Origin of the sequence: Actinosynnema sp. NPDC023587, from assembly GCF_040640215.1 — a bacterium.
Taxonomy (GTDB): domain Bacteria; phylum Actinomycetota; class Actinomycetes; order Mycobacteriales; family Pseudonocardiaceae; genus Actinosynnema.
In genome coordinates this window covers 230,687-274,402 of sequence record NZ_JBFABG010000011.1, presented here as the reverse complement: position 1 = coordinate 274,402, position 43,716 = coordinate 230,687, and the positions used below count along the sequence as shown (strand labels likewise).

Here is a 43,716-nt window from a genome sequence, read left to right as displayed (position 1 = left end):
GGTACCCCCCCCCCCCCGGGGCGCCCCCGGGGGGGGGGGGGCCCCCCCCCACGCGGTGGGTGAGGTGTGCGCGGGGAACGCGCTCAGGCGTCCACCTCGGCCATCACCTGGTCCGAGATGTCGAAGTTCGCGAACACGTTCTGCACGTCGTCGCAGTCTTCCAGGGCGTCGATCAGCTTGAAGATCTTCCGCGCGCCCTCGGCGTCCAACTGCACCGTGACCGACGGGAGGAAGTTCGCTTCCGCGCTCTCGTAGTCGTAGCCCGCTTCCTGGAGCGCCTTGCGGACACCCACCAGGTCGCCCGCCTCGCTGACCACCTCGTAGCTCTCGCCCAGGTCGTTGACCTCTTCGGCTCCCGCGTCCAGGACCGCCATGAGGACGTCGTCCTCGGACAGGTCGCCCTTGGGCACGATCACGACGCCCTTGCGGGCGAACATGTACGACACCGAGCCCGGGTCGGCCATGCTGCCGCCGTTGCGGCTCATCGCGGTGCGGACCTCGGAGGCCGCGCGGTTGCGGTTGTCGGTGAGGCACTCCACCAGGACCGCCACGCCGTTCGGGCCGTAGCCCTCGTACATGATGGTCTGCCAGTCGGCTCCGCCGGCTTCCTCGCCGCCGCCGCGCTTGCGGGCGCGTTCGATGTTGTCCAGCGGCACCGAGTTCTTGCGGGCTTTCTGGACGGCGTCGTACAGCGTGGGGTTGCCGTCCGGGTCACTGCCGCCCGTGCGGGCCGCGACCTCGATGTTCTTGATGAGCCGCGCGAAGAGCTTGCCGCGCTTGGCGTCGATTGCGGCCTTCTTGTGCTTGGTGGTCGCCCACTTTGAGTGGCCGCTCATTTCTCCTCCGTCTGATACTCAGCCCGCGGCACGGACCATGTCCACGAAATGGCGGTGCACGCGTCCGTCGCCGGTCAGCTCCGGGTGGAACGAGGTGGCGAGCACGTGCCCCTGCCGAACCGCGACGATCCTACCGGCGGCGGCCCCGGCCTCGGCGGATTCGGGGACCCGGGCGAGTACTTCCACGTCGTCCCCCACCTCCTCCACCCACGGGGCGCGGATGAACACCGCGTGCACCTCGCCCACGTCGGTGAAGTCGAGGTCCGCCTCGAAGGAGTCCACCTGCCGACCGAACGCGTTGCGCCGCACGACGATGTCCAGCCCGCCCAACTGGTGCTGGTCGGCCCGGCCGTCGAGGACCTGATCGGCGAGCAGGATCATGCCGGCACACGAGCCGTAGGTGGGCATCCCCTCCCCGATCCGCGCGCGCAGCGGCTCCAGCAGCTCGAACGTCGCGAGCAGGCGGCTGATCGTGGTGGACTCGCCGCCGGGCAGCACGACCCCGTCGACCTCGGCCAGCTCCTCGGGGCGGCGGATCGGGCGGGCCAGCACGTCGGCCTCGGCGAGGGCGACCAGATGTTCACGGACGTCGCCCTGGAGGGCGAGGACACCGACGACGGACACGGCTGGTTTTCCTCCTCGTTGAACTCCCTCCAGCCTAGGTGACCGGCCCGGACGGGGTGGCCGTGGCACCCCGTCCGGGCCGGTCGGGCGGTGCGGGTTCAGCCGTCGGCGTCGGCGCGGTGCCCGGGTGAGGGCGGATCGGTGGCGCGCGGTGCGGTCGGGTGCCCGCCGGTGAGGGCCTGGTCCAGGTCTCCCCAGAGGTCCTCCACGTCCTCCAGGCCGGCGCTGAGGCGCAGCAGGGTGTCCGGGACGCCGCCGGCGTGGCGGTCGGCGGTGGGCACCAGGCGGTGGGTCAGCGCGGCGGGGTGCTCGACGAGGGTGTCCACCGAGCCGAGGCTGACCGCCGGGGTGATCAGCCGGAGCCGGCGGACGACGGCCGCCGGGTCGTCCCCGGTGGTGAAGGCGAGCATCGCACCGGGGCCGCGCGACTGGGTGCCCAGGAGGTGGCTCGGAGTGCGGCCGGGGTAGCGCACGCCGGTGACGGCGGGGTGCCGGGCCAGGCGGTTCGCGAGTTCGGTCGCGGTCCGCTGGGCGGCCTCCACGCGCAGCGGGAGGGTGGCGAGACCCCGGTGCAGCAGGTAGCCGCCGAGGGGGTGCAGGACGGCTCCGGTGACGATCCTGATCCGGCGCAGTGCTTTGGCTTCCGCTTCGGCGCAGGCCACGACACCGCCGAGCACGTCTCCGTGTCCGCCGAGGTACTTGGTGCCGGAGTGCAGGACGTAGGCCGCGCCCAGGGGTGCGGGGTTCTGGAGGACGGGTGTGGCGAAGGTGTTGTCCACCACGACCGGCACGTGGCCGGCCTGGGCGGTGACGCAGGCGATGTCCACCAGGTCGAGGGTGGGGTTCGCCGGGGTTTCCAGGACGACAAGTCCGGTGTCCGGGGTGATGGCCTCGGCGACGCGGTCGGCACCGGCGTAGGTGGTGCGCACGCCCAGGAGGCCGGAGGACAGCAGGTGGTCGGTGCCGCCGTAGAGGGGCCGCACGGCCACCACGTGCGGTTTGCCGGTCAGGACGCACGCGGCCTGGACCACGGCCGTCACCGCGGCCGTGCCGCTGCCGAACGCGACCGCCGCTTCGGTGAGTTCGAGGGTGGCCAGGGCGTTCTCGAACCGGGCGACGGTCGGGTTGTGCAGGCGGGAGTACACCGGGGACGTGGCGCGCGCGGCACCCTCGGCGAGGGCTTGCAGGGCCTCCCCGCCCTCGACCTGGTCGGGCACGGGGTAGGTGGTCGACAGGTCGATCGGGAGCGCGTGCACGCCCAGGGCGGCGAGGTCGTCGCGCCCACCGTGCACTGCCGTCGTCCGCAAGCGTGTCATGGCGGAATCGTGGACTTCTCGTCGGCCGAACGGCGATGATTCCGCAGGTTGTTCGAGGGAACGGGGTGCTCGCCGCGATGGATTCGACCGACGCCGCGATCGTGCGGGAGTTGCAGAAGGACGCGCGGCTGCCCAACAAGGAGCCGGCCGACCGGGTGCACGTCGCGGCGTCCACCTGCGTGGTCCGGCACCGGGCCCTGCGGGACCGGGGTGTGATCACCGGCTACCACGCGGAGGTGGACCTGGCGGCCGTCGGCCGGCCGGTGCAGGCGGTGATCGCGGTCCGGGTCCGGCCGCACACGCGGGCCGTCGTGGAGCCGTTCATGGCGTACGTGCTCTCGCTGCCGGAGGTGCTCGCGGTGTCGCACGTGGCCGGACCGGAGGACTTCCTGGTGCACGTGGCGGTCGCCGACACCGCGCACCTGCAACGGCTGGTGCTCGACCGGTTCACCACGCGGCGCGAGGTGCGCGAGCTGCACACGAACCTGCTGTTCCAGCACGTCCGCAAGCACACCGTGCCCCCCGTCGCGGTGCCTTGACCGGCGACGGGGTGCGCGGTGTGTTAGCAATGGCCATGGTCGACGCACTCCGTGATCTGCTGGACGGCCGCTGGGCGGAACTGCGCCGCGCGTCCCTGGACCTGCTCGGGAAGCTGGAGCCGGCGGGCGAGCTGGAGCGCGAGGAGTACCGGGCCTGGGTGCTGGAGCAGATGCGGGCGCTGGCCGCCGGCGGGCACCCGCTGATCGGGTTCCCGGCGGAGTACGGCGGGCGCGACGACGTCGGCGGTTCGGTGGTCGCGTTCGAGGTGCTCGGGTTCGGCGACCTGTCGCTGATGGTGAAGGCCGGCGTGCAGTGGGGGCTGTTCGGCGGCGCGGTGCAGGCGTTGGGCACGCGCGAGCACCACGAGCTGATCCCGGCGATCATGAGCATGGAGCTGCCCGGCTGCTTCGCGATGACCGAGTCCGGGCACGGGTCGGACGTGCAGAACCTGCGCACGACGGCCACCTACGACGCGGCGGCGCAGGAGTTCGTCGTGCACACGCCGGACGCGTCGGCGCGCAAGGACTACATCGGCAACGCCGCGCGGGACGGACGGGTGGCGGTGGTGTTCGCCCAGCTCGTGACGGACGGGTCCGGGCACGGCGTGCACGCGCTGCTGGTGCCGATCCGGGACGCGTCGGGCGCGCCGGTGCCGGGTGTGCGGATCGAGGACTGCGGGCCGAAGGCCGGGTTGAACGGCGTGGACAACGGGCGGTTGTGGTTCGACCAGGTCCGGGTGCCGCGCTCGGCGCTGCTGGACCGGTACGGGTCGGTGTCGCCCGACGGCGGGTACTCCAGCCCGGTCGAGGGCACCGGACGGCGGTTCTTCACCATGCTCGGCACGCTGGTACGTGGGCGGATCAGCGTGGCGGGCGGCGCGGGCAGCGCGACGAAGAAGGCGCTGGCCATCGCGATCCGGTACGGCCTGACCCGGCGGCAGTTCACCCGGCCCGACTCCGGCGAGGAGGTCGTGGTGCTGGACTACCTGGCCCACCAGCGGCGGCTGCTGCCCGCGCTGGCCACCTCGTACGCGCTGCACTTCGCGCAGGAGGAGCTGGTCTCGGCGCTGCACGACGTGTCCGACGACCGGGCGCGGCGGGAGCTGGAGTCGCGGGCGGCGGGCCTGAAGGCGGTCGCGACCTGGCACGCCACGACGACCATCCAGGCGTGCCGGGAGGCGTGCGGCGGAGCCGGGTACCTGAGCGAGAACCTGCTGGCCGGGTTGAAGGCCGACACCGACGTGTTCACCACGTTCGAGGGCGACAACACCGTCCTGCTCCAGCTCGTCGCGAAGGGGCTGCTGACCAGCTACCGCGACCACGTGGGCGACCTGGACCCGCTGGGCATGGCGCGGTTCGTGGCCGACCAGTTCGTGGGCGTGGTGATCGAGCGGACGGCGGCGCGGGCGATCATCGACCGGCTGGTCAGCGGCAGCTCCGACGCGTTGCTGGACCGGGGTTGGCAGGTGCGGCAGTTCGAGGACCGCGAGCGGCACGTGCTGGAGGGGTTGGCGCGGCGGTTGCGGCGGGCCACCGCCGCGAACGCGTTCGACGTGTTCAACGCCGCACAGGACCACCTGCTGCACGCGGCGCGCGTGCACGTCGACCGGGTGGTGCTGGAGGCGTTCGTGGCGGCCGTCGACCGCTGCGAGGACCCGGCGGACGCCAGGTTGGTGGACCGGTTGTGCGACCTGTACGCGCTGAGCACCATCGAGGCGGACCGGGCCTGGTTCCTGGAGCACGGCCGGCTCACCGCCGCGCGGTCCAAGGCCGTGACGCAGGCGGTGAACGACCTGTGCGCCGCTGTGCGACCGAACGCGCGGCGTCTGGTGGACGCCTTCGGGGTGCCCGAGGGCTGGCTGGCGGCACCGATCACCGGGTGATCAGGACAGAATGGTCCGTATGGACGAGCTGACCGTAGGGCTGGCCGGATATGTGTACGCCGTCGCGGAACAGGTCGGCGTGCCACCCGAAGGCACCGAGTACGAGGTCAGCGACACCGCGACCGCGTACCTGGGGCTGGCCGAGGGTGCCGGTCGTGACCTGATGCTGTTGTGGAGCGAGTTGCACGGATGGTCGATCGCGGTGGAGACGGACCCCTCCGAACCGCCCGTGGTGCTGGCGCGGCTGGGTGTGTCGCTGGTCCCACCTCCGCGCGCGGTGGCCCGGTTCGTGGCCGACGTGCTGGCGGGCAGGCGCGGCGACGACCGGCCGGCGTCGGACGACGGCCGGAGGGCGCTGACCGCGAGCCTGCGCCCGTACGTGCGGGACCGGGATTAGCGGGTGCGGGGGCGGGGGCGGGTGGCCGACCGCGACGGCGGTGAGGCGTCCGCCGGCCGCCCCGCCGACGCCGAGCGGCCCGCGGGAATCCCGCGGGCCGCTCGTGGTCCGGGTGCCTACCAGCCGCGCTCGGCCAGCCGGTGCGGCTGCGGGATCTCGTCCACGTTGATGCCGACCATCGCCTCGCCCAGGCCGCGCGAGACCTTGGCCAGCACGTCCGGGTCGTCGTGGAACGTCGTCGCCTTCACGATCGCCTCGGCGCGCTGCGCCGGGTTGCCGGACTTGAAGATGCCCGAGCCGACGAACACGCCCTCGGCACCGAGCTGCATCATCATCGCCGCGTCGGCCGGGGTCGCGATGCCGCCCGCGGTGAACAGCACGACCGGCAGCTTGCCGGCCTCCGCGACCTCGCGGACCAGCTCGTACGGGGCCTGGAGCTCCTTGGCCGCCACGAAGAGCTCGTCCGACGGGAGGTTCTGGAGGCGCAGGAGCTCGGCGCGGATCTTGCGCATGTGGGTGGTCGCGTTGGACACGTCGCCGGTGCCCGCCTCGCCCTTGGAGCGGATCATCGCGGCACCCTCGGTGATCCGGCGCAGGGCCTCGCCGAGGTTCGTCGCACCGCACACGAACGGCACGGTGAACTGCCACTTGTCGATGTGGTTGGCGTAGTCCGCCGGGGTCAGCACCTCGGACTCGTCGACGTAGTCCACGCCGAGCGCCTGGAGGACCTGGGCCTCGACGAAGTGGCCGATGCGGGCCTTCGCCATGACCGGGATGGACACCGCCGAGATGATGCCGTCGATCATGTCCGGGTCGCTCATCCGGGACACGCCGCCCTGCGCGCGGATGTCGGCGGGCACGCGCTCCAGCGCCATGACGGCCACCGCGCCGGCGTCCTCGGCGATCTTGGCCTGCTCGGCGTTGACCACGTCCATGATCACGCCGCCCTTGAGCATCTCCGCCATGCCGCGCTTGACGCGGGCGGTGCCGGTGACGTGGGTACCGGAGTCGGATGAAGTGGTCACGGCCAACCTTTCCTTGAGCGAACAACGCCTTCATCGTACGTCGCACGTGGACCGCCCAGGCAGGCCAATCCGGCACGTTCTCAGCAGGCCACTCGACACACAACCGCTGGTAGTGGCCTACGCCACCTTCTCGCTGCCGGGAGGTGAGCGGCACACCGCGGACCGCCGTTCGGCGGCGTGCGGCCGGGCGGGGCGCGGCCTTCGGCTCACCGCCGGCGGACGTCTACCGCGTCGTCGTACACCCGGAACAGCGCGGGCAACCGGTCGGACCGCGCCGCCAGCTCGTGCCAGCAGCGCGCGACCAGGGCACGGGCCCGCGCACCGGCCCACGGCTGCGGCAGGAGCTCCGGGGGCAGCAGCGGATCGGGTTCCACGGCCCGGGTGAACTCGGCGGCCAGCTCGACGGCGATGCGCAGCAGGTCGATCCGCGACGCGCCCTCCCGCAACCGCCGCAGGCGGACCCGCGCCACCTCGGCCAGCCGCTCGTGGCGGGCGGCGACCTCGTCCAGCGGCCACAGCCGGGCGGCCAGCACGACCGGCGACGCCTCACCGCCGACGCGCAGGTCCGCGCTGCTCAGGAACGTGACGGCGGACTGCGCGCCGAGTCGCGCGGCCTCGGCTTCGACCAGCTCCTCCCACTCGTGCGGCGACACGTAGAGGCCGCCGTGCAGCGCCGCGCCGCCCAAGCGCACGATCGCGTCCCGCAGCGCGTCCCGGGCGGGTCGTCGGGACTCCGGCACGGCGAACGCGACGAGGTGCCACCTGCCGTCCCACGACACCTCCCCCGCGTCCTGCCGGTACATGAACCGGACGAATTCGACGTCCGGTTCGGCGGCCCGCCGCGCGGGCGGCGTCATGCGGAGCACCGCCCCCCGACCGCGTCCCTCGACGGTGAACTTCCGCTCGGCGACCAGCCGCTTGACGCACAGCCGCACCTGCTGGTCGCTCATCCCCAGTTCGCCGGCGACCTCGTACAGCTCGTCCGCCCGGACCGTGCCGTCCGTTCCGACGAGGGCTTCGACCACAGTCCTGGTGGGCACCTCGACGTCCATGTGTTCAAATCTACTACGTTCGTAGAGGAGACGATAGTTCGAGAGGTGGCTCATGAGACGGTGGCTGCTCGGTGCGCTCGTCGGATCGTTGGTGTCGACCGTTGGCGGCGCGGGGTGGCTGGCCTACCAGCACTCCTATGACCTGCGCGAAGAGCGTGTGGAGATCGGTGACCTGCGCGGCGTGCTGGCCCTCCCGGAGACCGGCGGACGGCACGGGCTGGTGGTGTTCGTGCACGGGGACGGGCCCGTCGACGCGACCCACGAGACGTTCTACCGGCCGATCTGGGAGGCGTTCGCCCGCGCCGGCTACGCCTCGCTGTCCTGGGACAAGCCGGGTGTGAACGGCGCGCCCGGCAACTGGCTGCACCAGACGATGGCCGACCGCGTCCGCGAGACGCTGGACGCGGTCGCCTGGGCGAAGGGCCGCCCGGAGATCGACCCGGAGCGGATCGGCCTGTGGGGCGCGAGCCAGGCGGGGTGGGTGCTGCCGGCGGCGGCCCGGCACCCGGACGTCGGTTTCCTGATCGCGGTCGGCCCGGCGGTGAACTGGCACCAGCAGGGCCGCTTCAACCTGCTCGCCGAGCTGCGCGAGCGCGGCGCGCCCCCCGAGGAGGTCACCGCCGCCCTCGCCCGGCGCGAGGCCACGCTCGACCACCTGCGGCGCGGGTCGACCTTCGAGGAGCACCGGGCGGCGGTGGGCGACGCGGACCTCACGCCCGACCGGTGGCGGTTCATCCGGGCCAACCACGAGTCGGACGCGACGGCGGACCTCGCCCGGGTGGAGGTGCCGACCCTGCTGGTGCTCGGCGGGCGGGACGTACACGTGGACGTCGCCGACACCGAGGCCGGGTACCGGCGGCTGGTCCGCCGCCTGGAGGTGCGGACCTACCCCGACGGCACGCACGGCATCACCCGCGCCGACCGGGGCGAGTTCGCCACCGCGGCGGTGGCCCTCGCCGCGCCGCGCGCGCTGTTCGCCGACGGCTACCTGGACGACCTGCGCCGATTCGTGGCGGGGTTGCGGTGACCCCCGGTGACCGGGGAGGGGGTGGCGGGCTCGGCCGACGTGACGCCGCGTGCCTCACGTCCGGGTTCCTCCTGCCGGGTTGGAGGTGTCCGGTTGGCTTGTCCCAGCGCCGCCACGGGTGTGAGATCGAACACTAAACACTTGTGGAGGGTGGTCCTCATGGGAACCAAGAACTCCGACAACGGCCACTCGGCAGGCGCGGTCGCTGTGGACAACCCGGCCAAGGTCCGCAACGTCGTGCTGGTCGGCCCGTCCGGCTCCGGCAAGACGACGCTCACCGAGGCCCTGCTCGCCACCGCCGGCGTCCTGACCAGGGCGGGTTCGGTCACCGAAGGCACCACCGTCTGCGACCACGACCCGGCCGCCGTGCGCCAGCAGCGGTCGGTGGGACTCGCCGTCGCGCCGGTCCGGCACGGCGACGTGAAGATCAACTTCATCGACACGCCCGGCTACGCGGACTTCGTCGGCGAACTGCGCGCCGGCCTGCGCGCCGCCGACGCCGCGCTGTTCGTCGTCAGCGCCGCCGAGGGGGTGGACGCCACCACGGTCGCGCTGTGGGAGGAGTGCGCGGCGGTCGGCATGCCGCGCGCCGTGGTGATCGCCCGCACCGACCACCACCGGGCCGACGTGGCCGGGGAGATCGCCGCCTGCCGGGAGGCGTTCGGCGCGGGCGTGGTGCCGCTCTACCTGCCCGGCGACGACGGCCTGGTCAACCTGCTGACCACCGAGGACCCCCGGTACGGCGACCAGCGCGACGCGCTGATCGAGGGCGTGATCGCGGAGAGCGAGGACGAGACCCTGCTGGACCGCTACCTGGCGGGCGAGCACGTCGACCAGGCCACGCTCGTCGCCGACCTGGAGACGGCGGTCGGACGCGGCTCGTTCCACCCGGTGATGGCGGTCTGCTCGGCGACCGGCCTGGGCCTGCCCGAGCTGCTGGACGGGATCGCCCGCGCGTTCCCGTCGCCGCTGGGGCACCCGCTGCCCGAGGTGACCGGCGTGGACGGCATCCCGCACCCCCGGCTCGCCGCCGACCCGGACGGCCCGCTGGTCGCGGAGGTCGTGCGCACCGCCGTCGACTCCTACGTGGGACGGGTGTCGCTGGTGCGGGTGTTCTCCGGGACGCTGCGCCCGGAACGCCCGGTGCACGTGTCCGGCCACGGCATGGCCGACCGGGGGCACGAGGACCACGACGCGGACGAGCGGGTCGCGCACGTCTACTCGCCGCTGGGCGCGACCCTGCGCGAGGTGCCCTACTGCGTGGCCGGGGACCTGTGCGCGCTGACCAAGCTCGGTTCCGCCGAGACCGGCGACACGGTGTCCGCGCCGGACCGCCCGCTGCTGGTCGCGCCGTGGGAGATGCCGGAACCGCTGCTGCCGGTCGCGGTCGTGCCGCGCAGCCGCAGCGACGAGGACAGCCTGGCCCGCAACCTGGGCCGGCTGGTCGCCGGGGACCCGACCCTGCGCCTGGAGCGCAACGCCGAGACCCGCCAGCTCGTGCTGTGGTGCATGGGCGAGGCGCACGCCGACGTCGTGCTGGCCCGGCTGCGCGCGGGCGGCGCGGAGGTCGACACCGAGCAGGTCCGGGTGGCGTTGCGCGAGACGTTCGCCGCGCCCGCCCGGGGTCGCGGCCGGCACGTGAAGCAGTCCGGGGGGCACGGCCAGTACGCGGTGTGCGACCTCGTGGTCGAGCCGCTGCCGCGCGGCTCCGGCGTCGAGTTCGTCGACGAGGTCGTCGGCGGCGCGGTCCCCCACCAGTTCATCCCGAGCGTGGAGAAGGGCGTGCGGGCCCAGCTCGACCGCGGGCTGCTCGGCGGCCACCCGGTGGTGGACGTGCGGGTGACCCTGGTGGACGGCAAGGCGCACTCGGTGGACTCGTCCGACGCGGCGTTCCAGACCGCCGGGTCGCTGGCGCTCAAGGACGCCGCCGCCAACGGCCGGACCGCCCTGCTGGAACCGGTCGACGAGGTGACGATCCGGCTGCCCGACGAGCACCTGGGCACCGTCCTGGGCGACCTGTCCGGGCGGCGCGGCCGGGTGCTCGGCACCGAGGCGGACAGCGCGGGCCACACCGTCATCCGGGCCGAGGTGCCCGCGACCGCGCTGCTCCGGTACGCCGTCGAACTGCGCTCGCTGACCTCCGGCACCGGCACCTACACCCGCCGCTTCTGCCGCCACGACCCGCTGCCCCAGGCGGTGGCCGCGCGGATCTCCTGACCGGGCAGCCGGGCCCGCGACCCTTCGCCGAGCGCGGACCCGGCACCGCGCGTCACGCCCCGGACCGGCGCACGCCCACGTCGTGGACGCGCGCCGGCGGGCGCGGTCAGGTGTTCTGCGGGAAGCCGAGGTTGACGCCGCCGTGCGACGGGTCGAGCCAGCGGCCGGTGACGACCTTGGTGCGGGTGAAGAAGTGGACGCCCTCCGGGCCGTAGGCGTGCGAGTCGCCGAAGAGCGAGTCCTTCCACCCGCCGAAGGAGTAGTAGGCGACGGGCACCGGGATCGGCACGTTGACGCCGACCATCCCCACCTCGACCTCGTTCTGGTAGCGCCGCGCCGCGCCGCCGTCGTTGGTGAAGATGGCGGTGCCGTTGCCGTACGGGTTGGCGTTGACCACCTCCACCGCGTCGTCGTAGGTCGCCACCCGCAGCACGGACAGCACCGGGCCGAAGATCTCGTCGCGGTACACCGACATGTCCGTGCCCACGTGGTCGAACAGCGTGGGACCGAGCCAGAACCCGCCCGCCGCACCGTCGACCGGGTGTCCGCGCCCGTCCACGACGAGCGTCGCGCCCTCCGCGACACCGGCGTCCACGTAGGACGCGACCCTGTCCCGGTGCGCGCCGGTCACCAGGGGCCCCATCTCGCAGCCCGGTCGACGCCCGTCGCCCACGTGCAGCCGGGCGATCCGCTCGCCGATCCTGGCCACCAGCTCGTCGCCGACCGGGTCCACGGCGACCACGACCGAGATGGCCATGCACCGCTCCCCCGCCGAGCCGAAGCCCGCCGACACCGCCGCGTCCGCCGCCTGGTCCAGGTCGGCGTCGGGCAGGACGACCAGGTGGTTCTTCGCCCCGCCCAGCGCCTGCACCCGCTTGCCGTGCCGGGTCCCGGTCTCGTAGACGTACCGGGCGATCGGCGTCGAGCCGACGAACGACACCGCCTTGACGTCCGGGTGCTCCAGAATCCGGTCCACGGCCTCCTTGTCGCCGTGCACCACGTTGAGCACGCCGTCGGGCAACCCCGCCTCGGCGAGCAGCTCCGCGATGAACACCGCCGCCGACGGGTCCTTCTCGGACGGCTTGAGCACGACCGCGTTGCCGCACGCGATCGCGTTGGGCACGAACCACAGCGGGACCATCGCGGGGAAGTTGAACGGCGAGATCACGCCGACCACGCCCAACGCCTGCTGGATGGAGTACACGTCGACCCGCGTCGAGGCGTTCTCGCTGAACCCGCCCTTGAGCAGGTGCGGGATGCCGCACGCGAACTCCACCGCCTCCAGCCCGCGCTGCACCTCGCCCGCCGCGTCGGACAGGACCTTGCCGTGCTCGGCGGTCACGATCGCCGCCAGCTCGTCCTTGCGCGCGTTCAACAACTCCCGGAACGCGAACATGACGTTCGCCCGCCGGGTCAGCGACGCGTTGCGCCAGTCCGCGAACGCCGATCGGGCCGACGCCACGGCGGCGTCGACGGTGGCCGCCGACGCGAAGTCGACGTGCGCGGCGACCTGCCCGGTGGCCGGGTCGTACACCTCGCCGCTGCGGGACGGTTCGCCGTCCCAGGGCTTCCCGCCGATCCGGTGGGTGATCCTCACAGCACGTCCCCCAGAATCCCCAGTGCTTCCCCGACCTCGTCCTCGGTCACCGTCATCGGCGGCGCGAGCCGGATCACGTTGCCGTACAGGCCCCCCTTGCCGACCAGCAGCCCGCGCGCCCGGCTGCCCTCCAGCGCGGCGGCGGCGGCCCCCGGGTCGGGCTCGCCGGCCGGGCCGACGAGTTCGATGCCGACCATGAGCCCCTTGCCGCGCACGTCGCCGACGGCGGGCCGGTCCTCGGCGATGGCGCGCAGGCCGGTGCCCAGCAGGTCGCCCATCTTCGCCGCGTTGGCCTGGAGGTCGTGGTCCAGCAGGTAGTCCAGGGTGGCCAGCGCCCCGGCGGTGGACACCGGGTTGCCGCCGAAGGTGGAGATCGAGTTGGCCGTGACGCTGTCCATCAGGTCGCCCCGGGCCACCACGCCGCCGATGGCCAGCCCGTTGCCCAGGCCCTTGGCGAAGGTCATCGCGTCCGGCGTCACGCCGTGCGCCTGGATGCCCCAGAAGTGCTCGCCGGTGCGCCCCCACCCGGTCTGCACCTCGTCCGAGATCAGCAGGATGCCGTACTCGTCGAGCACCTCCTTGAACGCCGCGAACAGCCCGTCGGGCGGGGTCGCGAACCCGCCGACACCCTGGATCGGCTCGGCCAGCAGGCACGCCACGTCACCGGCGGTGGTCGTCTCGACGACCTCGCGCAGGTCGGCGACGCAGGCCTTGACGTAGTCGGCGTCCGACAGGTCCTTGAACGGGCTGCGGTAGCGGTACCCGCCGTGCACCCAGCTCACCCTGAGCGGGCTGAGCGAGGACGCCGACCAGCTCCGGTTGCCGGTGACGGCCATGCTCGCGAACGACCGGCCGTGGTAGGAGTTGCGCAGCGCCAGCACCTGGTCGCTGCGGCGGAAGCCGGTGGCCAGCATCAGCGCGGTCTCGTTGGCCTCGGTGCCGGAGTTGGTGAAGAACACCTTGGCGTCCGGGATGCCGGACAGCCCGGCGATCTTCTCGGCCAGCTCCACCTGGGCGCGGATCAGGTACAGCGTCGAGCTGTGCAGCACGCCGGTGTCGAGCTGGGCCCGGACCGCGTCGCTGATCTCGGCCACGTCGTAGCCGATGGCGTTGGTCAGGATTCCGGCGAAGAAGTCCAGGTAGGTGTTGCCCTCGCGGTCGGTCACCCGGCGGCCCCGCGCGCTCGCCAGCTCGATGGGCTGCTCGTAGTACAGCGCCAGCCAGTCGGGCATCACCGCGCGGTGACGGGCCAGCAGTTCGGCGTGGCCGGCGCGGTGCACACCTTCTTCGGGTGCCATCGGGTCCTCCTCGGGGAGCGTGGTCCGTGCTGAAGTCTGGTCGGGACACCACAGCGCCGCCATGCACAACGTGTACCGCTTTTCAGCGGATCGCATTACGTTGTGCCCATGTACCCCACCGTTGCCGAAGCCCTCGCCCTGCCGGTCGTCCGCCGGGCCGAACCCCGGGTCGTCGCGGGCGCGGCCGGGATGCAGCGCCGGGTGCGCTGGGTGCACGCCGCGGAGATCGTCGACATCGCGCACCTGCTGCGCGGTGGAGAACTCGTGTTGACCACGGGGATCGCGCTGCCCGACGACCCCGCCGGCCTGGCCCGGTACGTGGACGACCTGGCCGCCGTGGGTGCGTCCGGGCTGGTCGTGGAACTCGTGCGGCGGTGGGACGACGAGGTGCCGGGTGCGCTCGTGGCCGCCGCGGAGAAGCACGGGCTGCCCCTGGTGACCCTCGCGCGGGAAACCCGTTTCGTGTCGGTCACCGAGGCAGTCGTGGGGCTGATCGTGGACGCCCAGTTGGCCGAGCTGCGGGCCGCGGAGCAGGTGCACGAGACGTTCACCGCGCTGACCGTGGCCGGCGCGGAGCCGGCCGAGGTGCTGCGCGAGGTGGCGCGGACCTCCGGCCTGCCGGTCGTGCTGGAGACCCTGGGGCACGAGGTGCTGGCCTACGACGCCGCAGGCCAGGACCCGACCGCGCTGCTCGCCGAGTGGGGCACCCGGTCCCAGGCGGTGTCACTGCCCGAGCGGACCGCCTACCACGGGGAATCGGGCTGGCTGGTCACCGTGGTCGGCGCGCGCGGGGCGGACTGGGGCCGGCTGGTGGTCGTGTCGCCGGAACCGCCGCCGCACCGGCACGTCGTGGTCGCCGAGCGCGCGGCGTCCGCGCTGGCCGTGCACCGGCTGGTCGCGCGGGACCGGGAGTCGCTGGAGCGGCAGACGCACCGCACGCTGCTCACCCAGCTCCTCGACCGGCCGCCGCCGGACCTGCCCGCCCGCGCGGCGGCGCTCGGCGTGCCGCTGGACCGCAGGCAACTGGTCGGCGTGGCGATCCGGCCGGGCGCGGCCACCGCGCCCGCGCAGGCGCTGGCCACCCAGGAGGTGCTGCGGGACCTGGCCGAGGCGACGGCGCTGGCCACCCGCCGGGTGACCGTGCCCGCGCTGGTCGGGGTCGTGGACGACACCAGCGTCCGGGCCCTGCTGTCGCTGCCGCCCGCCGCCGGCCTGGACGGCGTGCTGCGCCGGCTGGCCCGCGAGGTGCACCGGACCGCCGCCGCGACGCAGCACGCGCTGCCGGTGGTGATCGCGGTCGGCACCACCGTGTCGGCGACGGCCGACGTGCGGCGCAGCCTCGGGGAGGCGGCGCACATCGCGGGTGCGGCGCTGCGGTCGCCGGGCACCCGGCTCTACCACCGGCTGGACGACGTCCGGTTGCGCGGATTGCTGCACCTGCTGCGCGAGGACGAACGCGTGCGCGCTTTCGCGGACCGCGAACTGGGCGCGTTGATCAACCGCGACGCGAACCACGGCAGCCGGTTGGTGGAACTGCTGCGGTGTTATTGCGAGAACGGCGGGAACAAATCGGCCGCCGCAGCGGCGGCGCATTTGTCCCGGACCGCGTACTACCAGCAGTTGTCCCGGATCGAACAGGTTCTCGGGGTGTCGCTGGAAGACCCCGAATCGGTCCTGTCGCTGTACGTGGCCCTGCTGGTCGAGGAAATGGGCGAGTCCTGACCACGCGCGTCCGATCGGCGATGCCGCGCCGCCGGCTCCGCCCAGGGGGGACCGGGGCGGAACCGGCGGGAGCTCAGCCCAGGACCGGGAGGGCGACCGGACCCGCCCCACCCGGCAGACCCGGCACGGCGGGCTTGGTCACGGTCGGGGCCTTGATCTCCGGCGCGCCGGGCAGCTTCGCGACGCCGGGAGCGGTGACCTCGCGGGCCTGGGGCGCGGGGGCGGCCTTCGGCACGAGGGGGAGCTGGGGCAGGCCGGGGAGCTGGGCCACCGGCGGCACCAGGCCGGACGAGGACGGCAACTGCGGCGCGGACGCCACGGGTGCCTGGACCGGCGCGGGCAGCGTGACCGCCTGGCCGGCGATCAGCTCGGTGACCGGCTTGGCCACGCCGGCGTCGATGCGCTGGGCGGCCTCGCCGATCTTGCCCTCCACGGTGTTCAGCGGAGCCTCGGCCGCTGCGGAGCCGGTGCCGGCCAGCAGCGGGGCCGCGCCGGCGGCGAGCAGGGCGGCGGCGCGCAGAATTCCGCGGTTGCGGTGTGCAGACACGATTTTCCCATCCTGATTGGGGACCGAAACGGTTGACCAACCCATCATCGGCACCCCGTCCCGCCCGCCAAACCCTCTCGATCGAGTGACTGACGCTGCGTAGTAGCCGTCACTCGATCGGGAAGCCCCGTGGAACGTCCACAGCGGACGGTCGGCGGACGCCCGTCGCGGGCCCGCGCGGGGGAGACTCCGCGCGGACCCACGACGGGGTCATCTCCCCGGGAATCAGGGGTTGGTGATCCCCAGCGTGTAGCTCCCGGACCCGCTGTACGCGTGCACCTGGAACCGGTAGTACCCGGGGGTGCCGTTGTACGTCACGGTCTCGTTGGCGGCCGGGGTGTCGCCCTTGGCCACGACGACCCACGAGCTGCCGTTCCACTTCTGGAGGTACAGGTCGTAGTCGGCGTTGCCCGGCCCCGCCAGGCAGCCGACGTGCGCGCCGGACACCGTGGACTGGTAGTAGCTGTTGTTCGGCTGGAACACCTGACCGCCCGAGGCGAGGGAACCGGTGTACCGGGCCTCCGCCGAGGCGCAGCCGGTGGGCGGGTTCGGGGTGCCGCCACCGCCGCCGGTCAGCAGCGTCAGGCCGTAGGCCTGGAGGATCTCGTTGACCGGCTGGAAGTACGTCGTGCCACCGGTCCGGCAGTTGCCCGACCCGCCGGAGGTGACGCCCTGCGCCTGGGTGCCCGCGACCAGCGAGCCGCCGGAGTCACCGGGCTCCGCGCAGACCGTGGTCTGGATCAGGCCGGTCACCGTCCCCTGCGGGTAGGACACCGACGAGTTGCGGGCCTGGATGGTGCCGCAGTGCCAACCCGTGGTGGAACCCGACCGGCACACCGTCGAACCGACCGGCGCGTCCTGCGACCCCGAGACCGACACCGTGCCGCCGGAGTAGTTGTTGACCAGCGCGCGCGGCGTGTTGCCGGCCGCCACCTGCACCCACGCGTAGTCGTTGCCCGGGAAGGAAGAACCCCGGAACGAACCGCTCGGGCCAGAGGTCGACGCGCCCGTGGTGCCGCAGTGCCCGGCGGTGATGAAGCCGCCGTTGACCGAGAAGCCGACCGAGCAGCGCGATCCGCTGCCGATGTTGTAGGCGTTCCCGCCGATGACGTCGATCAGCGGTCGCGGGGCTTCGGTCGTGGCCACGTACCGCACCGCCGACGCGGTGACGCCGCTGGCCGCGACGAACGCGCGGGCGGCGGACAGCTTGGCCGGCTGCGACTTGACCACGACGGTGTTCGTGGGCAGGTCGACGTACCAGCCGGGGACGGACCGGGGAGCCCTCGCGACGTTCCGGTCCAAAGTGGACTTGACCGCGTCGAGGTCGTGCTCGCTGCGCTGCACGAGCCGGCCGCGACCGCGACCGACCTGGTCCAGGTCGGCCTGCGTGGTGACGCCGACGGTCAGGGTGCCGGAGGCGTCGATCCACGCGCCGCCGAACCGGTCGTTCAGCCGCTTGCGCAGGTCGCGGGCCGTGTCGCCGGACGCCCGGTCGGCCGACAGCCGGTCGGCGGCCTGGGCCGCGTTCAGGCCCAGGTCTCGTTGGATCGCGGCGAGGATCTCGGTGCCCTGGTCCGCCGGGGCGGCCTGGGCGGTGGGAGCCAGGGCTCCGGCGGTCAACAGCGCTGCGGCCAGCGCCAGTGGTCTGAACAGTGTCGACATGGGAATTTCTCCTCGAAGGAGTGCAGGGATTCCCCGTGAAAAGTAATTTCGATCCGTCCGTTCGCGGTAATACCGGCTAGGTCATACGACGGCGTGATGGTGGTGCATTCGGGTGTTCAACTGCTCACCGGCTCCCGGGCGTGGTAGCGGACGACGCCGAAATCGGGGTGCGAGCGCAGCCACGCCGCGTAACGGGGATTGCGTTCCGCGGTGTCCCGATATGCCTCTCCCGCGTACCGCAGCACGTGCGGGCCGAACTCGGCCGCGGGGCTCTCCGGGTCCCAGCCGATCAGGTGCCGCCACCGCAGCGGAGCGCCGGCGAGCGGGATCGCGACGACACCGGGCGCGCGGCGGAACGTGGGCTGGCACAGCGCCACGGCGTCGCCGGACGCGGCCAGGTCGATGCAACTGTTGATGTCGACCTCGTACATGGTCCGCGGGGTGAAGCCGGAGCGGCTGCACGCGGCGACGAAGCACTCGCCGAAGCAGCCGTCACCGGGCACCACGGCCCACTGCATCTCCTTGAGCTGCCCCAGCTCCACCTCGTCGAGCAGGGTGAACGGGTGCTCTTCGGGGATCAGCACGAAGATCGGGTCGACCGCGATCACGCTCCAGGTCAGCCCGTACTCCGAGGGCGGCGGCGCGTCGCCGCAGACCGCGGCCAGCACGTAGTCCAGCCGGCCCTGCGCGACCGCGCCGGCGAGCTCCTCGTTGGACCAGGACACCTGGGTGCTGACGTGCGCGCCGGGGTGCGACTCGGTGATCCGGTGCACGACGCCGCCGAGCATCGGCCCGTTCACCGCGCCGACCCGGTACCGCTCGCTCGGCATGTTGTCATCGACCAGCCGGAGCGCGTCCTCCTGGAGGCGCGAGAAGGCGGGCAGCAGGACGCGGGCGCGTTCCAGCACGAGTTCGCCGAGCGGAGTGGTCCGCGCGCCCTTGTGGTCTCGCTCGAACAGCTTGCCACCGAGCAGGCTCTCGATCCGGTGCAGTTGCGCGGTGAGAGCGGGTTGCGCGAGGCCCAGCAAGGAAGACGCCTTCGAGAGGCTGCCCGCGTCGGCGATCGCGCACACGACCCGCAGGTGTCTCAGTTCGAGCTTCATCCACACGACGGTAGGTCACTGTTAACACCCAGTCGAGGGGCTGGGGACGCGGAGTGGCCCCATTCCGGGCCGAGTGGTGCCGAACGCGGGCCGGCGGTGGACAGAGTGTGCCCGGATCATGACAAGCGTGGACACTGTGACACTGCCCAGCGCATGCGGAACGACCCGAGGATGCCGGGAGGGAAATCGCGCCGGAGCGCCGCAACCGGTGGGAGTTTCACGAGCGTAACAGGGGAGGGACCGATGGCCCTCGACTCCGCAGCGCAGGTCACACCCGGTCCCGACGGGCGCGTGGAGCACGACGTCCCCGGATGCGCGCCGGCGGCGCTGGGCACGGACCGGGCGGGCGCTCCTCGCGGCGGACGCGGTGGGCCCGTCCGGGGACTTCCCCGACGCGTTCCCGAAGAGGATCACGTTCGCGGTGGGCGGCCTGATCCCGTCCCCCGCACCGCTCTACGACTACAACCGGGTCGTCGGGCTGGTCGGTGGCGTACTCGTCCGCCTGGCCCGGCATCGCGGAAGGAGAACTCGTGAGCACCATCGTCCGAGCGGGTCTGGTCCAGCAGAGGTGGACCGGCGACAAGGATTCGATGATCGCGAACGCGGTGGAGGCGGTCCGCACCGCCGCATCGCGGGGTGCCCAGGTCGTGTGCCTCCAAGAGCTGTTCTACGGCCCTTACTTCTGCCAGGTCCAGGACGCCGACTACTACTCCTACACCGAGGGCGTCCCGGACGGCCCGACCACCGAGCTGATGTGCCGGGTGGCCGAGCGGCACGGGGTGGTGCTGGTCGTGCCCCTGTACGAGCAGGAGCAGCCCGGCGTGTACTTCAACACCGCCGCGGTGATCGACGCGGACGGCACCTACCTGGGCAAGCACCGCAAGAACCACATCCCGCAGGTGGAGGGGTTCTGGGAGAAGTTCTACTTCCGGCCCGGCAACCTGGGCTACCCGGTGTTCGACACCGCGATCGGCAAGATCGGCGTGTACATCTGCTACGAGCGGCACTTCCCGGAGGGCTGGCGCGCGCTGGGCCTGGGCGGGGCGCGGATCGTGTTCAACCCCTCGGCCACCTCGCGCGGCCTGTCGGAGTACCTGTGGCGGCTGGAGCAGCCCGCCGCCGCCGTGGCCAACGAGTACTACGTGGGCACGATCAACCGGGTCGGCGTGGAGCCGCTGGGCGACAACGACTTCTACGGCCAGTCGTACTTCGTGGACCCGCGCGGGCAACTGGTCGGCGAGGCCGCCTCGGACACCGAGGAGGAGGTGGTCGTCCGCGACCTGGACATGGACCGGCTGGCCGAGGTGCGCGACCTCTGGGCGTTCTACCGCGACCGCCGCCCGGACACCTACGACTCGCTGGTGACGCCGTGACCACCCTGGTGAAGGGCGGTCTCGTGGTGAACGCGACCGGGGCCGTGGCCGCCGACGTGCTGGTGGCCGGCGAGACGATCGCGGCGCTGCTGGTGCCCGGGTTCCCGGTCCGGGCCGACGAGACGATCGACGCGACGGGCAAGTACGTGATCCCCGGCGGCATCGACGCGCACACGCACATGGAGATGCCCTTCGGCGGCACGTCCTCCACCGACACGTTCGCCACCGGCACCACGGCGGCGGCGTGGGGCGGCACGACGACGATCGTCGACTTCGCGGTGCAGGCCAAGGGCACCTCGCTGGAGGCCGCGCTGGACCGGTGGCACGCCAAGGCGGACGGCAACTGCGCGATCGACTACGGGTTCCACATGATCGTCTCCGACGTGAACGACTCGTCGCTCAAGGAGATGGAGTCGTGCGCGGCGGCGGGCGTGAACACGTTCAAGCTGTTCATGGCCTACCCCGGCGTCTTCTACGCCACCGACGGCGAGATCCTGCGCGCGATGCGCAAGGCGCGGGAGATCGGCGCGACGGTCATGATGCACGCCGAGAACGGCATCGCGATCGACGAACTCGTCGCCCAGGCCCTCGCCGAGGGCCGCACCGACCCGGTGGAGCACGGCCTGACCAGGCCGGCCGAGCTGGAGGGCGAGGCCACGTCCCGGGCGATCACCCTGGCGAAGGTGACCGGCGCGCCGCTCTACGTCGTGCACCTGTCCGCCGCGCAGGCGTTGGACGCGGTGGCGAAGGCGCGCGACACCGGCCAGAACGTGTTCGCCGAGACGTGCCCGCAGTACCTCTACCTGTCGCTGGAAGACCTGGCCAGGCCGGACTTCGAGGGTTCGAAGTACGTGGCCTCCCCTCCGCTGCGCCCCCGGGAGCACCAGTCCGAGCTGTGGCGGGGACTGCGCACCAACGACCTGTCCGTGGTGTCGACCGACCACTGCCCGTTCTGCTTCAAGGACCAGAAGGAGCTCGGGCGCGGCGACTTCTCCAAGATCCCCAACGGCATCCCGGGCGTCGAACACCGGGTGGACCTGCTGCACCAGGGCGTGGTGCGGGGCGAGATCAGCCTGGAGCGGTGGGTGGAGATCACCTCCACCACGCCCGCGCGGATGTTCGGCCTGCACCCGCGCAAGGGTGTGGTCGCGCCCGGCGCGGACGCCGACCTCGTGGTGTACGACCCGACCGCGAAGCAGACGGTGTCGGCCGCCACCCACCACATGAACGTGGACTACTCGGCGTACGAGGGCATGGAGCTCACCGGCCGGGTGGACACCGTGCTGTCGCGCGGCCGGGTCGTGGTGGACGGCTCCGGCTTCCGCGGCGCGGTCGGGCACGGCCGCTTCCTGCCCCGCGAGCTCAACCAGTACCTGGTCTAGGGGGTCCGCTGTGGACTTCGGTGTGGTGTTGCAGACCGACCCGCCCGCGCGGGACGTCGTGGCGGGGCTGAAAGCCGCCGAGGACAGGGGTTTCCGCTACGGCTGGACGTTCGACTCGACGGTGCTGTGGCAGGAGCCGTTCGTCATCTACTCGCAGGTGCTGGCCGCCACGGAGCGCCTGGTCGTGGGTCCGATGGTGACCAACCCGAGCACCCGCGACTGGTCCGTGATGGCGTCGCTGTTCGCCACGCTGAACGACATGTTCGGCAACCGCACGGTGTGCGGCATCGGCCGTGGCGACTCGGCGCGGCGGGTGATCGGGCAGCCGCCCGCGACGCTGGCCACGCTCGGCGCGGCGATGGCCGTGGTGAAGGGGCTGGCCGAGGGGCGGGAGGTGGTCCACCACGGCACGCCGGTGCGCATCCCGTGGGTGCGCGACGGGAAGCTGGAGGTGTGGATGGCCGCCTACGGCCCGCGCGCGCTGAAACTGGTCGGCGAGCAGGCGGACGGCTTCATCCTCCAGACCGCCGACCCGGACATCGCGCGCTGGACCATCGGGACGGTCCGGGAGGCGGCGCTCGCGGCCGGGCGGGACCCGGCGGCGATCACGATGTGCGTGGCCGCGCCCGCGTACGTCGGGGAGGACCTGGCGCACCAGCGGGACCAGTTGCGGTGGTTCGGCGGCATGGTCGGCAACCACGTCGCGGACCTGGTGGCCCGGTACGGCGACTCGGGCGCGGTGCCCCGGGCGCTGACCGACTACGTCAAGGACCGGGAGGGCTACGACTACGCCCACCACGGCCGGGCGGGCCACCGCTCGGCCGACTTCGTGCCGGACTCCATCGTGGACCGGTTCTGCCTGCTCGGCCCGGCGGCGGCGCACGTGGAGCGGCTGCACGAGCTGCGGGAGCTCGGCGTGTCCAACTTCGCCCTCTACCTGATGCACGACGCCCGGGGCGAAACCCTTGCCGCGTACGGGGACGAGGTGCTGCCGCGAGTGTGATCGACGCAGGTCGGAGGCGTGCGCGGGGTGGATTGTCGTACCGTCCCGCTACGCTTCCGACCGTGACATTCGAGACCGACGAAGCCCGGTTCTGGGCACTGCTGGAAGACGCCTGGGCCGGAGTGGGCCCCGAGGCGAACGGGGCGCGCGCGGCGCTGGCCAAGCGCGATCCCGAGGAGGACGCCTTCGACGCGGCGGCCGAGGTGGAGGAGTACCTGGTCCGCGTGCTGACCGCGCTGCGCCAGGCCACCGAGGGCCTGTCCTCGGAGGAGCTGACGGCGCTGGACCGGGTGGTGGAGCGCAAGCTGCACGACATCGACCGGCGTGACGTGCACGAGGTGACCGACGGCTCCGACGACGGGTTCCTGTACGCGCGCGGGTTCATCGTCGCGCTCGGGCGGGAGTTCTACGAGGCCGTGTCGCGGAATCCCCGGCTCGCCGTGCCGGACGCCGAGTGCGAGGCGCTGTGCTACTTCTTCGCGCACCTGCACGCGGACCTGTTCGGCGGGTTCCCCGGCACCGGCTCGGGCATCTCCCGGGAGACCGCGACGAACCCGACCGGCTGGGCCTAGGCGACGACAGGGGAAACACGCCCGAAGGGGGACGCGCCCGAAGGGGAACAACGCAGAGGGAACGACGCAGAGGGGGACGCACTCGGCCGGGTCTTCCCGGCCGGGCGCGACCGGCGGTGATCCACGCGCCGGAGTTCGCGGTGCGGCGGTGCGGCGGTGCGGTGACCGCGTGGCGCGAGCCTCGCCGACCTGGCCGACGCGACCGGCACTCCCGGCCCGCCTGGTCGACGCGATCGGCACCCCGATCGGCCTGGTCGATCCACCCGGTATCCCCGCCGCCTGATCGACGCGATCGGCACCCGGTGGGCGGACCGGTGCGGCGCGGGCGTTCCGCCGTCCGGTCGTGGTGCCGACCGGCTGCGGCAGTCCGCGGGCTCGACCGCGCGAGCCTCCACCGGCCGCCGATCCGGTGCTACCGTCGAGAGCGTGATCGACTTCGAGAAAGCGTCCGTGTTCAAGCTCGCGCCGTGCCGGCCTGAGGACATCGCGCCGCAGGTGTCGCCGATCATGATCCAGGGCGAGCAGATCGTGTCGTGCTTCAAGACCGTGCGCGACTTCGTGGTGTTCACCAACAAGCGGGTGATCGCGGTCAACGTCCAGGGCATGACGGGCCGCAAGAAGGACTTCACGTCGCTGCCCTACAGCCGGGTGCAGGCGTTCTCCATCGAGACGGCGGGCACCTTCGACATGGACGCCGAGCTCGACCTCTGGTTCTCCGGCCTGGGCCAGGTCCGCCTGGAGTTCCGAGGCCACGCCGACGTCCGCCTGCTCGGCCAGATGATCGCCACCTTCATCCTCTGAGACCGTCCTCGAAGCCGGCGGCGGTCGTCGTTCCGGGCCGCCCCACCACTCGCCGTCCCCCGAGGACCACGCCGCCGGCTCAGCGCACCGAGCGGGTCACGCCGTCCCAGCCGGCCAGCGCTTCGGGCAGGATCTCGGCCAGTTGCACGGGGTAGACGGTGTCGTCGGTGGCGCGCAGTTCCTCCACCGACCACCACCGATGGCCGCGAATGGTGTGCCGCTCCACCTCGTTGAACCGGGACGTGTCGACGTCCGCCGCGTCCCGGCGGCACACGAAGAACCACTCCTCGGCCGCGTAGCTGAGCCCGTCGAAGCTGAACACCGCCCGCCGCTTCCACACCGGGCCGACCAGGTCGTCCGGCGCGAGCTCCAGCCCGGTCTCCTCGAACGCCTCGCGCAGCGCCGCCGCCCGCAGGTCTTCGGCGTGCTCGACACCGCCGCCCACGGTGAACCAGAACAGCTCGTCGGGCCGCGCCGGGTCGAAGCCCTCGAACAGCAGCACCCGGCCGGCCGGGTCGGCGAGCACGACCCGCGCGGACACCCGCCGGGTCGGCAGGTCCTCCAGCGGTTCGGCGATCTCGAAGTACGCCGGCGTCGGCGCGGTGCCCGCCAGGCGCAGCCAGCGCACCAGCCGCCAGCGCCGCAGCGCCAACGTGTCCCGCACGGCGTCGTTGTGCACCCGCCGCGCCAGCACCACCCGCTGCTCGGCGTCGGACAGCTCGGCCGCGAGCTCCGGGGCCAGCGCCGACCGGTCCAGGTCTTCCAGCACACCGCTGAGCTCGTTCTCGGCCGCCTCGCGGTCGGGCCGCGTCGCCCGCTCGGCCCGGTCCGCCGCGTCGCGCAGCTCCGGCGCGTCGCACAGCACCGCCACCGCGCGGGTCACCACGGCCCGCCGCGCCAGGGCGGCGTCCAACGCGGCCCACGCGGCGTCGGTGCGCACGTGCAGCCGGTCCAGCCGGTTCGCGGTGCCCAGGACTCCCGGACCCACCAGCACGATCAGGCCGAGCAGCACCAGGAACGTCAACGCCATGCCGGAGCTGGTCACGCCTCCCCCACCTGTCGCGGGTCCGCCGCCATCGCGCTCTCGTAGACCCGCAGCACCTGCCCGGCCACCACCGACCAGTCGTAGGTCATCACCCGCCGGCGGGCCGCGTCCACGTACTCCGCGCGCCGGGCCTGGTCGCCGAGCAGGTCGCGCAGCGCGCGGGCCAGCGCCGCCGAGTCCCCGACCGGCGTCAGCACGCCGGCCTCGCCGTCGTCCAGCACCCGCCGGAACGCGTCCAGGTCGGCGGCCACCACGGGGGTGCCGGCCGACATCGCCTCGGTGAGGATGATGCCGAAGCTCTCGCCGCCGGTGTTCGGCGCGCAGTACACGTCCACGCTGCGCAGCGCGCGGGCCTTGGTCTCGTCGTCCACCATGCCCAGGAAGTCCATCCGGGAGGCCAGGGCGGGTCCGGCGGCCTTGCGCAGCTCGCTCTCGTCACCCCGGCCGACGATCAGCAGCCGCACGTCCCCGGGCAGCTCCCGGAACGCCTCCAGCAGCACCGGCATCCCCTTGCGCGGCTCGGTGAACCGGCCGACGAACCCGATCGTGCCGCCGGGTCGCGGGTAGCCCTCCAGCGGGTCGGCGTCGGCGAAGAAGCCGACGTCCACCCCGTTGGGGATCTCCACCGCGTCGCCGCCCAGGTGCTCCACCTGCACCCGCCGGGCCAGCGCGGACACCGCGATCCGGGCGGTGATCTTCTCCAGGAACGGCTGGAGCACCACCTGGAACGCGGAGAGCATCTTGGAACGCGGCGTGGACGTGTGGAACGTCGCCACGATCGGCCCGTCGGCCACCATCAGCGCCAGCATGGACAGCGACGGCGCGGTCGGCTCGTGCAGGTGCAGGACGTCGAAGTCGTGCTCGGCGATCCACCGCCGGACGCGGGAGAACGACACCGGGCCGAACGACAGCCGGGCCACCGACCCGTTGTACGGGATGCCCACCGCGCGCCCGGCGGAGGTGACGAACTCCGGCACCGGCGTGTCGTCGTCGGCCGGGCCGAGCACCTCCACCTCGTGCCCGAGCGAGCGCAGCGCGCGCGCCAGGTCGACCACGTGCGCCTGCACTCCTCCGGGCACCTCGAAGGAGTACGGGCAGACGATGCCGACCCTCACCCGACGTCCTCCCTGCGGGACAGCACCCGGCGCAACGCCTTCTGCCTGCTCTCCGGCAGGTCGGCGAGCCACAGCTTCTGGAGCATGTGCCAGTCCGTGGGGTGGGCCGCGATGTCGGCGGCGAACACGTCGGCCAACTGCTGGGTCGCCGGTGCCACGCCCTTGAGGCCGGTGACGCGCAGCGGCGGGTGGATGCGGAACACCCACCCCTCCTCGGTGAACCACAGGGTGGCCGGGAGCAGCGCCGCGCCGGTCGTGGCGGCCAGGTGCGCGGGTCCGGCGGGCATCATGGTCTGCTCGCCGAAGAACGTCACCGGCACGCCGCCGGCGGTCAGGTCGCGGTCGGCGAGCAGGCAGACCACGCCGTTGGCGCGCAGCCGCTCGGCGAGCACGACCGCCGGGTTGCGGTCGCCGCCGGTCAGCGGCAGCACCTCGAAGCCCAGGCTCTCGCGGAACGCGATGAACCGGCGGTACAGCGATTCGGGCTTGAGCCGCTCGGCGACGGTGGTGAACCCGCCGGCGTGCCGGACCAGCCACACGCCCGCGACGTCCCAGTTGCCGCAGTGCGGCAGCGCCACGATCGCGCCGTTGCCCGCCGCGAGCGCCGCGTCGAGGTTCTCCACGCCGGTCATGGTCCGGTCGGATTCGAGGTAGAGGGCCTGGAGGTCCATCGACGGCAGCCGGAACGCCTCCCGCCAGTACCGCGCGTAGGACCGGACCGACAGCCGCACCAGTTCGTCCATCTCGGCCGCGCCGGCGCGCGGCACGACCCGGCGCAGGTTGGCGTGCAACTGCCGGATGCCGTCGCCGCCGCGACCGGACGCCCAGTCGGCGGCCCGCTCGAACAGCGCGACCGCCCACTTCTCCGGCAGCAGGCGGACCAGCCGCCAGCCCGCGGCGAAGCCCAGGTCGGTCAGGCGTTCCTTCACGTGGCCGACTCCTTCGCGGCTTGCCGCACGGCCAGCAGGCGCTGCGCCACGGTGATGACGATCAGCGCGGCGAGCAGGTACAGCGCCACCGGCAGGACGTAGGGCACGCCGAGGCCGTGCAGCCCGACGCCGATCAGCACGACGACGAACCGGTCCGCCCGCTCGGCGAGGCCGACGTCCGCCGTCAGCCCGGACGCTTCCGCCCGCGCCTTCACGTACGAGGTGACCTGCGCGCCGACCAGCGACACCAGGGTCGCCGCGGCGAGCCCGTGCTCCCCCGCGCCGAAGCACCACCAGGCGACGGCGGCGAACAGCGCGCCGTCGGCGATCCGGTCGCAACTGGCGTCGAGCACCGCGCCGTACGCGGTGCCGCCGCCCTGCGCGCGGGCCATCGCGCCGTCGATCAGGTCGAACAGCAGGAACGCGGTGACCACGGCGGCCCCGGTGAACAACTGCCCGCGCGGGATGAACCACAGCGACGCCGCGACGGAGCAGACGGTGCCCAGCACCGTGACGGTGTTCGGGGTGAGGCCGCGTCGCAGCAGCCACGCCCCGATCGGATCGGTGACGCGTGAGACCGACGCGCGGGCGAAGATGTTCAACATAAGGCGGCGACTGCACCTACCGGCGGGGGACGACTGGGTCCCGGGCAGCCTAACGGCCCAGCTCAGCCGAGCTTGCGGTGGTCCCTGGAGATCCCCTCCAACAGGTCCTCAAGCTGCTCACCGCGCATCGCCAACCGCTCCAGCCGCCCGAACAGGGTCAGGTACTCGCGCACGTCGTGCGGGTCGGTGATCGTGGCGTTGCCGGTCAGCACGCTCAGGGTCACCACCCGCTCGTCGTAGACCTGGAAACCGTGCAACGCCACCAGGTTCGCGTCCGCCGTCCAGGGCACCACGCCCAACTGGACGTTCGGCCGGTGCATGGTCTGCACGAGGTGGTCGATCTGCTCGCACATCAGGTCCGCCGAGCCCAGCCGCCACCGCAACGCCCCCTCGGCCAGCAGGAACACGAACCTCTTGCCGAGGTCGTCCATCCTGGCCCGACGGCTGCGCAGCGTGGCGATGGCGGTGTCCTGCTCGTGCGCCGGAGTCGCGTTCAGAACCACCCGGAGGTAGTTCTCGCTCTGCAACAAAGCCGGAACGCCGGCGTTCTGGAAGAAACGACTCGTGGTCGCCCGCGCCTCTATCCGGGCCACGGTCTGCTGGTGGCGGTGCGCGCCCCGGTGCAGCACCACGCGGCGGGTTTCCGCCTCGGCGTGCAACTGGCGGGCCAGCTCCACCAGCTCGACCCTGGTCTCCCGGCTCGCCGACAACTCGACGACCAGGCGCTCCACGTCGGTCACGGACGGGAGGAGCATCCCGTTCTCGATCTTCGACAACTTCGACTGGCTCATCCCGGTGGCCCGCGCGGTAGCCGTGCCGGTCATCTTGGCTTCCGTGCGCAGCCTTCGTAACTCGCGCGAGAGCCGTTCTCGGGCCAGCCGCGAACGCTCAGGTGCGGTCATGAAACGCAACTTACTGAGGAGCGGTCCTCGTGACGATCGGCCACACAGGGAATACCGGGCGTTGACCCATCACTCCATGGTGATCTACCGCACGCTCACGGTGCGTATTCGGGTTGCACGTGCAATTGCACGTGCATCTGCTCTTGCAAAACCGCCTTTCCACCAATTCGGGCCGCTCGGAACCCGTCCGCGTCCTCTTGCGACCGCACCGCCACCCCCGAATCGAGCGCCGGACGGGGAACGCGCGGATCGCGGAACGCGGATTCGGCGACGGAGCGCGACCACGCGGATTGATCACGGATCGACCGTGGATTGATCACCGAGGGCAGCCCGACAGCGACCGCGCCGGCGACGTACGCGGCGGCGGTGTCGCCCGGCAGCGGTGGTCGCGGCGGGTGTTCGCGGCGGGCGGTGTCCAGACTCAGCGGTGTTCAGACGCGGGGGTATTCAGACCCGGGGGTGCCTGGGGCCGGGGGTGTCTGAGGTCGGGGATGTTCGCCGGGGACGACGCCGGGTCGGCTAGTGCGCGTCCCAGGCACCGGCCAGCAACTGCCGGGTCTCCCCCAACAACTGCGGGATGACCTTGGTGTGGCCGATGACGGGCATGAAGTTGGCGTCGCCGCCCCACCTCGGCACCACGTGCTGGTGCAGGTGGGCGGCGATGCCCGCGCCCCCGACGACGCCCTGGTTCATGCCGATGTTGAAGCCGTGGGGTTGGGCGACCGCGCGGACCACCCGCATCGCGCGCTGGGTGAACTCGGCGAACTCCACCGTCTCGGCGGCGTCGAGGTCGGTGTAGTCCGGCACGTGCCGGTAGGGCAGCACCATCAGGTGACCGGGGTTGTACGGGTACAGGTTGAGCACCGCGAACACCCGCTCACCCCGGGCCAGGACCAGGCCGTCCGGGTCGTCGAGCTCGATCACCCGGCAGAACGGGCAGCCCGCGGGCTCGTCGCCGTCCGCCTTGCCCTCGCCGCGCACGTACGAGAGGCGGTGCGGGGTCCACAACCGCTGCAAGCCGTCGCGGACCCCGACCCCGTCCTGCTCCTCGTACCCCGGCGTCACTGGACGAGGTCCGCCGTGGGCGAGGCGTTCTCGCGGCGGTTCACCCAGCCGAGGATCGTCTCGACGGCCTTGGCCACCGGCACGCCGTTGACCTGGGTCCCGTCGCGGAACCGGAACGACACCGCGCCCGACTCGACGTCCTTGCCGCCCGCGAGCAGCATGAACGGCACCTTCTGCGTGGTGTGGTTGCGGATCTTCTTCTGCATCCGGTCGTCGGAGGCGTCGACCTCGACCCTGATCTCGTGCTCGCGCAGCGCCGCCGCCACCTGCTCCAGGTGCTCGACGTGCTCGTCGGCGATCGGGATGCCGACCACCTGCACCGGGGCCAGCCACGCCGGGAACGCGCCCGCGTAGTGCTCGGTGAGCACGCCGAAGAACCGCTCGATGGAGCCGAACAGTGCCCGGTGGATCATGATGGGCCGCTGCCGGGAACCGTCGGGCGCGGTGTACTCCAGCTCGAACCGCTTGGGCATGTTGAAGTCGAGCTGGATGGTCGACATCTGCCAGGACCGGCCGATGGCGTCCTTGGCCTGCACCGAGATCTTCGGCCCGTAGTAGGCCGCGCCGCCCGGGTCGGGCACCAGTTCGAGCCCGGAGTCGACGGCGGCCTGCCGCAACGTCTCGGTGGCCTCCTCCCACTCCTCCGGCTCGCCGATGAACTTGGGCGAGTCGTCCCGGGTGGACAGCTCCAGGTAGAAGTCGCTCAGGCCGTAGTCGGCGAGCAGGTCGAGCACGAACTTGAGCAGCGACCGGAGCTCGCCGGGCATCTGCTCCTTGGTGCAGTAGATGTGCGAGTCGTCCATGGTCAGGCCGCGCACGCGGGTCAGGCCGTGCACCACGCCGGACTTCTCGTACCGGTAGACCGTGCCGAACTCGAACAGCCGCAACGGCAGCTCGCGGTAGGACCGCCCGCGCGACCTGAAGACCAGGTTGTGCATCGGGCAGTTCATGGCCTTGAGGTAGTAGTCCTCGCCCTCGAACTGGATGGGCGGGAACATCGTGTCGGCGTAGTGCGGCAGGTGGCCGGAGGTGTGGAACAGGCCGCCCTTGCTGATGTGCGGGGTGTAGACGAACTCGTAGTCGGACTCCTCGTGCCGGTGGCGCGAGTAGTTCTCCAGCTCGCGGCGGACGATGCCGCCCTTGGGGTGGAACACCGCCAGGCCGGAGCCGAGCTCGTCCGGGAAGCTGAACAGGTCGAGCTCGACGCCCAGCTTGCGGTGGTCGCGGCGCTCGGCCTCGGCGAGCAGCTCCAGGTAGGCGTCGAGCGCCTCCTGGGACTCCCAGGCCGTGCCGTAGATGCGCTGGAGCTGGGGGTTGTTCTCGTTGCCGCGCCAGTAGGCGGCGGCCACGCGGGTCAGCTTGAACGCCGGGATGTGCTTGGTCGTCGGCACGTGCGGGCCGCGGCACAGGTCGCCCCAGACCCGGTCGCCGGAGCGCGGGTCGAGGTTGTCGTAGATTGTCAGCTCGCCGCCGCCGACCTCCATCACCTCGGTGGTGTCGACATCGGACTTGAGGTCGACCAGTTCGAGCTTGAACGGCTCGGCCGCGAGCTCGTCCTTGGCGGCGTCCACGGACTCGACCACGCGCCGGTCGAACCGCTGCGCGCCCTTGATGATCTGCTTCATGCGCTTTTCCAGCGCCTGGAGGTCCTCGGGCGTGAACGGCTTGTCGACCTGGAAGTCGTAGTAGAACCCGTCCTTGACCGGCGGGCCGATGCCCAGCTTGGCGTCCGGGAACTGCTGCTGGACGGCCTGCGCGAGCACGTGGGCGGCGGAGTGCCGGATGACGGCGCGCCCGTCGGGCGTGTCGGCGGCGACCGCCTCGACCTCGACGTCGACGCGGGGAGCCCAGGACAGGTCGCGCAGGTGGCCCTCGGCGTCGCGGACGACCACGACGGCGTCCGGCCCCTTGCCGGGCAGTCCCGCCTCCCGGACCGCCGTGCCCGCGGTGGTCCCCGCCGGCACCACCACGCGAGGTGGGGCGAGAGCGGCTGCGGGACGTGGCTGGGACACGATGACTCCTCCGGTAGGCGGACCTTCGGTGCAGATGTTATCGGTGCTCACCGAACGGATATCGGCCGACACGTCCCACCGCCCGCCCGAACCACCCCCCGACCACGGCCCGCGACCTCCCCCTCACCCACCGAACCGCCCACCCCGCCCGGTTCCGGACGGCCACGACCAGCCGCCACCGGCCGGGTTCGCGGAGATGAACAGCTCATTCACAGCCAGCGATCAGGGTGCGCTCAGGTCGGCGGCGCACCCTGGGGGCGCACCCCCCGACGACCGGAGCACCCCATGGCCGACCAGCCCGAAGGCACCCAGCCCACCGCCCGGCAACATCCAGCGCCCCAGGCCGAAACACCACCGGTCGAGGCTCCCCGGAGCGACACACCCCAGAGCGAAGCGCCCCGAGCCGAAGCGCCCCAGGCCGCTGCGGGGCAGCAGCACATCCCCCCGCCGCACGTCCCGCCGACCACCCGGGGCGGGTTCGGCCGGTTCGCCCGGCACAGGGCCACCCAGCTCGTCGCCGTGGGCCTGATCGGGCTCGTGCTCGGCGGCGGCCTGGTCGCGCTGTTCGACCGGGGCGGGCACGGGCGGGGCGACCGGCCGGGGCTGTCCCGGATGGACGACCGCCACCCGGGTCGCGGCCCGGGGCGCGACTCCGACCGCCACCCCGGCCGGGAGTTCCGCGACCTCCCCCGCTGACCCGCCGGACGCCCGGCGGGTCGCGGTGATCCACTCGGCCCAACGGGCGTCCGCCAACGGTCGCGACCGGAGGCGCAATTCGGCGGGGAATGGTCTGTTCGGGAATTCGGCGCACTCGAACGGACCCGGCAAGTGTGAACGAAAGTCCACGGACGGAATACCCGCCGAATAGCACTTCCCCCGCACAGCGGCTTAACGCCGGACGCGGTGCGGAGCATGATCACCTCATGAGCACCGCGACCACTTCCGGCAGTTGGCCGACCATCAGCACGAACCCGCCCGACCTGGAGGGTCTGGGCACTCCGCACGTCAAGTGGGGCGTGCCGGCCGGCTCGGGCAAGAGCGGGTACGTCTTCGCCGGCGGCTCCACGGACCTGAAATTGGACGGCACCGAGTTCACCCTCGGCACGTTCACCCACGAGAACTTCCCGATCCAGGCCATGCCGGTGGCGCAGTTCACGGTCGACCTGACCGTCAAGGTGGTCTTCGAGGACGGCACGGAAAGCGACTTCAGCTTCACGTTCCGGCACAACGAGACGCCGAACGTGGGCCCGAACCCGGAGGACGAGGTCGACCTGCCCACGTTCGTCTCGCCCGAGTCGGTGACCGTCGACGGCGAGCAGTACGCGGTCGTGATCAGCGGTTTCAAGCAGAACGGCCAGGTCGTCCGCAAGTTCATCAGCGCCGAGAACAGCGCGAACAGCGCGGACGTGGTCGCCCTGTTCAACCGCGTCGGCCGCCCGGACGTGGTCATCACCACCGTGCGCAACAAGGGCCAGGTGAAGCGCACCCAGGCCGACGAGTACGTCGAGGTCGTCAACCGCGGCACGGTTCCGGCGGACATCTCCCAGTGGGTGCTCGGCGCGGACGACGCGGGCCAGGACTTCACCTTCCCGGCCGGCACCGTGCTCCAGCCGGGGCAGCGGATCAGGATCTACACCAACGAGGTCCACCCGGAATCCGGCGGATTCAACTACGGCAGCGGCCGGCCGATCTGGAACGACCAGGGTGACACCGCGAAATTGCGGGACACGAACGGCAACCTGGTTTCGCAGTTCGGCTACGGCAAGAACGCGCCGCCCTCCCCGTGAGCCCACCCGAAAGCGGTGTCGCCCGACCGGGGCGACACCGCTTTCGGAGTTCAGGAAAGAAATCCGCGGAGCAGGGCCGCGGTACCCGCGAGGTGTTCGGACACCGCACGCCGGGCCCCGTCGGGGTCGCCGTCCAGGATTCGGCCCACGACCAGCTCGTGCTGGTCGTTGGAGTGCGCCAGGTTCGGCGGCAGCAGCGGAATCCGGTCCAGCAGCTCGTTGACCCGCATCCGGACGTCGGCGAGGGCGGCGGTCAGCGACGCCGACCCGGTCGCCTCGGCGATCGCCAGGTGCAGCCGGGAGTCCTTGCGCCGGTAGTCCTCCAGCGACGCGGCCGAGCACTCCGCGAGCCGCGCCCGCAGGTTGCGCCGCTCCGCCGGCCCCAGCGCGCGCCCGGCCGCGCACTCGGCGGCACCGGTCTCCAGCACCGCCCGCAACGTCAGCGCGTCCAGCAGCCCGGCAGCCTCCACGGGACGTCCCGGTCGGGCGACGGGCAGCGACGCGTTGACGAACGTGCCGCCGTAGCGACCGCGCCGCGACTCCACGTACCCGGCGTCCCGCAACGACCTGATCGCCTCGCGCAGCGTCACCCGGCTCACGCCGAGCCGGGTCGCCAGCTCCCGCTCGGCGGGCAGCCGCTCCCCCGGCGGCACGACGCCGAGCCGGACGGCCTGCACGAGCCGTTCCACGGTCTCCTCGAACGCGTTGCCCGCCCGCACGGGGCGGAACAGCGCGGCCGGCAGGGGCATCGCCACCGGCTCGTTCACAGGGGTGTCACGTAGGCACCCGCGATACCGCCGTCCACCAGGAAGTTCGACGCGGTGATGAACGACGAGTCGTCACTGGCCAGGAACGCGACGGCGGCGGCGATCTCCTCGGGCTCGGCGAACCGCCCGAGCGGCACGTGCACCAGCCGCCGCGCGGCCCGCTCCGGGTCCTTGGCGAACAACTCGCGCAGCAACGGGGTGTTGACCGGTCCGGGCGAGAGCGCGTTGACCCGCACGCCCTGCCGGGCGAACTGCACGCCGAGCTCCCGGCTCATCGCCAGCACACCGCCCTTGGAGGCGGTGTAGGAGATCTGCGACGTCGCCGCGCCCATGGTGGCCACGAACGACGCCGTGTTGATCACCGATCCCGCGCCCCGCTCCAGCATGTGCGGGATGGCGTACTTGCAGCACAGGTACACCGAGGTCAGGTTGACCTTCTGCACCCGCTCCCACGCCTCGATGCCGGTGGTCAGGATCGAGTCGTCCTCCGGCGGCGAGATGCCCGCGTTGTTGAACGCGATGTCGACCGAGCCCCAGGTGTCGGCGGTGGTCCGGTAGAGCGCCGAGACCTGCTCCTCGTCGGTCACGTCGACCTCGACGAACAGCCCGTCGACCTCGTCGGCGGCGGCCCGGCCGGTGCCGGCGTCGACGTCCGCGACCACCACGCGCGCGCCCTCGCTCGCCAGCCGGCGCACCGTGGCGCGGCCGATGCCGCTGCCGCCGCCGGTCACGACGGCGACCCGGCCTTCCAGTCGCTGTGCCATGTCTCTCCCAACTCGGGTGGTTCGCGTGCGGATCAGTGGGCGATGAAGACGTTCTTGGTCTCGGTGAACGAGGCGAGCGCGTCGGGCCCGAGCTCGCGCCCGAGACCGGAGTGCTTGACACCGCCGAAGGGCGTCGAGTAGCGCACCGAGGAGTGCGAGTTGACCGACAGGTTCCCGGCCTCCACGGCCCGCGAGACGCGCAGCGCCCGCCCGACGTCCCGGGTCCAGATCGAGCCGGACAGCCCGTAGTCGCTGTCGTTGGCCAGCCGCACCGCCCCGTCCTCGTCGGTGAACGGCAGGACCACCACGACGGGGCCGAAGATCTCGTCCCGGGCGGCCGGGTCGTCGGGCGAGACGGGCGCGAGAACCGTGGGGGGGAACCAGAAACCGGGTCCCTCCGGTGCCGAGCCCCGGAACGCGACGGGCGCGTCGTCGGGCACGTAGGACGCCACCTTCGCCCGGTGCGCGGCGGAGATCAGCGGTCCCATCTCGGTCTCCTCGTCACCCGGCGGGCCGACCACGACACCCCGCACGGCGGGTTCGAGCAGCTCCATGAACCGGTCGTAGACCGAGTCCTGCACCAGAATCCGGGACCGCGCGCAGCAGTCCTGGCCCGCGTTGTCGAACACGCCGGACGGGGCGGTGGCCGCGGCCCGCTCCAGGTCGGCGTCCGCGAACACGATGTTGGCCGATTTGCCGCCCAGCTCCAGCGTCACCCGCTTCACCTGGTCCGCACAGCCGGCCAGGACCTGCTTGCCCACCCGCGACGACCCGGTGAACACGACCTTGCGCACGGCCGGGTGGGTGACGAAGCGCTGCCCCACCACGGGTCCGGCACCGGGCAGCACCTGGAACACGTCCGGCGGGAGGCCCGCCTCGCGCGCCAGTTCCGCCAGCCGCAACGCGGTCAGCGGCGTCAGCTCGGCGGGTTTGAGCACCACGGTGTTGCCCGCCGCCAGCGCGGGCGCGAAGCCCCAGACCGCGATCGGCATCGGGAAGTTCCACGGCACGATCACCCCGACCACGCCCAGTGGTTCCTGGAAGGTCACGTCCAGCCCGCCGGCCACCGGGATCTGCCTGCCGCACAGGCGTTCCGGCGCGGCGGCGTAGTAGTGCAGGACGTCGCGGACGTTGTCCGCCTCCCACCGCGCGTTGCCGATGGTGTGACCGGCGTTGCGCACCTCCAGCCGGGCGAGCTCCTCCCGCGCGCCGTCCACCGCGTCGGCGAACCGGCGCAGCAGCCGGGCGCGGTCGGCGGGCGCGACGGCCCGCCACGCCGGGAAGGCCGCGTGGGCGCGGGCGATCGCGGCGTCGGTCTCCTCCACCGACGCCAACCCGACCGGGCGGATCAGCTCCCCGGTGGCCGGGTCGATCACGTCGAACGTGGTCACCGGGCGTTCCCCTTCCTCGTGGCGTCGATCAGCGCGGCGAACAGGCGGTCGTCCTCGCGGTCGGCTTCCGGGTGCGACTGGACGCCGAGCACGAACCGCGCACCCGGCAGCTCCACGGCCTCCACCGTGCCGTCCGGGGCGCTCGCGACGGCCACCACGCCGTCGCCGAGCACGTCCAGCGACTGGTGGTGGTGGCAGTGCACGGTGGTGGCCGGGCCGACGATGCGGGCCAGCCGGCTGCCGGGCGCGACCGCGATGCCGGTGTGCTCGAACACCGCCGGCGCGGGGTTGTGGCCCTCGACGTGCTGGTGCAGCGTGCCGCCCAGGGCGGTGTTGAGCACCTGCGCGCCCCGGCACACGCCGAGCACCGGCAGGTCGAGCTGGAGCGCGGCGCGGGCCAGGGCCAGCTCGGCGGCGTCGCGGTCGGGGCGGGGTGGCCCGGTCCGGGGGTCGCGCTCCCGGCCGTACCGGGCGGGGTCGACGTCCGCGCCGCCGGAGAGCACCAGGCCGTCCAGGAAGCCGATGCCGGCGGCGTCCCACGTGCCGACGGGCGGCAGCAGCACCGGGTTGCCGCCGGCGCGCACCACCGAGTCGAGGTAGTCGCGGTGCAGCACCGCCGCCTCCACGTCCCACACGCCGAACCGGGCGCGTTCGAGGTAGGTGCTGACGCCGATCAGCGGTCTAGAGCCGTTCGAAGCCACGGATTCGCTCCCAGTCGGTCACCGTCGAGTCGTACGCGGCCAGCTCCACCCGGGCCGCGTTGAGGTAGTGGTCCACCACGTCCTGGCCGAACGCGTCCCGCGCGATCGCGCTGCCCGCCAGCAGGCCGGCCGCGTCGCGCAGGGTCGTCGGCACGGTCTCGCGGTCGGAGCCGTAGGCGTTGCCGACGAATTCCTCCTCCAGGGTCAGCCCGTTGTCCACGCCGTGCAGCCCGGCGGCGATCAGCGCGGCGACCGCCAGGTACGGGTTCACGTCGCCGCCGGGCACCCGGTTCTCGAACCGCAGCGACGGGCCGTGCCCGACCACGCGCAGCGCGCACGTCCGGTTGTCCCGGCCCCACGCCACGGCGGTCGGCGCGAAGCTGCCCTCGACGAACCGCTTGTAGGAGTTGACGTTGGGCGCGAGGAAGTAGGTGAGCTCGCGCAGCGCGGCGAGCTGGCCGGCGAGGAAGGAGGTCATCAGCGCCGACATCCCGCGCCCCTCGGCGAACACCGGCTCGCCGTCGGCCGAGCGCAGGCTCAGGTGGATGTGGCAGGAGTTGCCCTCGCGCTCGTCGTACTTGGCCATGAAGGTCAGCGACCGGCCCCGCTGGGCGGCGATCTCCTTGGCCCCGGTCTTGTAGACGCTGTGGTTGTCGCAGGTGGCCAGCGCCTCGGTGAAGCGGAACGCGATCTCGTGCTGGCCGGGGTTGCACTCGCCCTTGGCCGACTCGACCTCCAGGCCCGCGCCGGTCATGTGGTTGCGGATGGCGCGCAACAGCGGCTCGACGCGCGCGGTGCCGAGCAGCGAGTAGTCGACGTTGTACCGGTTGGCCGGGGTCAGGCCGCGGTAGCCCCGGTCCCAGGCGTCCTCGTAGGTGTTGTCGAAGACGATGAACTCCAGCTCGGTGCCGACGAACGCGCGCAGGCCGCGTTCGGCGAGCCGGTCGAGCTGGCGGCGCAGGACCTGCCGGGGCGAGACCGGCACCGGTTCGCCGCCCTCCCACTCGATGTCGCACACGACCAGGGCGGTGCCCTCGTGCCACGGCACGCGGCGCAGCGTGGCCAGGTCCGGCTTCATCACGAAGTCGCCGTACCCGGTGTCCCAGGAGGACATGGCGTACCCGCCGACCGGGTTCATCTCGGTGTCGACCGCGAGCAGGTAGGCGCAGCCCTCGGCGGCGTGGGGCAGCACCTGGTCGAGGAAGTGCCGGGCGGCGCAGCGCTTGCCCTGGAGGCGGCCCTGCATGTCCACGACCGCGATCAGGACGGTGTCGATCTCCCCCTGGTCCACCAGCTCGCGCAACTCCTCGACGGTCAGCATCCGCGGTACCTCCAAAGGTATGACAGCGAGCCATTGGGCGGGGCCATCCTGACACCACCGGATGAGTGGCACCACCCTTTCAGCGGCGGGTTCCGCGCGCTGTTGGTCGACACGGTCAGGTGACCCGAGCCGCTCTCGATCCGCTGCCAAAGGCAGCGTCGTCGACCCATTGGAGCCGGCGAGGGCCACGCACGAAGACGGTGGTGGCGACGTTCTTCGTGGACGAACTCGCCGCCGGGATCACCTCGGGCACCGGCGTGGTGGCACCGGCGCACTCCTGGTTCCCCGGCCCGCCGGGTGGAGGGTGTGCCCGTGGGCGACGGCCCTGGCAGGATCGGGGCGTGAGTGACATTCAACGTGTTGGAGTGGTGGGGTCCGGGCTGATGGGCTCCGGCATCGCCGAGGTCTGCGCGCGGGCGGGGCTGGACGTGCTGGTGGCCGAGGTGGACCTGGACGCCACCGAGACCGCGCGGGGGCGGATCGCCTCCTCGCTGGGCAAGGGCGTGCGCAGCGGCAAGCTCAGCGCCGAGGACCGGGACGCCGCGCTGGAGCGGGTCCGGTTCACCACCGACCTCGCCGCCTTCGCCGACCGGAACCTGGTCGTCGAGGCGGTCGCGGAGAACGAGCGGGTCAAGACCGACGTCTTCAGCGCCCTGGACGCGGTGGTGGAGGACCCGGCGGCGATCTTCGCCTCCAACACCTCCTCCATCCCGATCATGAAGCTGGGCATGGCGACCGGCCGGCCGGAGCAGGTGATCGGGGTGCACTTCTTCAACCCCGTGCCGGTGCTCAGGCTGGTCGAGCTGGTGCCGTCGCTGCTGACCGGCGACGAGACCCGGGCGCGCGCCGAGGCGTTCGTCACCGGCGTCCTGGGCAAGGAGGTCATCCGGTCCCAGGACCGGGCCGGGTTCGTGGTGAACGCCCTGCTCATCCCCTACCTGCTGGCCGCGGTCCGGATGCTGGAGTCCGGCTTCGCCAGCGCCGAGGACATCGACAGCGGCATGGTGCTGGGCTGCGCGCACCCGATGGGTCCGCTGCGCCTGGCCGACCTGATCGGCCTGGACACCACCAAGGCCATCGCCGAGTCGATGTACGAGGAGTTCAAGGAGCCGCTGTACTCGCCGCCGCCGCTGCTGCTGCGCATGGTCGACGCGGGTCTGCTGGGCAAGAAGAGCGGTCGCGGGTTCCACGACTACGCGGGCTGACGGGCGTGACGGGTCTCCGCGAGCGCACGGAGACCCCCGCCGTCAGGCGTGCACGCCGTCCACCACGGCGTCGTAGACCGCGAACCTGAAGTACACCCCCAGGTCGGGGCGGCCGGCGGCGGTGCGGACGCTCAGCAGCTCCTGCATCCCGACCATGGCACCCAGCGGGCGCGGCGCGAGCGCCGCCACCACGTCCCGGTACTGGCGGTGGTCCGCGCCGAAGCGGCGCAGCACCGCGCCGACCCGGTCGGTGGCGTCCGCTTCGGACTCGACCTCGCTGGGCAGCCGCAGGTAGACGTTGGCCTCCTCCGGGCCCGCCGCGCCCGCGCGGAACGCCAGGCAGGTCATGGGTTCGTTGTCCGGCAGGGCGGGCGAGCCGTAGACGTCCCGGTAGGCCGGTCCGGCGAGCACCGGGTCGTGGGTGCGGGCCAGGGACGCCACCCGGTCCAGGTCGACCCGCCCGGTGTGCCGGAAGTAGACCTTCACCCGCGCGTCCGGGGTGTCCGCCAGGTCCAGCGCCACGAACTCCAGCTCGTGCCCCTCGTCGGCGAGCTCGGCGTACCGGGCGGCCACGGCGGACCACGCCGGGGCCAGCCCGAGGCGGCCCATCGCCGCCCCCATCACCTCGGGCACGGCCGAACGGCCGTGCGCCTGCGGGTTGAGGTAGACCTTGTAGCGCGGGCGCTCACCCGGGCGGTACGCCAGCGAGTGCCACACGGTGGGCCGGAACGGTCGCGGCTCGTCCACCACGAACAGCTCCTCGACCGCGAGGTAGCGGGCCAGCGACACGCCCGGCCGGCCCGCCAGCGAGCGGGTCAGCGCCCGCCCGGCGTCCTGCGCGGCCCGCGCCGAGGGCACCGCTCCGAGTGATTCGAACAGCACCCGCACCTCCGGCACGCCGGCCCGCCAGCTCACCGAGAATTCGAGCGGGAAGCCGTCCCGGGAAACGAATGACGGGTAATCGCAGGCGGCCCCGACGGGGCGGTCCGCCCAAGTCCCGAGCACGGCTTCGAGGGCAGCCGCGGAAGTGGCCCGGTGGTGGTCGGAGAATCCCAGTGCGGTGCCGGTGGCGAACCACTTGGCGAATACGAAATCCCGGTATGACAAAAGCGTTGCGTCGAACAGGCCCGCACGACGTGAGGCCGGGACCACAGCGGTGGAACTGGACACTAGGCACCTCCGGGCGCAAGGCTTACCCGGTGGGACCGGGCGCACGCAATGGAGGATCGGGCGGTTGGCGGAGATCACACGACCCGGACGCCGGGCACGCTGCGTGACGGAATTGAGCCGAAAGGGTGGCGGCACTTGTGGCTGAATTCCCGGTGAGTCAATACGCCGAACGTCCCATTCATGATCACACGTGCGTGATCGGCGCGGGCGTCTCGGGCCTCGCGGTCGCCGGAACGCTCCGCGCGCGGGACTTGCCGGTGACCGTGCTGGAGCGCTCCGCCGGCATCGGCGGGCTGTGGCGCTACCCCGACCCGGCCGAGCCCGGTCCGGCCTACCCGTCCCTGCACCTGAACACCTCGGCCAAGATCACCGGGTACTCCGACTTCCCCGTTCCCGATCACTACCCGCGTTACCCCAGGCATGACCAAGTAGCCTCCTACCTGCAACGTTACGCGGATCACAAGGGTGTGACCGACCACGTCGAGCTCGGTGTGGAGGTCGAGTCGCTGACCCGCGGCACGGACTCCACGTGGGTCGTGACCACCCGTGACCGCAACGGCGTGCACCGCCGGCGCAGGTTCGGGCACGTCGTGGTCGCGACCGGCCACCACTGGTCGCCCCGGCTGCCCGCGTTCCCAGGTGATGAGACGTTCCCCGGTCGCCGGCTGCACTCGTTCGACTACTCCGGACCGGCCGGCCACGCGGGCCGGCGGGTGGTCGTGATCGGCTTCGGCAACTCCGCCGCGGATATCGCGGTGGAATTGTCGAGAGTAGCGGCGAAAACCATTGTGGTGCAGCGCCGGGGCGTGCACGTGGTACCGAAGACCATGCTCGGGATACCCATCGACGAAATCGCTTCGGCGGCGTGGTGGGCGCGTCTGGAGTTCCCCGAACAACGCCGTCTCATCGAAACCCTGCTGCGCGTCCTGCGCGGTCGGCTGACCGACTACGGACTGGCCGAGCCGGACCACCGGGTGTTCGGCGGGGCGCTGACGATTTCCGACGACCTGCTCAGCCGGATAAACCACGGCAGCCTGGTTGTCAAGCCCGCGGTGAGCCGTATCGTGAACTCTTCGGTACATTTCGTGGACGGCACGGCGGTGGAGGCGGACGACCTCGTGTACTGCACCGGCTACCGGATCGAATTCCCGTTCCTGCCAGCCGAATGGGTGTTCGAACCGGGCGGGCGGACCGCACTCTTCCAGCGGGTGGTGTCGCTGGCCCGGCCTGATCTCTACTTCGCCGGGCTCATCCGGCCCTTCGGCGCGATCACCCGGCTCGTGCAGGAGCAGGCGGAGTGGATCGCCGACCTGGTGGAGGGCGTCGCGGAGCTGCCCTCCCCGGCCGCCATGCGCCGGGAGGTCGCCGCCCACCTCGAAGCCGCCGGGGCGCGCTACGGCCCGTCGACGGCGGATTCGGTCCAGGTGGACTTCGCGGCCTACCTGGAGGCGCTGCGCAAGCAGCGCCGCACGTCGGTGCTGACCACCCGCCGCGCGTGAGCCGGGGGGTGGTCAGCACCGCGACGTGTGGTCAGGCCATGGCGTCGAGGCGGTCCATGGTGTGTTGGATCAGGCTCACCAGGACCGTCTTGGACGACTCGCGGTCCCGCGCGTCGCACAGCACGAGCGGGATCGCCTCGTCCACGTCCAGCGCGCGGCGCACCTCGGCGACCTCGTAGGAGTGCGCGCCCTCGAAGCAGTTCACCGCGATCACGAACGGGATGCCCCGCCGCTCGAAGAAGTCGATCGAGGGGAAGCTGGAGTCCAGCCGCCGGGTGTCGACCAGGATCACCGCGCCGATCGCGCCGAAGGCCAGCTCGTCCCACATGAACCAGAAGCGGTTCTGGCCGGGGGTGCCGAACAGGTACAGCACCACCTCGGGGTTGATCGTGATGCGCCCGAAGTCGAGGGCGACCGTGGTGGTCTCCTTCTGCTCCAGGCCCAGCACGTCGTCCACGCCCACACCGGCCTCGGTGAGCAGCTCCTCGGTGTGCAGCGGCGGGATCTCGCTGACCGAGTTGACCATCGTCGTCTTGCCGGTGCCGAAGCCCCCGGCGATGACGATCTTGACTGGGGTGGGTACCAGCAGTTCCCCACCCGGTCGCTCAGATTCCACGGACACCATCCAGCACTGCCTGCAACAGGTTCCGGTCCGGCACGTGCGGGACTCGGGAGGGGTCTCTGATCACGACGTCACCGCGTTGGATGAGGTCGCTCAACAACACCTTGACGACCACGAGCGGCACGTCCAGGTACGCCGCGACCTCCGCCACCGACAGCGGTCGCCGGCACAGCTCCATGATCTCCAGGTGCTCCACGGCCAGCGCGTCCGGGTCGGCCGGCGACGGCATCGCGCGCACCTGGGTCACCAGGTGCAGCTCCGGCCGCAGCGGGCGGGTCCGGCCGCGCACCATCGCGTACGGGCGGACCAGCGGGCCCGCCGCCTCGTCGTACCACCAGTCCTCGCGGCCGGTCATCACGACGACCTGCGCGCTGCGGGCAAGGCGGACGAGGTCCCGCGCGGGGCCGAGGACAGGTAGGTGCCGACCCGCTTCACGAGCATGTTCATCTCATAGGCGATCATGCCCATGTCGGAGTCCTCTTCGCCCAGGACGGCGAGGCACGCGCCGTGTCCCGCCGCGGTGACGAAGAGGTAGGCGTGCTCCATCTCGACGATGGTCTGCCGCACCGCGCCGCCGCCGAAGTGCCGGCCGGTGCCCCGGGCCAGGCTCTGGAACGCCGACGCCATGGCCGAGAGGTGGTCGGAGTCGTCCTTGGACAGTCCGGGTGAGCGGCCGAGCAGCAGACCGTCCGCGGACAGCACCACCGCGTGCCGAGCACCCACCACACGGCCGACCAGGTCCTCCAACAACCAGTTGAGTTCGTTGTGCTGGCTGGTCATGTCGTTCATCGCCGTTGCCTTTCCGGTTTCCAGTCGTCCGGCACTGCTGCTCTGGTCAGG

42 protein-coding genes (1 of these 42 running past the window's edge) are annotated in these 43,716 nt (G+C 72.3%); 15 read left to right on the top strand and 27 right to left on the bottom strand.

The features are described from left to right. Positions 1-83: 83 nt before the first annotated feature. The 3 genes from AB0G01_RS26680 to AB0G01_RS26670 form a co-directional block, all read right to left on the bottom strand. Entirely contained in the window at positions 84-836 is a 753-nt protein-coding gene (locus AB0G01_RS26680; RefSeq protein ID WP_360950421.1) for a YebC/PmpR family DNA-binding transcriptional regulator, read from the bottom strand. An 18-nt stretch (positions 837-854) separates the two neighbouring features. Next, positions 855-1,460: a pyridoxal 5'-phosphate synthase glutaminase subunit PdxT gene (gene pdxT / locus AB0G01_RS26675; protein ID WP_360950418.1), complete on the bottom strand. Its 606-nt coding sequence runs from the start codon at positions 1,458-1,460 to the stop codon at positions 855-857. Positions 1,461-1,558: 98 nt separating this feature from the next. Next, positions 1,559-2,776 (bottom strand): aminotransferase class I/II-fold pyridoxal phosphate-dependent enzyme, encoded by a 1,218-nt coding sequence (locus AB0G01_RS26670; protein ID WP_360950415.1) that lies wholly within the window; start codon positions 2,774-2,776, stop codon positions 1,559-1,561. Positions 2,777-2,853: 77 nt separating this feature from the next. On the opposite strand from AB0G01_RS26670, the gene AB0G01_RS26665 reads away from it, so the two are divergent. From AB0G01_RS26665 to AB0G01_RS26655, 3 genes are read left to right on the top strand one after another with little or no spacing between them, the layout of a single operon-like run. Further along, a complete protein-coding gene (locus tag AB0G01_RS26665) occupies positions 2,854-3,315 on the top strand; it encodes an Lrp/AsnC family transcriptional regulator (protein ID WP_360950412.1) in 462 nt (153 codons plus the stop codon). A gap of 35 nt (positions 3,316-3,350) precedes the next feature. Next, positions 3,351-5,198 (top strand): acyl-CoA dehydrogenase, encoded by a 1,848-nt coding sequence (locus AB0G01_RS26660; RefSeq protein ID WP_360950409.1) that lies wholly within the window; start codon positions 3,351-3,353, stop codon positions 5,196-5,198. A 19-nt stretch (positions 5,199-5,217) separates the two neighbouring features. Then, the gene (locus AB0G01_RS26655) at positions 5,218-5,595 is read left to right on the top strand and encodes a DUF6292 family protein (RefSeq protein WP_360950406.1); all 378 of its coding nucleotides are present in this window, start codon (positions 5,218-5,220) and stop codon (positions 5,593-5,595) included. Positions 5,596-5,711: 116 nt separating this feature from the next. Here the strand turns inward: AB0G01_RS26655 and pdxS are convergent, their stop codons facing one another. Beyond that, positions 5,712-6,626, bottom strand: coding sequence for a pyridoxal 5'-phosphate synthase lyase subunit PdxS (pdxS, locus tag AB0G01_RS26650; protein WP_360950403.1), 915 nt, complete (start codon positions 6,624-6,626; stop codon positions 5,712-5,714). Positions 6,627-6,826: 200 nt separating this feature from the next. Next, a complete protein-coding gene (locus AB0G01_RS26645; protein ID WP_360950400.1) occupies positions 6,827-7,672 on the bottom strand; it encodes a PaaX family transcriptional regulator C-terminal domain-containing protein in 846 nt (281 codons plus the stop codon). A gap of 52 nt (positions 7,673-7,724) precedes the next feature. Here AB0G01_RS26645 and AB0G01_RS26640 point away from each other — a divergent pair, with 52 nt between their 5' ends. Further along, positions 7,725-8,699 (top strand): alpha/beta hydrolase, encoded by a 975-nt coding sequence (locus AB0G01_RS26640; protein ID WP_360950397.1) that lies wholly within the window; start codon positions 7,725-7,727, stop codon positions 8,697-8,699. A 159-nt stretch (positions 8,700-8,858) separates the two neighbouring features. Beyond that, a complete protein-coding gene (locus AB0G01_RS26635) occupies positions 8,859-10,916 on the top strand; it encodes an elongation factor G-like protein EF-G2 (protein ID WP_360950394.1) in 2,058 nt (685 codons plus the stop codon). A 106-nt stretch (positions 10,917-11,022) separates the two neighbouring features. On the opposite strand, the gene AB0G01_RS26630 is transcribed toward AB0G01_RS26635, so the two are convergent. Together AB0G01_RS26630 and AB0G01_RS26625 are read right to left on the bottom strand one after the other, a co-directional pair. Continuing rightward, the gene (locus AB0G01_RS26630) at positions 11,023-12,513 is read right to left on the bottom strand and encodes a CoA-acylating methylmalonate-semialdehyde dehydrogenase (RefSeq protein ID WP_360950391.1); all 1,491 of its coding nucleotides are present in this window, start codon (positions 12,511-12,513) and stop codon (positions 11,023-11,025) included. Beyond that, complete coding sequence (locus tag AB0G01_RS26625) at positions 12,510-13,811, bottom strand: aspartate aminotransferase family protein (RefSeq protein WP_360950388.1); 1,302 nt, start codon at positions 13,809-13,811, stop codon at positions 12,510-12,512. Before AB0G01_RS26625 ends, AB0G01_RS26630 begins: the two co-directional genes overlap by 4 nt. 108 nt (positions 13,812-13,919) lie before the next feature. Between AB0G01_RS26625 and AB0G01_RS26620 the strand changes: the two genes are divergently transcribed. Beyond that, positions 13,920-15,533: a PucR family transcriptional regulator ligand-binding domain-containing protein gene (locus tag AB0G01_RS26620; RefSeq protein ID WP_360950385.1), complete on the top strand. Its 1,614-nt coding sequence runs from the start codon at positions 13,920-13,922 to the stop codon at positions 15,531-15,533. A 73-nt stretch (positions 15,534-15,606) separates the two neighbouring features. On the opposite strand, the gene AB0G01_RS26615 is transcribed toward AB0G01_RS26620, so the two are convergent. From AB0G01_RS26615 to AB0G01_RS26605, 3 genes are all read right to left on the bottom strand, one after another. Next, positions 15,607-16,080, bottom strand: coding sequence for a hypothetical protein (locus AB0G01_RS26615; protein WP_360950382.1), 474 nt, complete (start codon positions 16,078-16,080; stop codon positions 15,607-15,609). A gap of 225 nt (positions 16,081-16,305) precedes the next feature. Continuing rightward, positions 16,306-17,742 carry a S1 family peptidase gene (locus AB0G01_RS26610; protein ID WP_360950379.1) on the bottom strand — a complete coding sequence of 479 codons (1,437 nt, stop codon included), beginning with the start codon at positions 17,740-17,742 and terminating at the stop codon, positions 16,306-16,308. A gap of 116 nt (positions 17,743-17,858) precedes the next feature. Then, complete coding sequence (locus AB0G01_RS26605) at positions 17,859-18,845, bottom strand: LysR family transcriptional regulator (protein ID WP_360950376.1); 987 nt, start codon at positions 18,843-18,845, stop codon at positions 17,859-17,861. A 530-nt stretch (positions 18,846-19,375) separates the two neighbouring features. Between AB0G01_RS26605 and AB0G01_RS26600 the strand changes: the two genes are divergently transcribed. From AB0G01_RS26600 to AB0G01_RS26580, 5 genes are all read left to right on the top strand, one after another. Then, positions 19,376-20,218 (top strand): nitrilase-related carbon-nitrogen hydrolase, encoded by an 843-nt coding sequence (locus AB0G01_RS26600; protein WP_360950373.1) that lies wholly within the window; start codon positions 19,376-19,378, stop codon positions 20,216-20,218. Next, positions 20,215-21,600, top strand: a complete 1,386-nt coding sequence (gene hydA / locus AB0G01_RS26595; RefSeq protein WP_360950370.1) for a dihydropyrimidinase — start codon at positions 20,215-20,217, stop codon at positions 21,598-21,600. The genes AB0G01_RS26600 and hydA overlap by 4 nt, the downstream gene beginning before the upstream one ends. A 10-nt stretch (positions 21,601-21,610) precedes the next feature. Then, positions 21,611-22,603 (top strand): TIGR03842 family LLM class F420-dependent oxidoreductase, encoded by a 993-nt coding sequence (locus AB0G01_RS26590; protein WP_360950367.1) that lies wholly within the window; start codon positions 21,611-21,613, stop codon positions 22,601-22,603. 62 nt (positions 22,604-22,665) lie between these two features. Next, a complete protein-coding gene (locus AB0G01_RS26585) occupies positions 22,666-23,175 on the top strand; it encodes a DUF4240 domain-containing protein (protein ID WP_360950364.1) in 510 nt (169 codons plus the stop codon). Positions 23,176-23,601: 426 nt separating this feature from the next. Then, the gene (locus tag AB0G01_RS26580) at positions 23,602-23,976 is read left to right on the top strand and encodes a PH domain-containing protein (protein WP_041312814.1); all 375 of its coding nucleotides are present in this window, start codon (positions 23,602-23,604) and stop codon (positions 23,974-23,976) included. 79 nt (positions 23,977-24,055) lie between these two features. On the opposite strand, the gene AB0G01_RS26575 is transcribed toward AB0G01_RS26580, so the two are convergent. From AB0G01_RS26575 to thrS, 7 genes are all read right to left on the bottom strand, one after another. Further along, entirely contained in the window at positions 24,056-25,021 is a 966-nt protein-coding gene (locus tag AB0G01_RS26575) for an NUDIX domain-containing protein (RefSeq protein ID WP_360950361.1), read from the bottom strand. Further along, complete coding sequence (locus tag AB0G01_RS26570; RefSeq protein WP_360950358.1) at positions 25,018-26,136, bottom strand: glycosyltransferase family 4 protein; 1,119 nt, start codon at positions 26,134-26,136, stop codon at positions 25,018-25,020. Before AB0G01_RS26570 ends, AB0G01_RS26575 begins: the two co-directional genes overlap by 4 nt. Further along, entirely contained in the window at positions 26,133-27,065 is a 933-nt protein-coding gene (locus AB0G01_RS26565; RefSeq protein WP_360950355.1) for a phosphatidylinositol mannoside acyltransferase, read from the bottom strand. Before AB0G01_RS26565 ends, AB0G01_RS26570 begins: the two co-directional genes overlap by 4 nt. Then, positions 27,062-27,670 carry a phosphatidylinositol phosphate synthase gene (gene pgsA, locus AB0G01_RS26560; protein ID WP_360950352.1) on the bottom strand — a complete coding sequence of 203 codons (609 nt, stop codon included), beginning with the start codon at positions 27,668-27,670 and terminating at the stop codon, positions 27,062-27,064. Before pgsA ends, AB0G01_RS26565 begins: the two co-directional genes overlap by 4 nt. 62 nt (positions 27,671-27,732) lie before the next feature. After that, positions 27,733-28,572 (bottom strand): helix-turn-helix transcriptional regulator, encoded by an 840-nt coding sequence (locus tag AB0G01_RS26555; protein WP_360950349.1) that lies wholly within the window; start codon positions 28,570-28,572, stop codon positions 27,733-27,735. A 519-nt stretch (positions 28,573-29,091) separates the two neighbouring features. Continuing rightward, positions 29,092-29,637 carry an HIT domain-containing protein gene (locus AB0G01_RS26550; protein WP_360950346.1) on the bottom strand — a complete coding sequence of 182 codons (546 nt, stop codon included), beginning with the start codon at positions 29,635-29,637 and terminating at the stop codon, positions 29,092-29,094. Further along, on the bottom strand, positions 29,634-31,649 hold the full coding sequence (gene thrS / locus AB0G01_RS26545; protein ID WP_360950343.1) for a threonine--tRNA ligase: 2,016 nt from the start codon (positions 31,647-31,649) through the stop codon (positions 29,634-29,636). Before thrS ends, AB0G01_RS26550 begins: the two co-directional genes overlap by 4 nt. Before the next feature lie 285 nt (positions 31,650-31,934). Here thrS and AB0G01_RS26540 point away from each other — a divergent pair, with 285 nt between their 5' ends. Continuing rightward, the gene (locus AB0G01_RS26540) at positions 31,935-32,345 is read left to right on the top strand and encodes a hypothetical protein (RefSeq protein ID WP_360950340.1); all 411 of its coding nucleotides are present in this window, start codon (positions 31,935-31,937) and stop codon (positions 32,343-32,345) included. A gap of 227 nt (positions 32,346-32,572) precedes the next feature. Continuing rightward, positions 32,573-33,436 (top strand): lamin tail domain-containing protein, encoded by an 864-nt coding sequence (locus tag AB0G01_RS26535; RefSeq protein WP_360950337.1) that lies wholly within the window; start codon positions 32,573-32,575, stop codon positions 33,434-33,436. A 50-nt stretch (positions 33,437-33,486) separates the two neighbouring features. Here the strand turns inward: AB0G01_RS26535 and AB0G01_RS26530 are convergent, their stop codons facing one another. The 5 genes from AB0G01_RS26530 to AB0G01_RS26510 are packed head-to-tail and all read right to left on the bottom strand — an operon-like array spanning position 33,487 to position 38,380. Further along, positions 33,487-34,185: an FCD domain-containing protein gene (locus AB0G01_RS26530; RefSeq protein WP_360950435.1), complete on the bottom strand. Its 699-nt coding sequence runs from the start codon at positions 34,183-34,185 to the stop codon at positions 33,487-33,489. A 14-nt stretch (positions 34,186-34,199) separates the two neighbouring features. Next, positions 34,200-34,967, bottom strand: a complete 768-nt coding sequence (locus tag AB0G01_RS26525; RefSeq protein ID WP_360950334.1) for a 3-oxoacyl-ACP reductase — start codon at positions 34,965-34,967, stop codon at positions 34,200-34,202. 32 nt (positions 34,968-34,999) lie between these two features. Further along, positions 35,000-36,358, bottom strand: a complete 1,359-nt coding sequence (locus AB0G01_RS26520) for an aldehyde dehydrogenase family protein (RefSeq protein WP_360950331.1) — start codon at positions 36,356-36,358, stop codon at positions 35,000-35,002. Further along, the gene (locus AB0G01_RS26515) at positions 36,355-37,059 is read right to left on the bottom strand and encodes a gamma-glutamyl-gamma-aminobutyrate hydrolase family protein (RefSeq protein ID WP_360950328.1); all 705 of its coding nucleotides are present in this window, start codon (positions 37,057-37,059) and stop codon (positions 36,355-36,357) included. Before AB0G01_RS26515 ends, AB0G01_RS26520 begins: the two co-directional genes overlap by 4 nt. Next, positions 37,040-38,380: a glutamine synthetase family protein gene (locus AB0G01_RS26510; protein ID WP_360950325.1), complete on the bottom strand. Its 1,341-nt coding sequence runs from the start codon at positions 38,378-38,380 to the stop codon at positions 37,040-37,042. The genes AB0G01_RS26515 and AB0G01_RS26510 overlap by 20 nt, the downstream gene beginning before the upstream one ends. Positions 38,381-38,721: 341 nt before the next feature. Between AB0G01_RS26510 and AB0G01_RS26505 the strand changes: the two genes are divergently transcribed. Then, positions 38,722-39,585, top strand: coding sequence for a 3-hydroxybutyryl-CoA dehydrogenase (locus tag AB0G01_RS26505; RefSeq protein ID WP_360950322.1), 864 nt, complete (start codon positions 38,722-38,724; stop codon positions 39,583-39,585). A gap of 42 nt (positions 39,586-39,627) precedes the next feature. Here AB0G01_RS26505 and AB0G01_RS26500 read toward each other — a convergent pair whose 3' ends face one another. Then, positions 39,628-40,590, bottom strand: coding sequence for a tryptophan dimethylallyltransferase family protein (locus AB0G01_RS26500; protein ID WP_360950320.1), 963 nt, complete (start codon positions 40,588-40,590; stop codon positions 39,628-39,630). Between the two features lie 359 nt (positions 40,591-40,949). On the opposite strand from AB0G01_RS26500, the gene AB0G01_RS26495 reads away from it, so the two are divergent. Beyond that, positions 40,950-42,254, top strand: a complete 1,305-nt coding sequence (locus AB0G01_RS26495) for an NAD(P)-binding domain-containing protein (protein ID WP_360950317.1) — start codon at positions 40,950-40,952, stop codon at positions 42,252-42,254. 31 nt (positions 42,255-42,285) lie between these two features. On the opposite strand, the gene AB0G01_RS26490 is transcribed toward AB0G01_RS26495, so the two are convergent. The 4 genes in view from AB0G01_RS26490 to AB0G01_RS26475 are tightly spaced (at most 46 nt apart) and all read right to left on the bottom strand, a layout consistent with a single transcriptional unit that may run on beyond the window. Next, the gene (locus AB0G01_RS26490; protein ID WP_360950314.1) at positions 42,286-42,879 is read right to left on the bottom strand and encodes an ATP/GTP-binding protein; all 594 of its coding nucleotides are present in this window, start codon (positions 42,877-42,879) and stop codon (positions 42,286-42,288) included. Then, the gene (locus tag AB0G01_RS26485; protein ID WP_360950311.1) at positions 42,860-43,231 is read right to left on the bottom strand and encodes a DUF742 domain-containing protein; all 372 of its coding nucleotides are present in this window, start codon (positions 43,229-43,231) and stop codon (positions 42,860-42,862) included. The genes AB0G01_RS26490 and AB0G01_RS26485 overlap by 20 nt, the downstream gene beginning before the upstream one ends. After that, positions 43,231-43,665, bottom strand: coding sequence for a roadblock/LC7 domain-containing protein (locus tag AB0G01_RS26480; RefSeq protein WP_184688314.1), 435 nt, complete (start codon positions 43,663-43,665; stop codon positions 43,231-43,233). The genes AB0G01_RS26485 and AB0G01_RS26480 overlap by 1 nt, the downstream gene beginning before the upstream one ends. A gap of 46 nt (positions 43,666-43,711) precedes the next feature. Next, on the bottom strand, positions 43,712-43,716 hold the 3' end of the coding sequence (locus tag AB0G01_RS26475; RefSeq protein ID WP_360950308.1) for a nitrate- and nitrite sensing domain-containing protein. It continues 2,488 nt past the right edge of the window; the window shows 5 of its 2,493 coding nt (coding positions 2,489-2,493); its start codon lies beyond the right edge, outside the window — the gene reads right to left on this strand; it ends in the stop codon at positions 43,712-43,714.

Bases quoted from the DNA above. Each gene is read 5' to 3' on its own strand.
- AB0G01_RS26680 (WP_360950421.1), bottom strand. From the start codon at position 836: ATGAGCGGCCACTCAAAGTGGGCGACCACCAAGCACAAGAAGGCCGCA.
- AB0G01_RS26670 (WP_360950415.1), bottom strand. From the start codon at position 2,776: ATGACACGCTTGCGGACGACGGCAGTGCACGGTGGGCGCGACGACCTC.
- AB0G01_RS26665 (WP_360950412.1), top strand. From the start codon at position 2,854: ATGGATTCGACCGACGCCGCGATCGTGCGGGAGTTGCAGAAGGACGCG.
- AB0G01_RS26660 (WP_360950409.1), top strand. From the start codon at position 3,351: ATGGTCGACGCACTCCGTGATCTGCTGGACGGCCGCTGGGCGGAACTG.
- AB0G01_RS26655 (WP_360950406.1), top strand. From the start codon at position 5,218: ATGGACGAGCTGACCGTAGGGCTGGCCGGATATGTGTACGCCGTCGCG.
- AB0G01_RS26645 (WP_360950400.1), bottom strand. From the start codon at position 7,672: ATGGACGTCGAGGTGCCCACCAGGACTGTGGTCGAAGCCCTCGTCGGA.
- AB0G01_RS26640 (WP_360950397.1), top strand. From the start codon at position 7,725: ATGAGACGGTGGCTGCTCGGTGCGCTCGTCGGATCGTTGGTGTCGACC.
- AB0G01_RS26635 (WP_360950394.1), top strand. From the start codon at position 8,859: ATGGGAACCAAGAACTCCGACAACGGCCACTCGGCAGGCGCGGTCGCT.
- AB0G01_RS26625 (WP_360950388.1), bottom strand. From the start codon at position 13,811: ATGGCACCCGAAGAAGGTGTGCACCGCGCCGGCCACGCCGAACTGCTG.
- AB0G01_RS26620 (WP_360950385.1), top strand. From the start codon at position 13,920: ATGTACCCCACCGTTGCCGAAGCCCTCGCCCTGCCGGTCGTCCGCCGG.
- AB0G01_RS26610 (WP_360950379.1), bottom strand. From the start codon at position 17,742: ATGTCGACACTGTTCAGACCACTGGCGCTGGCCGCAGCGCTGTTGACC.
- AB0G01_RS26605 (WP_360950376.1), bottom strand. From the start codon at position 18,845: ATGAAGCTCGAACTGAGACACCTGCGGGTCGTGTGCGCGATCGCCGAC.
- pgsA (WP_360950352.1), bottom strand. From the start codon at position 27,670: ATGTTGAACATCTTCGCCCGCGCGTCGGTCTCACGCGTCACCGATCCG.
- AB0G01_RS26555 (WP_360950349.1), bottom strand. From the start codon at position 28,572: ATGACCGCACCTGAGCGTTCGCGGCTGGCCCGAGAACGGCTCTCGCGC.
- AB0G01_RS26540 (WP_360950340.1), top strand. From the start codon at position 31,935: ATGGCCGACCAGCCCGAAGGCACCCAGCCCACCGCCCGGCAACATCCA.
- AB0G01_RS26535 (WP_360950337.1), top strand. From the start codon at position 32,573: ATGAGCACCGCGACCACTTCCGGCAGTTGGCCGACCATCAGCACGAAC.
- AB0G01_RS26530 (WP_360950435.1), bottom strand. From the start codon at position 34,185: ATGCCCCTGCCGGCCGCGCTGTTCCGCCCCGTGCGGGCGGGCAACGCG.
- AB0G01_RS26525 (WP_360950334.1), bottom strand. From the start codon at position 34,967: ATGGCACAGCGACTGGAAGGCCGGGTCGCCGTCGTGACCGGCGGCGGC.
- AB0G01_RS26510 (WP_360950325.1), bottom strand. From the start codon at position 38,380: ATGCTGACCGTCGAGGAGTTGCGCGAGCTGGTGGACCAGGGGGAGATC.
- AB0G01_RS26490 (WP_360950314.1), bottom strand. From the start codon at position 42,879: ATGGTGTCCGTGGAATCTGAGCGACCGGGTGGGGAACTGCTGGTACCC.
- AB0G01_RS26485 (WP_360950311.1), bottom strand. From the start codon at position 43,231: ATGACCGGCCGCGAGGACTGGTGGTACGACGAGGCGGCGGGCCCGCTG.
- AB0G01_RS26480 (WP_184688314.1), bottom strand. From the start codon at position 43,665: ATGAACGACATGACCAGCCAGCACAACGAACTCAACTGGTTGTTGGAG.